This window comes from Mycobacterium sp. NGS58 (assembly GCF_059812385.1).
Window position 1 is genome coordinate 1 of the sequence record NZ_JCALCO010000018.1, and the last position, 57,671, is coordinate 57,671.

Consider the following 57,671-nt stretch of genomic DNA (forward strand, 5'->3'; position numbering starts at 1 on the left):
GGCGGGACGGTGGAGTTCCGCACCGATGTGTTCGACGCGGAAAGCATCGAAACGCTGATCGGGCGGCTGCAGCGGGTGCTGGAGGCGATAACCGCCGAACCGGCGCGGGGATTGTCGTCGGTGGATGTGCTCGATGATGTTGAGCGAGTCCGCGTGCACGGCTGGGGTAACCGAGCGGTGTTGAGCGCGCCCGTGACGTCGGGGGTGTCGATCCCGGCGGCGTTCGCCGAACAGGTGGCCCATTCCCCGGAGGCGGTGGCGATCAGTTTCGGTGGCGCCTCGATGACCTACCGCGAGCTGGATGAGGCGTCTGACCGGTTGGCGCATGTGCTGGCGGGGCGGGGAGCGGGGCCGGGACAGCTTGTGGCGCTGCTGGTTTCGCGGTCGGCGGAGGCGGTCGTGGCGATTGTGGCGGTGCTGAAAACCGGGGCGGCGTACGTGCCGATCGACCCGGCGATGCCCGCGGCGCGCATCGAGTTCGTGCTTGCCGATGCCAACCCGGTCGCGGTGCTCACCACCGCCGGGTTGGCCGAGCGGCTGGCCGGCCACGAGCTGCCGGTCATCGCAATCGATGACGCCGATCTCGACACCGATCCCACCACGACGGTGCCCGCCCCGGCCCCGGACGATATCGCCTACCTGATCTACACCTCCGGAACCACCGGACAACCCAAAGGCGTTGCCATCCCGCACCACAACGTCACCCGATTGCTGGCGTCTCTGGACGCGGAGGCGCTGGCGGGTCAGGTGTGGTCGCAGTGTCATTCCCTGGCGTTCGATTTCTCGGTGTGGGAGATCTTCGGTGCGCTGCTGCGTGGCGGCCGGCTGGTAATAGTGCCCGACGAGGTGGCCCGCTCGACCGAAGAGCTACACGCCTTGCTGGTAGCCGAGCAGGTGAGTGTGCTGAGCCAGACGCCGTCGGCGTTTTACGCGCTGCAAACCGTTGATGAGCTGTTAGCAGAGCGGAAAAATCAGCTCAAACTCGAGACCGTCGTGTTCGGCGGCGAGGCGTTGGAACCTCAGCGCCTCGGTGCGTGGATGCACGACCACCCGGGTTCGCCGCGGTTGATCAATATGTACGGCATCACCGAGACTACGGTGCACGCGTCGTTCCGCGAGATCGTCAGCAACGATGTCGATATCAATGCCAGCCCGATTGGGGTGCCGTTGCCGCATCTGGGCTTCTTTGTGCTTGATGGGTGGTTGCGGCCGGTACCAGCTGGGGTCGTCGGTGAGTTGTATGTCGCCGGCCATGGCGTGGGGTATGGCTACGTCGGTCGTCTGGAGCTGACCGCGTCGCGCTTTGTGGCGTGCCCGTTCGGCGGGTCGGGCGCGCGGATGTATCGCACCGGGGATCTGGTGCGGTGGCGCTCCGACGGGCAGCTCGAGTATTCGGGTCGCGCTGACGAGCAGGTCAAGATCCGCGGGTACCGGATCGAGCTGGGTGAGATTCAGGCGGCGTTGGCCGGTTTGGCTGGGGTGCAGCAGGCGGTGGTGGTTGCTCGTGAGGACCGTCCTTTCGATAAGCGGCTGGTCGGCTACGTCACCGGCACCATGGATCCCCGCGGGATCCGCGCCACCCTGGCCGAGCGGCTGCCGCAGTACATGGTGCCCGCGGCGGTGGTGGTGTTGGACGCGTTGCCGTTGACCGTCAACGGCAAGCTCGACAAACGGGCTCTGCCTTCGCCGGACTACGGCGATGTCGATCGTTACCGGGCCCCGGCCACGCCTACCGAGGAGGTCCTGGCCGACATCTATGCCCAGGTCCTGGGCGTCGAGCGGGTCAGTGTCGACGACTCCTTCTTCGAGCTGGGTGGGGATTCCATTTCGGCTATCCAGGTGGTGGCCCGGGCCAGGATCGCGGGCCTGGTGTGTCGCCCGCGCGACATCTTCGTCGAGCAGACGGTAGCTCGACTGGCGGCAGTGGTCGCGGCGCCCGCCGGTGCGTGCGGCCCAATCGATACCGGTGTCGGGCCGGTGGTGCCGACTCCGATCATGCGGTGGCTGCAGGACATTGGCGGTGCCGTCGAGCAGTTCAACCAGACCATGGTGCTGCAGGCGCCCGCGGGGGTCAGCGAGGCCGACGTGATCGTGGTGTTGCAGGCCGTGCTGGACCGGCATGCCATGTTGCGGTGCCGCGTCGACCGGGAGTGGTCGTTGATCGTGTCGCAGCCGGGAGCGGTGGATGCGCGTGGTTGTCTGCATTCGGTGGCCGCGCTCTCTGATGCGGCGCTGGTCGCGGCGCGCTCGAGGTTGAACCCGGCCGCCGGGGTGATGCTCAGCGCGCTGTGGATTACCGGGACGGGCCAGCTGGCGCTGATCATCCATCACCTCGCCGTTGACGGGGTGTCGTGGCGAATCTTGTTGGAAGACCTCAACATTGCCTGGGCGCAGCATCACAGCGGCCAACCGGTGGCACTTCCGCCCGGCGAAACCTCTTTCGCCCGATGGGCCGCGCTGCTGGCCGAGCACGCACACGAGCCGACGGTGGTGGAGCAGGCCCAGGCATGGCGCCGGCTGGCGGCGACCCCCGCCGCGTTGCCCGCGATCGACCCGGAACGGGATACGTTCGTCACGGCCGGGCATTTGTCGGTGCAGCTGGATGTCGAGACGACCCGGCTGCTGCTCGGTGAGGTGCCGGCGGCCTTCCACGCCGGGATTCAGGACATCTTGTTGATCGCGTTCGCATTGGCGTGGACGCATTTCTTGGGTAGCAATGGCGTGCCGATCGGTATCGATGTCGAGGGGCACGGCCGCCACGAGGAGCTGGCTGCCGACGTGGACTTGTCGCGCACGGTGGGGTGGTTCACCACCAAATACCCGGTGTCGGTAGCGGTCGGTGGGCTGGACTGGGCGCAGGTGATCGCAGGCGAGCCGGCCCTGGGTGCGCTGGTCAAGAACGCCAAGGAGCAGCTTCGCGCGGTGCCCGAGCCGCTGACCTATGGCCTGCTGCGCTATCTGAACTCTGACGCTGGGCTAGGTGGGTCGGACCCGGCGATCGGGTTCAACTATCTGGGTCGTTTGGGCGCCCCGGGGGCCTATGGCACCGGCGATGTGTGGCGGGTCAGTCAGGACGGGTTGTCGGTGGCCGGCGTTGCGGCAGCTATACCAATGCCGTTGGCGCACACCGTGGAACTCAATGCGGGCACGGTCGACACCGAGACCGGCCCGCGTCTGCACGCCAACTGGACATGGGCGCCGTCGGCACTGGATATCACGCGGGTCAGCCTGGTCAGCCAGTTGTGGTTCGAGGCCCTGGCCGGCATCTGCGCGCACATCCAACGCGGTGGCGGCGGGCTGACGCCCTCGGACATTTCACCTGCCCGGCTCAACCAGCAGCAGCTCGACGAGCTGCAGCGGCAATACCAGCTTGCTGACGTGTTGCCGCTGACCCCGCTGCAGCAGGGCTTGCTCTTTCACGCCCGAGCGGCACAGCGCTCGGGCGATGACGTGTATGCGGTGCAGCTGAGTATCACGGTGAGCGGTCGGCTTGATCACTCCCGGCTGCGCGATGCGGTGCACACCGTGGTTCAGCGTCATCCTCACCTCGCCGCTCTATATTTCGAGCATTTCGATCGGCCGGTCCAGGTCATCCCGGCTGATCCTCAGGTGCCCTGGCGCTATGCGGAGCTGAAGGCCGGGGACGTCGAGCAGTGGCTGGAGTGGCTGTGCGCCGCCGAACGCGCCGCAGTCTGCACCCTCACTGACGAGCCGCCCGTTCGGGTTGCGTTGGTTCGCACCGCGCCCGAGCAGCACCGCATTGTGTTGACGAATCATCACATCGCGCTCGACGGCTGGTCGCTGCCCATCCTGTTGGCCGAAATCTTTGCCAGTTACCACGAGCAACGGCTGCCGCCGCCGGTCCCGTATCGCAGGTTTGTCACCTGGCTGGCCGATCGCGACCTCGACGCCGCCCGCGCGGCCTGGCGTGCGGTGCTGGCCGGTTTTGACACCCCCACTTTGGTCGGGCCACCGGATCGCATGGGGCAGGGGCGCCACGACGTCACCTCATATCGGGTGCCGGAGCAGATCACCCGCGCCGTCAGCGAGCTGGCGCGCTCGCAGCACACCACCGTCAGCACCGTGCTGCAGGCCGCCTGGGCGCAGCTGCTGGTGTGGTTGACGGGCCGGCGCGATGTCGCCTTTGGTGCCGTGGTCTCGGGTCGGCCGGCCGAGGTGCCCGGCGCCGAATCGATGGTGGGTCTGCTGATCAACACGGTGCCGGTGCGGGCCGACATCACGCCGGCCACCACCACCATCGACCTGCTCGGCCAGCTGCAACGCGCACACACCAAAACCGTTGAGCACCAACACCTTGCGCTCAACGAAATCCATCGCATCACCGGCCACGACCAACTGTTCGACACCGTCTTCGTCTACGAGAACTACCCGACCGATGCCGCGGCGTTGGTGGGCGCCGGCGGGCTGACCGCAAGCGAGCTCACCATCCACGACTGTTATCACTATCCACTGACGATCCAGGCTGGACCGGGTCGTGAACTACACCTGAGGGTTCAGTACCGCACGGACATCTTCGCCATCGCCGGGATCGAGGCGGTGGTGGACTGGTTCACGCGAGCGCTGGCGGCCATGACCGCTGACCCGGGACGCCCGCTCTTGGATTCATTTGATGGAAATGATCGCGGTCGGGGCAGCGGGGCGGTAATGATCCAGCCCGCGATCACAGCGATGCCGTCGCCGAAACGCCCCGTCATCGGTGAGACTTACGGCGGCGCCCCGACCAACCTGGTCGACGAGATTCTGGCCGACATCTTCGTCCAAGTCCTCGGAGTAGACCGCGTCGACGTCGACGAGTCATTTTTCGACCTGGGCGGTGACTCGCTGTCGGCGTTGCGGGCGATCGCCGCGATCAACGCAGCCCTGAGTATCGATCTTCCGGTGACCACGCTGTTCGAAGCGCCGTCGGTTCAAGCCCTGAGCAAGCAGGCGAGCAGACATGCCATTAAGGAGAATTTCCCGCGGTGAATCGAGGAGAGTCGGTGAAATCCGTTCTTAAAAGGTTGGTATTCGGGCTCATTGACCCTGTCGTGTTCGGCTTGATCGTGTTTGCGGCTGCCGGCACTCTCAGCTACTGGCAAGCGTGGGTTTTTCTAGCGGTATCTTCCCTTTCGACGTGGATCCTCGGCATCTTCCTGATGCGTAGGGATCCCGTCGTGTTCGACAGACGCACCCGTGGTGGGCCGACAGCGGAGACCCGGGGCGCGCAGAAGATCATTATCGTCGGCTGGTACCTGTCGCTCGCTGCAACCGTTGTGCTCAGCGCCCTTGACCATCGCTTCGGTTGGGTGAGGGTACCCACCGTAATCTGCTTGGTGGGCGACGTTCTGGTGGTCGTCGGACTCAGTGTGGTGACTCTCGTGGTCCTCGAAAACAGTCATGCTGCCGCCACAGTCCGGGTCGAAGCGGACCAAAGGCTGACTTCCACCGGTCTATATGGGCTGGTGCGACACCCCATGTACTCCGGCAACGTCATCATGATGGTCGGCGTCCCGCTGGCGCTCGGTTCCTACTGGGGACTCGTCTTCGTCGTAACCGGCGTGATAATGCTCGCCCTACGGATCCGAGACGAAGAACAGCTTCTCCGAACGGAATTGGACGGATACCGCGAATACACGGAAAAGGTTCGCTACCGCCTCGTGCCGTGTGTGTGGTGACAATCGTACGACCTGAAGGACGGGGCATTCCATTCTTGTGAACGATCGCGTGCGTGGCCCGATAAAGCACAAGCTTGAGCACTAAGCACGCGAAATCCGCAGCGGTTGGCTGATTTACGGCTAATCGGCGCGTCGTCCGCTGGTTCGTCATCGACTCAACCACGGCCAGCATGCTGCATTCTCGCCTACTTCGAGTTCTACAAAGCGGTTCCAGCGTTTTTACGCAATATTCCACACACGTCAAAAGACCGCGCTAGCATCAGCAGCTAACCGACGGTATCAATTTTCCGTCGGCCATCTCACCAGTAGAAAGGTGTGATCGATGAGGAAGATGCTGAAAGCTGTTGCAGCGGCCGCAGTCCTGACCGGTGTGATGCTGGGGTCGTCGGGCTGCATAACGATTGACCTTGCCCCCCACGTCCTTGGCCCGGCAACTAGCCTCTGACAGCCGCTTCGTGCATTGGCCGCTCGTTCGTCATTGACTTGACGACCGCCGACTTCCCACGGCGACGCGTCCCCTCACATAGCGTGCGAATCGCCACAAGTCGACGCGCGGTCGCCGGCTGGACCGCCACGTGTTGAGCGTCGTGGAGGGATGGCCGCGAACGAGCGCGCTACCGCTTTCAGGCCGGGACGTTCGGCCGCGGCCGGCGCAGCGTCAAACTCAGTGCGCACAGCCGCCGCTACATGTCCTGATGTGACGAATCAGGCTGTGCAGCAACGGCATGAGCGCTGCACGCTGTGGAGCGGCAACGGGAAGGCTGCGACGACGACGATAACTGTTTCGTTGGCAATCGCGTTCGGCGGTTTTGCACCCATTGCAGCGACACCCGCGGGTGTATCGGGTGCGTCCATGGTCCAGCGTCATCCTTTTGCTGTTAAAAGCGATGGGGTGGTTACATCTCGGAAGGGAGGTCTACGCGGAGTCGGGGTCCCTGACAGTTTCGCAAACGAGTTTTCACTCTCGTATGTGAGACGGAATTTTTCGTGGACGTAATACTCCAGAGCCTCTCGCTCATCCGGTTGGTCGTTTGCTGAGATTTGCATACCCTGCTTTCGGCGGGCGCGGCGCAAAGCGAGTCGACAGTTTAAAACTCAGGGTCAACGTCAATCTTTAGATCTACAGGTTCCTGATGGGAGGTCCTTCGATGAGCATGCTTATTCGCCGCATGGCAGGCGTCGCCATGATGGCAGTAGCGCCTATGGCGTACGTGGCAGCGGTGTCTCCGGGGATGAGCTCGGCTCAACCCCCAGATTGCGGTCCGGGTAATTGGTGGAACCCGGGGGCCAATGCTTGCCAGCCGTTGGGGGCCCCGCCGCCTCAGGATTGCGGTCCGGGTAACTGGTGGAACCCGGGGGCCAATGCTTGCCAGCCGTTGGGGGCCCCGCCGCCTCAGGATTGCGGTCCTGGTAATTGGTGGAACCCGGGGGCCAATGCTTGCCAGCCGTTGGGGGCCCCGCCGCCTCAGGATTGCGGTCCTGGCAATTGGTGGGACCCGGGGGCCAATGTGTGCCGACCCGTCGTGCCACCGCCGCCACCCTAGAGCCGGAGGGCGGGGAGTGTGGCCTGGGCTGGCGCACAAAGACGGCTGTGTTGAGCCCTGCGGATATCGGTCCTGCGAGGTCGCGCACCGCATGATATGAAAACGCGGTCTAGGCTGCGCTACGCCCCCGACAGCGCGAGTGCCCTCGGTGAGATTCGAACTCACACTGTACGGGTTTTGAATCCGTCATCAAAGCGAATGCTAGGTGATGACAGGGGTTGTTGTATGTTGAGATATACCGCTTGAAGTGCAGATATGATGCCAATTTGCCATAGGCCTTGGTGCTAGACGTTGATAGAACTAGCGTCGTTTCTGCAGGTGTTGCGGTATCGATTGCGGTATCGCTGACTGGATACCGCATGCTCGTCTGCCGAGCGCAAACCACGTTTAGGTTTCTCACACCACCCGTCCGCAGCCCGGTGTCACTTTTACCTCTCGGCGCGGTATGGGCTGACAGCTGGCTTCATGGGCCGCGCGTCTACGCGTCGTAGTTGTTAAGTTCCCGGATGGCGTCGCCGATCACTAGCAACGCTCTGATATGGGCGATCTGCATTGCTTGCTCGGGCGTGACAGGTGACGGTTCCTTGGGGAGGCCGTCCTGCGGCCAGTGATTGACTGGCTCGATTGCCCAGAGCCTACGGACCACTTCGTTGTACACCACGCCAGCATTACCTCGGCCTGCGGCGTATGGACGCCGTCGCGCCTGTAGGTCCAGGCGATCGGTGGATTGATTCCCCTCCCTACTCGGAGTGTTGGTGACGGGGAACAAACCCTGTTCAGCTGGCTTTAGGGTGCCATTGTCGATGTCTCGTACCCACCATCGCAGCGCCTGGTCCCTGAACGCGACTTCAACGGTGGTCAGGGACAGTCGCATGTCCTCCAGGGCAACCAGCGCTTCCCATTGACCGGGTTCCACGAACGGAACGAACAGTTGGCGGACGAGTTTGTCCTTCAGCTCGTCGTGAGTCTCCGGAGTGTGTTGGCCTGCCAGGTGGCCTGTCAGTCGGATCTGCGCGTGCGCCAGTCCCTGCGATGCGTTGATGAACCCCAGTCGTATGCCGGTATAGCCGGCGGGGTTGTCGATCGAACTACCGCTTTCAATCCCGCTGATCTTCCATATCGTGATCAGTTCGGCCTGTTGTCTTCGTTGTTGAGAGCGGTTGTTGAAGTAGGCGGCGAGCGCTATCAGGAAGGCCGCGAATGTGGCGGTACTCCCCGCCGCGCCGAACCATTCGGGCAATGACCTCGATACGGTTCGCCACCCCTGTGTGTGGAGCAACACCGCTTGAAAGACAGTGACAGCCACTAGGCCCACCGTCAGCGATCCGAGCGTGGTTGTGATTACCACTGCGCGTCGTTTGAGCCAATCTTCCATGCGGCCGAATCATAACGGGCGAGCGACGGTTGGGTTCCGTACGACCGTCATGCGCTGGTCCGTCGAAGCGTCGTAGGTGGTAATGAAACGAATCAGGAGGGTGCAACGCCGCGCAGGCCGCCGCGCGAGATGTCGAGCCAACCATGCCCAGCCCGGTGTTAACCCGGTCGGCTTAGGTGTGCTGCCGGATCGGGCGCTGCTCCGGTGGCGCCTCCGTACAGAACTGGCGGCGGCGCTCCCAGCGTTGCATGCGAATGCGCCAAAGGCGGCACTCGGCGCAGTCGCATTCCTCACTTGGCTTGCGTCGTCGCCTCACGGGTATCGCCTCAATTCGTCGATATCGTCGCCCGGCAGCGCCAGCGTGCGAGCCAGCCGGTCGGCCAGCTCCCGGTGCCGGCGAAGCTCGGCATACAGCGGGTTGGGTCGCGGCTGTCCCGTCGAGCCGGTGACGACAGGCTCAGATCGCGCTAAAACGGCCCTCAAAACGTCGATTTCGTCCACAACCGAGCACATTTCGTGCAGAATCGCCAACTCCACTGGATTCGGCTCGCAAGCTTCGATTATACTGTGCCACAAGGCTTTTGAGCGTTTCTTAAGCCCTCTTGGCGGCATTGGCCGCAGTGGCGTTGATTCCATGACAATCCTTGTCTGACCTGCGCATTTGCGCGCTGGCGTAAGTATGCCCAAAAAAAGTTGCAGCCTCGCGCAGAGGGGGAAATCCGCGACCAAGGTCACCACGGCGAACAGCCGCGCGAGCTTTTGAGGGGGCCCGGGGATGGGACGGTCATACCGCCGATTTTACCGTAATTACGTTGGCGTACAACGTAATCGAGGTATGACCAGAATACATAATTAGAGCCGCCAACCCGATGGGTTCCCGGCTCAGGTCCCGCTATTGTGGGACGGGCACAATCTGGACAGGATCTCCATTCCCGACGATCTCCCACCATGTGTTTCGGGAATCCTTGAACCTGATCCGGGTTAACTCAATGAGTTCGGCGGCGCGGTTTGGGCCGTTCTCTTTGAAAAAGACCCCCCTCTCGGTGGTCTTCTGATGCGGCCCAAGCGTTGCTAGCACCCACGGCGCTTGCTCAGTATTGGTCCCCTTCGCAGAATGCACGACGATGTGTGGATCGAACACGGTGCCGTCGGGACCGCTACGGAAGTCCACTCTGAGGTCGCGAATGGTTGACGACGGGTTTTCATTGGACACGGCAACGCCTTCTCTGCCTTTGAAGCCGTCCTTTATGACCGTAACGTTGCGAGCCTCGCCCTTGAGGGCGTCGTCTGCCTGATGTTGAGCCAGTGCAAATTGCTGCTGTCCAGTGGTGGCCATCTTGTCAAGCGCATCCGCCGCCTTGCCTGCGTCGCGTTTCGAGTTCTTAGCTGCGACGAGCGAAATAACCATCGCCACAAGAGATACAACGGCTGCGAGGGTGGTCGCAGATGCGATCACCCAGTCAGCAGCACTGTCGCCTCCAGCGACAATTGACGTCACCATGTCAGCTCGCCTTCTTCATTCCCGAACGGCCTCGATGCCGACCGCTTGCATAGCAAATATCGGCGACGTCTGCCAATGCCGAAGGAATTTTCACAAATCCCGGTGTGGATACTCGGCGGAGCGCATAGGCTGCCATCGACGAATCGGGCGCGTCGCGAAAAACACCAAGTTCAATCAAGTAGGAGACAAATCGCGATGACCACCATGACAAAGATCCTTACCGCTGCGGCCGCCACCGTGGGCATGCTGGTGCTGGGCACCGGTGTCGCTCACGCCGATTGCCAGACCCAGTGCTACGACTCCGGCAACACCGGCGAGCACTGCGTCACCAGTTGCAACTGAGAACACTTGCTGCACAAGAATCCTGGCTGCATCGTGCTGGCGCTGGAGCATCACAACCGAAGCGTGCGCGTCCATGCCACGCTGCGCCGGGATTCTTTCTCGGGTGACCCGAAAATTTCCACGATTCCCGATCTGAGGTAAGTGCGGAAGCGTTCAAGCTCCCGTCGACAAATCAGGCCACGTCACCAACACGGAGGCGGCATGTTATTCCGTGCGATTCTCATTGCGGCGGCCATTGCAACGGCTGCAGCGCCAGCCGTTGCGCATGCGGCGCCTGTGGAGGACTTCCTTAACCAGATGGCCGCGGACAACATATCGTCGTCCAGGTCTCCCGAGGACCTAGTTAAAGCCGCACGAAGCGCCTGCGAAATGCTCAGCAGCGAAAACGGGCAACAAGTATCCGAGTTCGTCTATCAGGAAACTGACCTGGACATGGCGCAATCCTTGGTCTTTGTCGCGGACGCGATGCACTACTTCTGCCCGTGGCAGGACCACTCGGGAGGGCAACTGTGGCAGGCCACCCACCCAGGAGGAGACGCGTTGCAGTGATTGTGATTACAGCGCAGCGGGACCTTTCCCCGGACACTCTGCACTAATGCGGGGCCTGCTAGAGCGGCGACTGGCTCTGAGCGAGCAGGCGCGTGACCGACTGGCGCGCATAGTGGCTTTCTTACTGATCGTGATCATCGTTGTCTGCGTGGTGATCGTCATCGTGGCCTTGGCGAAGCGAGGCGTGTCCCTACCGCGACCCCCGCGATCGCCCTACCCGACCACTCACTTCACGCCCACCCCGAGCGGGCCGCGGGTCTTTTACAAAAATTGCGCCGAGGCCCATAAGGATGGCCGGTGGAACATCCCCGCGGACGACCCCGCCTACCGGCCTGGGCTCGACAAGGACCACGACGGCATCGCCTGTTCGTCCCGCGCCCGACGATGAGTCGATCGGCGCTACTTGCGCTGCTCAGCTCTCCGTGTAGACACAGAGGCACAGCTTCGACCTCCGGAATACCCACCGGAGTACCCAACCGGAGCTGCATTCTGTTTTCCTGTCGATGTTTGAGGCCGCCGCGGCCCCGCCGAGAACGGGCGGGCGCTCCCACAGAAAGGTTGCGGCCTAGGTGCGCGGCCAGCGGCGCGGGCAGCGAGAATATCTGTCCATCATCAAAGCGCAGCCCAATATGGCCATCATTGTCAAACATAATGTCCGCATACGTGACATTGCTCAAGGTTTCCTGCTTTCAAAACTGCTCCACCCCGCCAACGAAACGTTGGATGCGGGGCGCGGTTAAATCTGTCAACTTGGCAGCCAACGAGGCCGCCTCGGCGTCGGTCAATAAGATATGCCGGCGGTGCCGGCCGATACCAGCCTCAATCGCAAAGCCACCATTTGGGCGGCTCGCAACAATGATGTCGCTATTCCTGATTGCCCTAATCATTCCCAGTTCCCCACGGTGGTTGCGAGTCAAGATCCTGCGCCTTGCCGTTGCGCTCGCGCCATTCGGCTTGGCGCTCGCGGTTCTTGCGCCGCGTCTCGGCCATCCGCTCGATTTGTTCGCGGGTACTCTGCCACTGCCAACACTCGCCAGTCATCAGACAATTCGCGTCGTCATCTGCCGCAATTAGTCCAAGCGCAATAAACTTGAATCTGAGCAAGGCCGCCGTTATGGAATTGTGCAGCGTGGGTCGATCCAGGTGGGGGACCAGCAACTCAGCCTGAAGGCCGTTAAACGCTCCATCGCTCACTAGAGACACGACCCAACAGGTGAGGTTCACAAACGCGCGGAACTCGTCCCCGGTCAGTTCCGCCTGCAGAACGGGATCGGTCAGCATCGAGTGCTTGATTCGGGTGTCCAGTGCGGTTCCCTTGATACCCGCAACTTCTGTCATTTTTCATTCTTTCCGAGCTTCTTCCTTTGCCTGGTCCTTGGCCTTAGGCCTTGGGCCTAAGGCCTGATTCCTTGGCCTGTGCCTAATCCTGAATAGCCTTGTCCTTATCCTTATCCTCCGTCACTGGTGACGTAACGCGTGACATGATCGCTCTGCTGCTCTCCATTGACGCCCAGGAGGGGAATCTCTTCCCATGTCGGTCCGTAATCGTCGTCATCTCCAACCTGCCGCCTCAGCCCCGGCCCCCATTCGAGATCAAGGCCGAGGAGGAACGGGTCAGTTAGCGAGCACTTGCGCTTGGTCCGTTTGTAGGGCGGGACCTCGTTGGAGGTCATCGCCCAGCGAATGTGCGCCATTTCGTGCTCGCGAGCCTCGAAGCTGGGCAGATATTTCAGGTTGTCCCGCGAAAAGTCGCGCCAGTTCCCGTTGAGGTGGACGACGCCATACCGTAGAACTCTGTCGCAAATGATGCAGTGACATCTCGGCGGAAAGCCGAAGTATTCGAGCGCGAGTATGTCGCGACGCGGGAACGTGATTTTGCGGCCACTACCGTAGAGCCGCAGAGTGACGCTATAGTCGCGGTCAGTGAGCACATTCCCGTGCTTATCGCGAATCCGTCCGTCGTCGGTATATTGGTAATCCCGCGCCCATGATATGCGCGCAAACGGGGTCCAAATCTGTGGCCGTCCTGCCACCATTCCTCTACCTTTATCCTATCGAACCAGCACCTTGAATCTACGATTAATTTGGACGCGAATCGGGATACTTGCGGTAACGCTCTCGTAGGTACTCTGTGGCCTCCGCTATTGCGGCCGGCTCACTTATGGCGTGTAGCGGCTGGACTGGCCCCCACGTCCCGCGCTGGCCGATGGCTGGATAGTAGAGAAGCCAGCCGCCTGGGTGCGGGTCTTCTCGTGTCGACGTGCTGGGGGCGCGGTACTGAACGAGCGGGACATCCTGATACGGCGGATATTCGTCACCCCGGTACACATTCACTTCAATGTCGTCGCTCACTGCTCAGCCCCTGCGGCGGTCAGCTCGGCACCCCCGCGGAGGGTTTTCGCCTTCTCGGCTTCCAGCCAGGCCTCGCAGTCGACGACGTCATACCAAAGTCGGCGTCCGACGACGTAGGAACGCGGTCCTTGGTTCGTGGCCCGCCAAAATCTCAGCGTGCCTACTGGAACGCCGGTAATCTCCGACGCCCCTTCAATCTTCACTCGTGTCACCTGTCATGTCCCTTCTCGTGGCGGCAACTACCAATTACGCTAGGCGAACGTCTGTTCGACTCAATGCCTGTCAACTCCGTTATCAACTCAGACTCCCAGGGACATCACGAAAAATCTGAACGGGTTTCTGCGGTACACTGCGGTATGGCCGTCACTCGGAATCCACGTGCGGGGATTGACGATCGCTGGCACAAAAAGGTCAAAGGCCCTGACGGCGCAATCCGCAAAGAACGATCGGCCGTCTACGGCAAGGTGAGCCGCTGGCGCGTGCGATGGGTGGACGACACCGGCCAGGAACACACAAAAGTCTTCACGCACAAAGAGGCCGCGCAGTCGCATCTCGACAAAGTGACTGCCGACGTCGTGAAGGGCGATTACGTCAGCCCACGGGCCTCGGCGGTGACGTTCCGCACGGTGGCCGACGAATGGCTCGCGGGGAAAGCCACGCGGAAGGCCAAAACGGTGGCGGGGTACAAGTCACTGCTTGACAATCTGATCCTGCCCGAGTGGGGCGATATGAAGCTCAAGGAGATTACCCACGGTGCCCTCCAACGTTGGGTCAGTGGGCTATCCGCCAACGGGTCTGCACGATTTGAGGGCAAGGGGCTGTCGGCCTCGCGGGTGGTGCAGGCGCACCAGTGCATGAACGCCGTACTCAAGTACGCCATACGAACCGACAGGCTGACAAAGAACGCTGCCGCAGGGATCGAGCTACCCCGCAGAACAGGGCTGGATCGCCGTTATCTCAGCCACGAGCAACTATGGGAAATCGCCAGCCACACTGGGCAATGCGCAAAGGGCGAGAGTTGGGGCAAGCTAGGACTGCTGACGCTCACGCTCGGTTACTGCGGCTTGAGATTCGGCGAGGCGATTGCGTTGCGGGCGAAGGACTTTAGCGACCAAACCATCACGGTTCGGGCGTCGGTGACCAAGGTGGCCGGCAGGGGATACGTGGAGGACACAACCAAGACGCACCGGACTCGCTGGGTGCCGGTTCCCGAATTTCTATGGGAAATGTTCGAAGACGAATCGATGTGGGGGCCGCTGCCCAAGGACCCTAACGCGCTCGTGTTCCCCGGCCGCAACGGTGGATACTTGACCAGTTTCGAATACCGCCACGTCTTCGACCAGGCCGCGGAAGACATCGGCATGGAGGGCTTGGTACCCCATGAGTTGCGTCATACGTGCGCCTCGCTGGCGATTGCCTCGGGCGCGAACGTGCTTGCCGTACAGCGCCTACTCGGCCACGCCACTGCATCGATGACGCTGGATTTATACGCCCACCTGTTCTCGGACGACCTGACTGCAGTGGCCAAGTCACTGGACGCTGCGGTCAGGGCCGGCGGGTGGTATGAGTGATGCTGCGGTACGGCTGCGGTATATACCAACTCGTTAGGACCCCGCATCGATTACCTAAAAGGCTTATTTACCTGGCAGTTCTCAGGTGCCCTCGGTGAGATTCGAACTCACACTGTACGGGTTTTGAATCCGTTTCCTCTGCCAGTTGGGATACGAGGGCGCGGCCTCTTACCTTAGAGGCAGCCTCCTACCATAAAGGATCGGGAGTGCTCAGCTGTGTCACCGCCCCCGAGGTCGCTGGTCTGAGGCGTTCACGACACAATATCCGTCATGACAGGCCCCACGACCGACACCGACGCCGCTGTGCCGCGCCGGGTCCTGATCGCTGAAGACGAAGCGCTCATCCGAATGGATCTCGCCGAAATGCTCCGAGAGGAGGGTTACGAGATCGTCGGCGAGGCAGGCGACGGACAGGAAGCTGTCGAACTCGCCGAGCGCCATCAGCCGGACCTGGTGATCATGGATGTGAAGATGCCGCGCCGCGACGGCATCGACGCGGCCTCGGAGATAGCCAGCAAGCGCATCGCCCCGATTGTGGTGTTGACCGCCTTCAGCCAACGCGACTTGGTGGAAAGGGCGCGGGACGCCGGCGCGATGGCCTATCTGGTGAAGCCGTTCACCATCAGCGACCTCATCCCGGCCATCGAATTGGCCGTCAGCCGCTTCAGTGAGATCGCCGAGCTCGAACGCGAAGTGGCGTCGCTGTCCGACCGGCTGGAGACCCGCAAGCTCGTGGAGCGCGCGAAAGGGCTGCTGCAGAGCGAACAGGGCATGACCGAGCCCGAGGCCTTCAAGTGGATTCAACGGGCCGCGATGGACCGCAGGACCACGATGAAGCGGGTGGCCGAAGTCGTTTTGGAGACCTTGGATCCGTCCAAAGACGCCTAATTCTCGGTCATGGGCTCCGACGACAGCCATCGATTGTGAACCCACGGCGTCGACTGTGCGGTGGGGGCGAAGAAACGCCGAGGACCGCCGCCGCGGTTGCACATTGAAAGCCTTGGTTACACAACACCAGCGCCCAAAGCCGTTGACCGCCAGCGGCCACAGACCCTAGCGGGCGACGATCACCGACGACCCATGCCCGAACAGCCCCTGGTTTGCGGTGACGCCGACCTTGGCGTTTTCGACCTGTCGGCCGGTGGCCTGACCCCGCAGCTGCCAGGTCAGCTCGCAGACCTGGGCGATCGCCTGGGCGGGAATGGCCTCGCCGAAGCACGCCAGCCCGCCCGACGGGTTGACCGGAACTCTGCCGCCGATCGTGGTGGCGCCGCTGCGCAGCAGCTCCTCGGCTTCGCCCTTGGCGCACAGCCCCAGATGCTCGTACCAATCGAGTTCCAGCGCGGTGGACAGGTCGTAGACCTCGGCCAGGTTCACGTCCTCGGGGCCGATGCCCGCCTCGGCGTAGGCGGCGTCAAGGATCTGATCCTTGAACACCCGCTCCGGTGCGGCCACGGCGGCGGTGGAATCCGTTGCGATGTCGGGTAATTCGGGCAGATGTTGCGGGTAGCGCGGAGTGACCGTGCTGACCGCCCGCACCGAAGGCACGCCGTCGAGCGAGCCGAGGTGCTTGCGGGCGAACTCGGCGCTGGCGACGATCAGCGCCGCCGCGCCGTCGGAGGTCGCGCAGATGTCGAGCTGGCGCAGCGGGTCGGACACCACCGGACTGGCCAGCACGTCCTCCACCGAGGACTCCTTGCGGTAGCGGGCATTCGGGTTCTGCAGGCCGTGTTGGGAATTCTTGACCTTCACCGCCGCGAAGTCCTCGGAGGTCGCGCCGTAGAGGTCCATCCGCCGGCGCGCGAGCAACGCGAAGTACACCGGATTCATCGCACCGATGAGGTGGAAGCGCTGCCAGTCGGGGTCGTTCTTGCGCTCGCCGCCGACCGGGGCGAATGCGCCCTTGGGCGTGGTGTCGGCGCCGATGACCAGCGCGACGTCACAGAAGCCGGCCAGGATGTGAGCGCGGGCGCTCTGCAGCGCCTGCGAACCGCTGGCGCATGCGGCGTAGCTCGAGCTGACCGGCACACCGTTCCAACCGAGCTTCTGGGCGAACGTCGACCCCGCGATGAAGCCCGGGTAGCCGTTGCGGATGGTGTCGGCGCCCGCAACCAACTGGATCTGCTGCCAGTCCAGCCCCGCCTCGGCCAGCGCGGCGCGGGCGGCGACCACCCCGTATTCGGTGAAGTCGCGGCCCCATTTGCCCCAGGGGTGCATTCCGGCGCCAAGGATGTAGAGCGGTTCGGGAGTACTCACGATGCGATCCTCCAAGCGTGCACGATGCGCTCCACACCGGCGTCGTCGGTGAACAGCGGCATCGTGGTCAGCTCCATGTCCATGCCAACCTTCAGATCGGCCGCCAGCGTGCCCTCGACCACCTTGCCCAGCACGATGATTCCCTCGTCGGCCAGCTCCACCGCGGCGATGGCGAACGGCTCAAACGGGTCTGCGGCCGGGTACGGCGTGGGTGGGGGATACCGATTCTCGGTGTAGCTCCACAACTTTCCCCGGGTCGACAACGCGACGGACTCTAGGGCATCGCTCGAGCACGCCGGGTTGGGGCAGTTGTTCTCCCGCGGCGGGAAAACGTAGGTCCCGCACTCGGGGCACTTGCTGCCGATCAGATGGGCGTTTCCGGCGTCATCGGTGGCGAACCACCCGTCGATCGCGGGTTCATGAGTGGTGACCTCGGGCACTGGGCCAGACTACCCAGCCCAAACGCAAAACTGAAACGTGTTGCAGTTCTGCTGGTGGCACGGTTAGGGCGCTCAGCCCGTCACACCGGGTGCTTAGAGTGAGATCCGTGCCCGCCACGAAAACCACTACGAAGGCCAGCGAGGAACAAACCACGCCGACGCTGATGCTGCTGGACGGCAACTCGCTGGCGTTTCGGGCGTTCTATGCGCTGCCCGCCGAGAACTTCAAAACCCGCGGCGGGCTAACCACCAACGCGGTCTACGGCTTCACCGCGATGCTGATCAACCTGCTGCGCGACGAAGCCCCGACGCATATCGCCGCGGCCTTCGACGTGTCCCGGCAGACCTTTCGGTCCGAGCGTTACCCGGAGTACAAGGCCAATCGGTCGGCGACTCCCGACGAGTTTCGCGGCCAGATCGACATCACCAAGGAAGTCCTCGCGGCGCTGGGCATCACCGTGCTCGCCGAGGAGGGGTTCGAGGCGGACGACCTGATCGCGACCCTGGCCACCCAGGCCGAGAACGAGGGCTACCGGGTGCTGGTGGTCACCGGCGACCGCGACTCTTTGCAATTGGTCAGTGACAACGTGACGGTGCTGTATCCGCGCAAGGGGGTCAGCGAGTTGACCCGATTCACCCCGGATGCCGTCGTCGAGAAGTACGGGTTGACGCCCCAGCAGTACCCCGACTTCGCCGCCCTGCGCGGTGACCCCAGTGACAACCTGCCGGGCATCCCCGGCGTGGGGGAGAAGACCGCCTCCAAATGGATCGGCGAATACGGGTCACTACAGGGGCTGGTGGACAACGTCGACTCGGTGCGCGGCAAGGTGGGCGACGCGCTGCGCGCACATCTGGCCAGTGTCATCCGCAACCGCGAGCTGACCGACCTCGTCAAGGATGTGCCGTTGGCGCAGACACCGGACACGTTGCGGCTGCAGCCGTGGGATCGCGACCAGATTCACCGGCTCTTTGACGACCTGGAGTTCCGGGTGTTGCGGGACCGGCTGTTCGAAACCCTGGCCGCGGTGGAGCCCGAGGTCGACGAGGGCTTCGACGTGCGCGGCGGCGCGCTGGAAGCCGGCGAGCTGGCCGTGTGGCTGGCCGAGCACAGCTCGGGCAAGCGGTTCGGCCTCGCCGTCGTGGGCACCCACCTGGCCTACGACGCCGACGCCACCGCGCTGGCCATCGTCTCGGCCGACGGCGAGGGGCGCTACATCGACACCGCGACGCTGGATCCCGAAGACGAAGCGGCGCTGGCGTCTTGGCTGGCCGACCCCGGTCCACCCAAGGCGTTGCACGAAGCCAAGCTCGCGATGCACGACCTGGCCGGGCGGGGCTGGACGCTGGCCGGTGTCACCTCCGACACCGCGCTGGCGGCCTACCTGGTGCGCCCGGGGCAGCGCAGCTTCTCCCTCGACGACCTTTCGCTGCGCTACCTGCGCCGCGAACTTCGCGCCGAAAACCCTCAGCAGCAACAGCTTTCGTTGCTCGACGACACCGAGGGCACCGATGAGCAGGCGGTGCAGACGCTGATCCTGCGCGCCGTGGCGGTGCTGGATCTGGCCGAGGCGCTCGACGAGGAGCTGGCCCGCATCAATTCCACCTCGCTGTTGAGTGGCATGGAACTGCCGGTGCAGGCGGTGCTGGCCGGGATGGAAAACGCAGGTATCGCAGTCGATTTGGATCTGCTCACCGAACTGCAGAGCGATTTCGCCCACCAGATCCGCGATGCGGCCGAGGCGGCGTACGCGGTGATCGGCAAGCAGATCAACCTGGGCTCGCCGAAACAGCTGCAGGCGGTGCTCTTCGACGAGCTGGAAATGCCGAAGACCAAGCGCACCAAGACCGGCTACACCACCGACGCGGACGCCCTGCAATCGCTTTTCGACAAGACCGGCCATCCTTTCCTGCAGCATCTGCTGGCCCACCGCGACGCCACTCGGCTCAAAGTCACCGTCGACGGGTTGCTGAACTCGGTGGCCTCCGACGGGCGCATCCACACCACGTTCAACCAAACCATCGCCGCGACCGGCAGGTTGTCGTCGACGGAGCCGAATCTGCAGAACATTCCGATCCGCACCGAGGCGGGCCGGCGGATTCGCGACGCTTTCGTCGTCGGTAACGGCTACAGCGAGCTGATGACGGCCGACTACAGCCAGATCGAGATGCGCATCATGGCCCATCTCTCCAAGGACGACGGTCTCATCGAGGCGTTCAACACCGGCGAGGACCTGCACTCGTTCGTCGCCTCGCGCGCGTTCGGCGTCCCCATCGACGAGGTCACCGCCGAGTTGCGCCGCCGGGTCAAGGCGATGTCCTACGGCCTGGCCTATGGATTGAGCGCGTACGGACTTTCCGCCCAGCTGAAGATCTCCACCGAAGAAGCCAAAGATCAGATGGAGCAATACTTCGCGCGATTCGGCGGAGTGCGCGACTACCTGATGCAGGTCGTGGAGCAGGCCCGTAAGGACGGGTACACGTCAACGGTCTTCGGCCGCCGCCGCTACCTCCCCGAACTCGACAGCAGCAACCGTCAGGTGCGCGAAGCCGCCGAGCGGGCGGCGCTCAACGCGCCCATTCAGGGCAGCGCGGCCGACATCATCAAGGTGGCGATGCTGGAGGTCGACAAGGCGATCAAAGACGCCGGGCTTACGTCTCGGATCCTGCTGCAGGTGCACGACGAGCTGCTGTTCGAGGTCGCGTCCGGCGAGCGAGATGCGTTGGAGGCGCTGGTGCGCGACAAGATGGGCGGGGCGTATCCGCTCGACGTCCCGCTGGAGGTCTCGGTGGGTTACGGCCGCTCCTGGGACTCCGCCGCGCATTAGCGCGCGTGCGCCGCACTCAGGGCCCCCGAGGGCGTATCAGCTGCTCAAACACCCGCCGAGCTGCGGGTACCGCCCGTGCACACCGAGCCGCTCCGCAGCCGAATTTGCCGCGGTGTCAAATTCGGGGCAACGGTTTGACCCGAATCGACGGCGCTGAGTTTGGCCACCATGTGCACAGTCGAGTAGCCTCGACAGGTAAATCCCAATTGTCCCTACGACCAAACCTGTCCGGAGCAACCCAACAACATGCCGAGTCCCGCCGTCACCTCGCCGCAAGTAGCCGTCAACGACATTGGCTCGAGCGAGGACTTTCTCGCCGCAATAGACAAAACGATCAAGTACTTCAACGATGGCGACATCGTCGAAGGCACGATTGTCAAAGTGGACCGGGACGAGGTGCTCCTCGATATCGGCTACAAGACCGAAGGGGTCATCCCCGCCCGCGAACTCTCCATCAAGCACGATGTCGACCCCAACGAGGTCGTTTCCGTCGGTGACGAGGTCGAAGCCCTGGTCCTCACCAAGGAGGACAAAGAGGGCCGCCTGATTCTCTCCAAGAAGCGCGCGCAGTACGAGCGCGCCTGGGGCACCATCGAGGCGCTCAAGGAGAAGGACGAGGCCGTCAAGGGCACCGTCATCGAGGTGGTCAAGGGTGGCCTGATCCTCGACATCGGGTTGCGCGGCTTCCTGCCCGCTTCCCTGGTCGAGATGCGTCGGGTGCGCGATCTGCAGCCGTACATCGGCAAGGAGATCGAAGCCAAGATCATCGAGCTGGACAAGAACCGCAACAACGTGGTGCTGTCGCGTCGCGCATGGCTGGAGCAGACCCAGTCCGAGGTGCGCAGCGAGTTCCTCAACCAGCTGCAGAAGGGCGCCATCCGCAAGGGCGTCGTCTCCTCCATCGTCAACTTCGGCGCCTTCGTCGACCTCGGCGGTGTGGACGGCCTGGTGCACGTCTCCGAGCTGTCCTGGAAGCACATCGACCACCCGTCCGAGGTTGTGCAGGTCGGCGACGAGGTCACCGTCGAGGTGCTCGACGTCGACATGGACCGCGAGCGGGTTTCGTTGTCGCTGAAGGCGACTCAGGAAGACCCGTGGCGCCACTTCGCCCGCACCCACGCCATCGGGCAGATCGTGCCCGGCAAGGTCACCAAGCTGGTTCCGTTCGGTGCGTTCGTGCGTGTCGAGGAGGGCATCGAAGGTCTGGTGCACATCTCCGAGCTGGCCGAGCGCCACGTCGAGGTTCCCGACCAGGTGGTTGCCGTCGGCGACGACGCGATGGTCAAGGTCATCGACATCGACCTGGAGCGCCGCCGAATCTCGTTGTCGCTCAAGCAGGCCAACGAGGACTACACCGAGGAGTTCGACCCGGCGAAGTACGGCATGGCCGACAGCTACGACGAGCAGGGCAACTACATCTTCCCCGAGGGCTTCGACTCCGAGACCAACGAATGGCTCGAGGGATTCGACAAGCAGCGCAACGAGTGGGAAGCCCGCTACGCCGAGGCCGAGCGCCGGCACAAGATGCACACGACGCAGATGGAGAAGTTCGCCGCCGCCGAGGCCGCCGGGCACGCCGAGCAGTCACCGGGCAACGGTGCTCCTCCGGAGAAGGCGGGCGGATCGCTGGCCAGCGATGCGCAATTGGCCGCTCTGCGGGAGAAACTCGCCGGCAACGCGTGACGTTTACCTGACCACGCCATGCTGCGTATCGGGTTGACCGGTGGCATCGGCGCCGGCAAGTCGGCGCTGTCGTCCGCCTTCGCGCAATGCGGTGCAGTCATCGTCGATGGGGACGTCATCGCGCGTGAGGTGGTTCAGCCGGGAACCGAGGGCTTGGCCTCGCTGGTCGAGGCATTCGGAAGCGACATACTGCTCCCGGACGGATCGCTGGATCGACCGGCGTTGGCGGCCAAAGCGTTTCGCGACGACGAGGCACGCAAGACGCTAAACGGGATAGTCCACCCGCTGGTGGGCAATCGCCGTTCGGAAATCATCGCGTCGGTGCCCGAGGATTCCGTTGTCGTCGAGGACATTCCGCTGCTGGTGGAGTCCGGGATGGCGCCGCTGTTCCCGCTCGTCGTCATCGTGTACGCCGATGTCGAGGTGCGGCTGCGGCGCCTGGTCGACCAGCGCGGCATGCCGGAGGATGACGCCCGCGCCAGGATCGCCGCGCAGGCCAGCGACGAGCAGCGCCGCGCGGTCGCCGACATCTGGCTGGACAACTCGGGCAGCACCGAGGACTTGGCGCAGCGCGCCCACGCTGTGTGGAACGACCGCATCGTCCCGTTCGCGCACAACCTGAGCGCGCAGCAGATCGCCCGGGCTCCGGCCCGGTTGGTGCCGCCCGACCCGAGTTGGGCGGACCAGGCGCAACGAATCGTGAACCGCCTGCGGACCAGCTGCGGTCACCGGGCGCTGCGGGTCGACCACATCGGATCGACCGCCGTGCCGGACCTCGCCGCCAAGGACGTCATCGACGTCCAGATCACCGTCGAATCCCTCGCCGTCGCAGACGAACTCGTCGAGCCGTTGCTGTCCGCCGGGTACCCACGCGTCGAAGGCATCACCGAGGACGTGGCCAAGGACGATGCCCGCAGCACGGTGGAACGGTACGACCACAAGGACGATCCGACGCTGTGGTTCAAGCGAATTCACGGCTCGGCGGATCCCGGCCGACCGACGAATGTGCACATTCGGGTGGATGGTTGGCCCAATCAGCAGTTCGCGCTGCTGTTCGTGGACTGGTTGACCGCCAACCCCGAGGCCCGTGCCGACTATCTGAACGTCAAGCGCGCCGCCGAAAAGGCCGGTGGCGGAGACACCGCGGCCTACGTCGAGGCCAAGGAGCCATGGTTCGTCGAGGCCTACCGCCGGGCATGGACGTGGGCCGACTCGACGGGTTGGAAGCCCTAGCCCGTATCTACGGCAATGGGGCGCCGCATTGCAGCGCCCCATTGTTGGGATCGCTGTTACCGGCCGCCGGCCTCACCATCTGGTCGGCCTGAACGAAAACGTTGTCGTCGGCGTCGATCTCGCAGTGCACATTGGCGGCGTAGGGGAAATGCAGCACAATCCTCAGGCCGGCTTGCGCCGGGTCGGGAAGCACGGTGTTGGCTTCGAAGACGTTGCCGGGCATGGACGGAAGGCCGGTGGTGCTCGTCTGACCGCCGTTGGTCACGAACGTGGCCTGACTACCGGTCGTCAGCGCGTCGATCCTGGCCCGATAGGTGATGTTGTGCAGATCAGCTCGTGCTGTCGCCGGATTCAGCTGGGCACCGACGGCGATGACGATCGCCGCGGCGATCACCGCAAACCTGCGGCCATGGGGGCTCATAGCAGCTGAGATTACGCCCACCGTCGCCCGGTCCACCAGGCTGTTCGGTGCGGGCTAGGGCTGGCAGTGCGGACACCAGAACGACATCCGGCCGCCGATCCGGCCCCGGCAGAGATGGGCACCGCAGCGCGGACAGTGCGGGTCCGGATCATCGCGTGCACCGGTGAGCCAGCGCGACAGGCCGGGGACCCGGCCGTGGCGTACCGCGGTGTGCAGCACTTGCGCCATTGCACGGTGCAAGTCCTTGACGTCGTCATCGCTCAACTCCGCAACGGGAAGGGTGGGCCGTAGTCTGGCCCGCCAGCAGATTTCGTCGACGAGCAGATTGCCGAGTCCCGCGATCACCGACTGGTCCATGAGTGTCGGCTTCAGCTGCCTGGCACCCTTGCCCCGCCCGCCAACCACGTCGCGAAACTCCCGCAGGCCCATCCCCAGCGCGTCGGGTCCCTGCGAACCCAACACGTCGGCGAGCGCGTCGTCGTCGGCGGCGAGCCAGACCCCCCGCAGCTTGCGCAGGTCGGCGTAGCGCAGCTCACCTTTGTCGAGCGACACCACCAGTCGCTCATACTTTTCCGGCTCGGCGCCGGCGTCGGCGTAGTAGGGGTGTCCGGTCATGCCACTGTGGATCACCAGCGTCGGACCGTCGGTCGGCAACATCAGCCATTTGCCGTGCCGGCGCGGGACTTCGAAGCGGTGCCCCACCAGACGCCGGGCCAGCGCGCTGGCGGAGGCGTTGCGCAGGATCCCGGGGTCCCGGACGTCTACGTGTTGAATCCGGCGGCGGGGCAAGGTTTTAGCAAGCTCGCGCCGGAACCCCTCGACGTCCGGCAGTTCAGGCACGAAGTTTCGCCAAATCCGCGCGGATGATCTCGCCGGCAGCACCTACGACAACAGGGCGCATGAGCGCCAGGATAACCCTCCAAGTGCGAGGCCTGACCGCTTGCGTGCGCCGGCACCCTCGTCAAAATCACTGGCCCACAGCGATTCGAAGAATTCGTCCGCGAGATACGTCGGTGCCTGTTGCGCGATGCGGCCGGCGGGCGGAAGCGTCCGCTACGCCGGTGGCATCAAGACGGTGTCGATCATGTACACCGTTGCGTTGGCGGTGGGCACGCCACCGCAGACGACGCCGGCGCTGTTAGCGGTCAGATTGGTGCCCTGGCCACTGACCGTCAGGTTGGCGCCCTGCAAAGTCTTGTGCGTTCCAATCACATTTGCCGGGCTGAGCTGACCCTGGACCACGTGGTAGGTCAAGATATTGTTCAGCATCGCTGAATTGGTTTTCAGCTGGTCGATCGTCGCCGGCGGCAGCTTGCTGAACGCGTCGTCGGTCGGTGCGAACACCGTGTACTGGCCGTTGTTCAGGGTGTCCACGAGATTGACCTGGGGGTTGAGCTTGCCCGAGACCGCCGCCGTCAGTGTCGTGAGCATCGGATTGTTGGACGCAGCGACGGCGACGGGGTCTTGCGACATCCCCTGCACCGAGGCTGGACCGTTGGGATGAGCGCTCGCGTAGTCGGCGCATCCGGGCCCGACCAGATCGGCCGCTGTAGCCACGGGGGAGGTGGCCACTGCGAAGCCCACGATGGTCGCCGCTGCAAGACCGCTGGCCGTCAGCGGCTTCTTGTTCACCTTCATCGGTTTCTCCTCACGATCGTCGACGCGACCCTGTGCCGCGTCATTCGCTCCTGCCATCGGAGATTCGGAGCGGTCACCCCTTCGGATTGCTCGCATCCGCGGATCGACGCTGATCAGCCGTAGGTGAACGAAAACACCTGTAACCCTTTGCTGGGTCGTACCTCGAGCGTCGTGTTTCCAGAATCGTCGTCAGCGACGATCTGATGTGACGTCGGGGGACCGCCGACCGGCAGCGTCGTCGATTGCCCGCCGCGTAGCACCGTGACGATCCCTGTGCCACCAACGACCATGAAGACGTCCCTGGCGTGATAGTTCAGTTTGATGCTGGACTGGTCGCTATCGGCTGTGGCGCCCTGGTAGTCCAGCGACCACGGCCCGCGCAGAGCGAAACTGTCAGCGGCAAGCGTTCGGGGATAGTCGAATGTTGCTGAGCCTTCGTCATATTGACCGCCGCCGCCGTAGTTGACGACTTTGCCGACCCCGAAGTATGTCTCGGGCGTGGTCCGGTGCTGTGGGGTGGTATCGGTGGAGTCCACTGGTGGGGGAAGGGATGCCCTGGGGCTGGTGCGGCTGAGTAGCTGTCGGATCAACCGCTCGGTGACGTTGTAATCGCCTTCCCCGAATTTGATGTGCCGCACCACCCCGTCGGCGTCGATCAAGTACTCCGCGGGCCAGTATCGATTGCGGTAGTTGGTCCACGTGGAGTAACCGTTGTCGAGTGCGATCGGGTACCTGATGCCGAGGTCTGCGGCTCCCTTGGCGACGTTTCCTGGCACTCTTTCGAATGCGTACTCGGGCGTGTGCACCCCGATGACCTCGAAGTTGTCGTCGTGGTACGCGTTGTCCCAGCCGACGACATGGGGTATCGCACGTTGGCAGTTGATGCAGGAGTACGCCCAGAAGTCGATCAACACGACCTTGCCGCGCTGTGCTTTCAGGTCGATCGGTTTGTCACCGGGAGTGTTCAGCCAGCCGGCAATGCCCTTCAGGTCTGGTGCCGGACCGCAGCTTTCCAGTTCGGTGGCGCCGTTGCTGCAGTCGGAAAGCTGTGCGTTCTGTTCGTTGACGATGCCGGAAAGGTTGAGCTTTTCCCGCACGTGATGATCGCCGGCGAGTTTGTCCTGCAGGGCGCTCGTGTAGTCGGGAACCGCCTGTTGCAGCAACGCGGGCGCGTCGAACACCAGAGCCACCGCGAGCGCGATTGTGACTACCCCTGCGGCTATTCGAATCCCGCGCTGCCGGCGTCGGAAAGCGCTCACCCGTTGCGCCACTTGCCGACCCGCCAGCGCGAAGAACAGGAGAGGCAGCGCCGCGCCGACGGCGAAGGCACCCGTCAGCACAACCGTGGACGGCCCGATAGACGCTGTGGCGCCGGCAACAACGATTGCGGCCAGTACGGGCCCCGCGCACGGCACGTAGAGCACTCCCAGTGCCAGCCCAACTCCGAAACCGTTGCCGCGATTGCCGAAGTGCTTCTGCGGGATGCGCGTGAACGGGCGCTCCAAGAACTGTTCGATCTTCGGAAAGATCAGGCCCAACCCGATGGCGACCAAGGCCGCCAGCGCGATCCAGCGAATGGCGTCCTGCGGCAGCCCCAGCAGTGATAGCAGAGTCGATCCCATCAACGTGACCAGGCTGAAGCTCACTAACAGGCCGACGATGATTCGGTAGGGACGCAACCGTTGCGACAGTGAACGATTCGGGCCGTCGCCCGCTGAGTCGGCACCATGGTCGTGGGCGCCGGCAAAGAAGATGACCGGCAGCACCGGCAGGATGCACGGCGATACGCCGGTGATCAAGCCTCCGACCAAGCCGATCAGCGCGAGAGTCAACATGACTGCTATTCGCAGCCGGCCCGGCCGCGGATCGCATTGACCATGCGTGCTCAACCGACGTTCCAACACGCCAAAGGCAGCCGGGTAAGTCGACCCGGCTGCCTTTGGTTGGCGCCCGTAGGTTTACTGGCCTACAGGCATAAGCACGGTGTCAATCATGTAGACCGTCGCATTGGCGGTGTGCACCCCTCCGCATACCAGACCCGCATCGTTGATTTTGAGGGCGTTCCCCTGGCCGGTCACGTTCACATTGCCGCCTTGCAGGCTCGCATGGCTGCCGTCGATCTTGTTCGGGCTCGTCTGTCCCTGTACGACGTGGTAGGTCAGGATGCTTTTGAGCATCGGTGCGTCGGTCTTCAGCTTGTCGAGGGTCGCCGCGGGAAGCTTGTCGAATGCGGCATTCGTCGGCGCGAACACCGTGTACTGACCGTTGTTGAGGGTGTCAACCAGGTTGACCTGTGGATTGAGCTTGCCTGACAGCGCCGACGTCAACGTGGTGAGCATCGGGTTGTTCGCCGCCGCGGTGGCGACCGGATCCTGTGCCATCCCGGCGACCGAGCCGGCACCGGTTGGGTTCTGTTTTGCGTAGTCCGAGCAACCCGGACCGATCAGGTCAGCGGCGGGGTCGACGGTGACCGATGTTGTCACGGACATGGTCGCGCTGCCGGCCGGGGAGGTAGTCGGCCCAGCCGCCGAGTCCCTGCCTGAACATCCCGACAAGCCGACTAGCAGTGCGGTTGCCGCCAGCCCGGTGGCAGCGACCGTTCTTGCCCGAGCATTCCTCATTGCATTCGACTCCTTTGTCATGGGCGGCCGTCTGCCGCCGATTTTCGGCCGGACAGCCGTTATTCGGACACGATCGGGTTTTGGACGGAAAACGGGTTGCGCCAGCGGGGACGAGCCGTCACGTCCGCGCGATTCGGGCTCTGCAACGTCCGTGACTGGGTCGGCCGCGAATACCCGTTGTGGACGTCGTCGCAGCCGGTGAGTCGGCGTGCGTGCAGGAGGCGCGGGTGGACTCGTTACGCTATCGCGCCATGGGTAGTTCGGCGCGCACCGGCGGCGAGCTTGACACGTTGCTGCGCCGGGTGGCCGACCACGACGCCGACGCGTTCGCGCAGCTGTACGACCGGACGCGCGCGCGGGTGTTCGGATTGGTGATCCGAATTCTTCGCGATCCCGGATACAGCGAAGAGACGACCCAGGAAATTTATCTGCAGTTGTGGCGCAATGCCCATGCCTACGATCCGACGGCGGGAAGTGCGATGGCGTGGATCTTGTCGCTGGCGCACCGTCGGGCCGTGGACCGCGTCCGGGTGGAACAAGCCGCGACCGATCGTGAATCACGCTACGGCGCACGCACTGTCGAGCGTGACCGCGACGTTGTCGCCGACGCGGCCCTTTCCCGCGATGAACGCAACCGGGTTGTGGAATGCCTCGAGGGGCTGACGCCGGCCCAGCGTCAGTGCATCGAATTGGCCTACTATCAGGGCCTGACCTATGCTCAGGTTTCCGCGCAGCTCGCACAGAATCACTCGACGATCAAATCGCGGATGCGAGATGCGCTGAGCAAACTTCGTCGTTGTTTGGATGTGCCATGAGTGACCCATCCGATTTCACCCTGCTGGAGCTGGCCGGCGCCTACGCGCTGGATGCCGTCTCCGACCGCGAGCGTGCGGACATCGAACGACGCCTCGCTGCTGCGTCGCCCTCGGTGGCCGAGGCGTTTCTCGCCGAAGTACGTGCGGTACGCGAGACGATGGCCGTTGTGTCGGCACACACCGAGCTGGATCCGCCGCCGGCGCTGCGCGAAAGGGTCTTGCAGGCCGTCGAACCCACCGACTCGCGCCGAAGCCATTGGCGCACAGCTGTATTGGCGGCTGCCGCCGCGATAGTCGCCGCGGTGATCGCTACGGGCATCACCGTGGCGTTGCGCCCGACTCCAACACCGTCCACGGCTGAAGATGTCTTTGGCGCGGCAGACGTTCGCACCGCGACCGCGGAACTCCCGGCCGGTGGTTCCGCAACCGTTGTGTTCTCCCGAGAACGCAACGCCGCGGTGGTCGTGCTGAACAACGTCGCGCCACCGCGCCCCGACGCTGTCTACGAAATGTGGCTGATCGATCAGAACGGGCCTCGACCGGCAGGCACCATGGGCGCGGACACCGTCAAACCGTCTACCACCGCCGTTCTGCCCGACCTCGGCCACAGCACCGCGCTGGCGCTCACTACCGAGCCGGGGTCGGGCTCCGCCCATCCGACCAGCACGCCGTTTCTCAAACTGTCCTTGAGCTGAGCCAGGTCAACGGCATGCCGCGGTGTGCCAACCACCGCGACAGGTCATAGCCGTTGCCCGCCAACCCGTCGACGGCGGCCACGGCGCGTCGCACCGCCCGCTCGGCGGCCTCGGGGGTCAGCAATCCGTGGCGGACGGCATCCAGCAGCTCGTCGATGTCGGTGAGTTCGGCTCTGGCCCCGGTGCGGACCTCGATGTCCAAGTAATGGTCTTCGGAATGCCACACGGTAGGGCCGGGCAGGTATTCGCCCACATCCAGGTAGTAGTCATGGTCGCGTTCGTGCCCGGGATTGAAGTGAAACACCGTGGCGCGCAAGCCCAACGACGGCAGCAGCCACGACTCGAGGTAATGGAACTGTGCACGACCGGGAGTGGGGCGGGCTACGTAAAGGCCCCACGGCTGCACCGCGTACTCGTCGACGGTCCGCACGATGCCCTTGGGATCGGTGTTTGTGCGGGCCAGGAGATCGAACGTCTCGTGCTTCGGCGGGTGAATGGTGTCACCCTACCGCTGCCGGGCCACGCGCTATCGGCGCAACCGGATCCGCCACCGCACGAAGCCGGCGTAGAAAAGCGACAAGGCGGCCAGCATGCCCATGTCGAGCAGCCAGATCTTCGACGTGTGTTGCCAGAACCGATCCTGGGACAACAGCGAATCGGGCACCAGGTGGCGCAGATCCACCGTCGACGACGCCGCGGCATAACCCCAGCGCGCCGGCATTGCCCACGAAAGCTGGTTCAAACCGAGCCGGCCGGTCACCGGCACCATCCCGCCGCACAGCACCAGCTGCGCCATCACCGTCACCACGAACAGCGGCATGATCTGCTCGCTGGAGCGCACCAGCGACGAAATCGCCAGGCCGAGAATGGCCGACGCGACACAGGTCGCCGCGACGGTGGCGAACAGTTCGAAGGTGGCACCGATGGTCGAGTGGCCGAACAGCACCGCGCCGCGCGTCGGGGCGCTCTTGCCGAGCACCACGATGGCCGTGACGATCGCCGACTGCAGTATCGCGAATCCGCAGAACACCGCGCTCTTGGCGAGCAGGTAGGCGGTGGTCGACAACCCGACCGCTTGTTCACGCTGGAAGATGGGCCGTTCACCGACCAGATCGCGAATTGTCAACGCGGTGCCCATGAATGCCGCCGCCGGCATCAGCAGGGCCAGGATCTGCGCGGCTTCGTCGGGCGTGCCCGCGTTGGGTGCGGGGACATGAAACCCATTGTTTCCCGGCACCGTCAGAGACAGCGAGCCGAGGATGAACGGCAGCAGCGCGAGGAAGACGAAATAAGCGCGGTCGGCGATCACCAGGCGGACCTGCCGCCGGGCGATGGTCGAGATCTGGCGCCGCACGCTGGTGTGAACCGGTTCGCCGAGGCTGCTCGGCTCGTCGCTCTTGTCCGGCAGGTACCGCTGCGGCCGCTTCTCGGCCTCGTTCTGCTCCAGGAAGCGGCGGTTGGCTTCGTCGGGGTCGGCGCCGACCTGGGTGAAGATCTTCGCCCAGTTGGTGGTGCCCATCGCCCCACCGATCTGGTCGGGGGCGCCGCAGTAGGCGGTCTTGCCGCCGGGAGCCATGAGCAATACCTGGTCGCACACGTCCAGGTAGGACAGCGAGTGCGTCACGACCAGCACGACCCGACCGGCATCGGCCAACTGACGCAGCATCGTCATGACCTGCAAATCGAGCGCGGGATCGAGACCCGATGTCGGCTCGTCGAGGATCAGCAACGACGGCCCGGTCAGCAGCTCGAGTGCCACCGAGGCGCGTTTGCGCTGGCCCCCGGACAGCTTCTCGACGCGGGTATCGGCGTGCTTGGTCAGGTCGAGTTCTTCGAGCACCTGGGCAACGACCTGGGCTCGGTCCGCTTTGCTGGTGTCCGGTGGCAGTCGCAGCTCAGCGGCGTAGCCCAGCGCCTGGTTGATAGTGAGCTGGCGATGCACCACGTCGTCCTGCGGGACCATGCCGATCCTGCTGCGCAGGGACGCGTATTCGGCGTGAATGTTGTGTCCCTCGAAGGTGACTGAACCGGCCGTCGGTGTGGTGTAACCGGCGATGAGCCGGGCCAGGGTGCTCTTTCCGGCACCCGAACCGCCGATCACGGCGGTCAACGTGCCGGGGCGCGCGGTCAGGAAAATGTCGTCGAGCAGTTGTTTGCCGTTGTCGACGACGTACCTGACGTTGCGCACCTCGAGCCCGCCGGTGCGAGCGGCGGCGCTGCCTTGTTCGGTCAGGGTGCCGTCGCGGAACACCAGGTCGACGTTGCCGATGGTGACGATGTCGTCCTCCGACAGGATTGCGGACCCGACCCGCGTGCCGTTGACGAACGTTCCGTTGACGCTGTTGTCCCGGATCTCGGTGCCCAGTTGGGTGGGAACCAAGGTGGCGTGCTGACGTGACGCCAAGACATCGGAGACGACGATGTCGTTCTCGGGGGCGCGCCCGACGGTCATGGCGCCGGCCGTGCCCGCAGCCGACGACGCGCGGGGCGAGAGCAATTTCACAAAACGCGTCGCGAGGTTCGACACATCGGCCGTTTTGGCGTCGATCACAGTGAATTCCGCCGCGGGCGTGGCGGATGGCTCGGGCGCTGCCCCGATCTCGCGCGCGCCGGGAGGGCTGACCTGCAACCTTGCCGGCGAGCCAGGGTCGATGACGGTGAGTTCCTCGGGTGGCGTGCCTCGCGACGGCGATGGCGGTGGCACCCGGGGCGGCGGCACCTGTCGCGGCGGCACCGACGGCTGCCGCGGCGGGGCATTCGGCGGTCTCGCGGGCTGCCGCGGCGGCACGGGGCGCGACGGGGCGCCCTGCGGACCACCGCGCGCCGGGCCCCTGTTCGGGCCGCCGGCCCGGGCCTGCGGGCGCTGCGGCGAGCGTGTCGGGTTTGTTTGCTCAGCGAGCGAGGACCAGGCCAGGGTCGGCGGTCCGGAGTCGTGGCTCGGCCGGACTCGTGGCGGCATGCTGGCATGACCGGTTTGGGGTCCGATCGCGAAGGTCAGGCGGGGACCTTGGGGGTTTCCCACATGAATGCTCTGGCCGTCGTGGATGTCGACCACCGGCATCCGGTAGCCGTTCAGGTAGGTGCCATTGAGCGAGCCATTGTCGATAGCCAGCCAACGGCCTTGATCGAACCGCAGGATGAGATGCGCGCGGGAGATGCGCGGATCGGCGATGCGCACGTCGGCCTGCGCGTCGCGACCGACGACCACCTCCTGGCCGGCCGCGAAGGATCGTTGGGACCCGTCATGCCGAATCGTAAGGATGGGCGGGGCGAGTCGAGTCACTACTCAAGTATCGGCCCGCGTTGGCAGTGCGCTCTATTTGACCCGGCTGTGACTTCGCTTTGTTTCGATTCGGCGACTCATAGGGCATTCATAGCCTGCTGCGACGAATCGCCCACTGCGGTGCGGCATTATTCGGATCAGGCGTTGCAATCTTCGATTGTGTCCGTGCGCGCCGAGCACAGTGTTGTGCCGGCAGACGGCAAGACGGAATAGAGGGCCCAATCGCGAGGGGCATGCCCGGTGTGCGATCCGCATCACATCGCGGCGACACCCGGGCGTTGCCGGGGCACGAGGGGGCGAGACATTGACGAACGAGCACAAGGGAACTACTCGGCGCATCGGCGCCGGGCGAGCGCTGCTGAGCAATCCGCGGCAAGCGCGTGAGGCGCTGCGGGCGGGTTTTCACTCGTTGCCCGCCATGCCCATCGGTCAGCTGTTCCGCCGGATACCCCCGGTCGATTCGGCGCCGAACGCGGAACCCCTGGTGGCGCAACAGAAAGACGAGTCCTCTGATTCGCGGGTGGCGGTGAGTAACGGCGCGTCGTTCGCCGGTTACACGATTCTGCGCCAGCTGGGCGCAGGCGGCATGGCCGAGGTTTATCTGGCCCTGCATCCCAGGCTGCCCCGCCGTGACGTGATCAAGGTCCTCGCCGAGGCGGTGACCGCCGATCCCGAGTTCCGCGAAAGATTCAATCGGGAGGCCGATCTCGCGGCGACGTTGTGGCACCCACACATCGTTGGTGTGCACGACCGCGGCGAATTCAACGGGCATCTGTGGATTTCGATGGACTACGTCGAGGGCACCGATGCCTCGCGGCTGGTCAAGGAGAACTACTCCGACGGGATGCCGATCCGCGAGGTGTGTGCCATCGTGCAAGCGGTCGCCGGCGCGCTGGACTATGCCCACGATCGCGGCCTGCTGCATCGGGACGTCAAGCCCGCCAACATCCTGCTCACCCATCCCGAAGACGGCGAGCGTCGAATCCTGTTGGCGGACTTCGGTGTCGCACGTCACCTGGGGGACATCAGCGGAATCACCGAAACCAACGTCGCGGTCGGAACGGTCGCCTACGCCGCGCCCGAGCAGCTGACCGGTTCGCCCATCGACGGCCGGGCGGACCAATATGCTTTGGCCGCAACAGCTTTCCACCTTCTGACCGGGGCGCCGCCGTTTCAGCATTCGAACCCGATCGCGGTCATCAGCCAGCACCTGCACGAGGATCCGCCGCGGCTCAGCGATTTCCGACCCGAACTGGCCGAGCTCGACGAGGTGTTCTTCCGGGCCCTCGCCAAACGACCCGAGGAGCGGTTCGAGCGGTGCCGCGCGTTCGCCACCGTCCTCCGCGAGTCGCTGGGCGATGTTTCCGAAGTCGGCGGCGGGATGCAGCCTCGCGCAGCCGTATCGACGCCGCATCGCCGCCACGGGCCGGGCGGCGCCATCGTCGGTCTGGCCCACCGGTTTTCGTCGAAGGCCCGGTGGGCGACCGCGCTGGTGTGTGCGGTCCTCATCGCCGTCGCGGCGACCTGGTCGGTCCTCTACTCCGTCCGGCCCGACGCGCCGCCGACGAACCCCGCGCTCGCGTCGAAACCGTCCGTCCCGGCCCCGAGTGCCGCACCCACCCCGGGCGGGCCGGTGCGCGGACCGGCGCTCCAAGGGACCTACCGGCTGGACTACGACCAGACCAAGCGCACCACCAACGGCGTCTCGGTCCGGCACGCCGGGCCGGCCACCAGCTGGTGGGCGTTCCGGTCGGTATGCACCGGAAACGGATGTGCGGCGACCGGCGCCCAGCTGGACGACGCGACCCACCAGGTGGCCAACACCACCGATGGCGGACAGACCGACACCCTGCGCTTCGTCGGTGGCTACTGGCAGGGCGCTCCGGTGCAGCAGCGGGTGGGCTGCACTCAACCCAATGGACAGGTCACGGCCACCCAGCAGGAAACCATCGCCTGGTCGCTGGCGCCGCAGGCCGACGGCACGCTGCGTGGCACGTTGACCGAGAGCGTGCTGAGCAATGAGTGCGGCGCTCAGGGGGCGGTGGTGCGGGTGCCCGTCGTCGCCACCCGGACCGGGGATGCGCCCGCCAAGGTGACGCTGAGCGACCCCGCCCAGGCGATCAACACCTCGACCACCGCGTCCGCCCCGGCGCCGCCGGTGCTCGGCGGGGTGTGCAGTGACGTCGGCAAGGTCGCCTACGACCCGACCAACAGCGAGGAGATCGTCTGCGAGGGCAGTAGCTGGGCCAAGGCGCCGATCACCATGGGCGCCCACGCCGCCGGCAGCTCGTGCGACCGCCCCGGCACGCCGGTGTTCGCCATGAGCACGTCCAGTGACGGCTACCTGCTGCAATGCGATCCGATCACCCGGACGTGGACGCGTCCGGCGGGGTAGTTTCCCGGCCGCTCGCTCTTCTGGGACCGCAAGGGACCTGGGCGGACCAGGCCGGCGGCACTTGTCGGTGATCGGTTCTACCCTGGTGCCATGGCATTCGCCACGGAGCATCCCGTAATAGCGCATTCCGAGTATCGCGCTGTCGACGACGTCGTGCGCGTCGGCGGCGACTTCGAGGTGGTCAGTCCACACGATCCCGCCGGGGACCAGCCGGCCGCCATCGAAGAGCTGGAGCGCCGGATCAGGGCGGGGGAACGCGATGTCGTACTGCTCGGCGCCACCGGTACCGGGAAGTCGGCCACCACCGCGTGGCTCATCGAGCGGCTGCAGCGGCCCACCCTGGTGATGGCGCCCAACAAGACGCTGGCCGCCCAGCTGGCGAACGAGCTGCGAGAAATGTTGCCGCACAACGCGGTTGAATACTTCGTCTCGTACTACGACTATTACCAGCCCGAGGCGTACATCGCGCAGACCGACACCTACATCGAGAAGGACAGCTCGATCAACGACGACGTGGAGCGGCTGCGGCACTCCGCGACGTCCTCGCTGCTGTCGCGCCGCGACGTGGTCGTGGTGGCGTCGGTGTCGTGCATCTACGGCCTGGGCACACCGCAGTCGTACCTGGATCGCTCGGTCGAGCTGCGGGTCGGTACCGAAGTGCCCCGCGACGCTCTGCTGCGGCTGCTGGTCGACGTCCAGTACACCCGCAACGACCTGTCGTTCACCCGCGGTTCCTTCCGGGTGCGCGGCGACACGGTGGAGATCATCCCGTCCTACGAGGAGCTCGCGGTGCGCATCGAGTTCTTCGGCGACGAGATCGAGGCGCTGTACTACCTGCATCCGCTGACGGGCGACGTGATCCGCCAGGTCGATTCGCTGCGGATCTTCCCGGCCACTCACTACGTCGCCGGCCCGGAGCGGATGGCGATGGCCATCTCGACGATCGAAGCGGAGCTGGCCGAGCGGCTCGCCGAGCTGGAGGGGCAGGGCAAGCTGCTCGAGGCGCAGCGGTTGCGGATGCGCACCAACTACGACATCGAGATGATGCGCCAGGTCGGGTTCTGCTCGGGCATCGAGAACTACTCCCGGCACATCGACGGCCGGGGTCCGGGTTCGCCGCCTGCGACGCTGCTGGACTACTTCCCGGAAGACTTCCTGCTGGTCATCGACGAATCCCACGTCACCGTGCCGCAGATCGGCGGCATGTACGAGGGCGACATGTCGCGCAAGCGCAACCTGGTCGAATACGGATTCCGGTTGCCGTCGGCGTGCGATAACCGGCCGCTGACCTGGGAGGAGTTCGCCGACCGAATCGGGCAGACCGTGTACCTGTCGGCCACCCCCGGCCCGTACGAGCTCAGCCAGTCCGGCGGTGAGTTCGTCGAGCAGGTCATCCGGCCCACCGGCCTGGTGGACCCCAAGGTGGTGGTCAAGCCCACGAAGGGGCAGATCGACGACCTGATCGGCGAAATCCGGAAACGCACCGAGGCCGACGAACGCGTGCTGGTCACCACGCTGACCAAGAAAATGGCCGAGGACCTCACCGACTACCTGCTCGAGATGGGCATCCGGGTGCGCTATCTGCACTCCGAGGTCGACACGCTGCGCCGGGTGGAGCTCCTGCGTCAGCTGCGGCTGGGCGAGTACGACGTGCTCGTCGGCATCAACCTGCTCCGCGAGGGCCTGGACCTGCCCGAAGTGTCACTGGTCGCGATCCTGGACGCGGACAAAGAGGGCTTCCTGCGCTCATCGCGCAGCCTGATTCAGACCATCGGCCGCGCCGCCCGCAACGTTTCCGGCGAGGTGCACATGTATGCCGACACCATCACCGATTCGATGAAAGAGGCCATCGACGAGACGGAGCGACGTCGTGCGAAGCAGGTCGCGTACAACGAGGAGCACGGCATCGACCCGCAGCCGCTGCGCAAGAAGATCGCCGACATCCTCGACCAGGTTTACCGCGAGGCGGACGACAGCGAGACGGTGGAGATCGGCGGGTCGGGGCGCAATGCGTCCCGTGGCCGGCGCGCCCAGGGAGAGCCGGGCCGCGCGGTCAGCGCCGGGGTGTTCGAGGGTCGCGATACGGCCAGCATGCCGCGCGCCGAACTCGCCGACCTGATCAAGGACCTCACCGCCCAGATGATGGCCGCGGCTCGTGACTTGCAGTTCGAGTTGGCGGCGCGGTTCCGCGACGAGATCGCCGACCTGAAGAAGGAACTGCGGGGGATGGACGCCGCCGGTCTGAAATGAGTTTGCTGGCAACCGATCTCCCGCTCTTGTCGCCGCGAAACCCCATACGGTAGAGGAGTGACCGACGCGGCGACTATCACCGGCGGCTGGCGTGAGCTGCTGGGCGCGAGGTATCTCAGAACATCGATATTGCTGGCCGGCGGCGTAGCGCTCTACGCCACCAACGAGTTCCTGACCACCAGCTTGTTGCCCAACACCATCGCAGAAATCGGCGGCAGCCGGCTCTACGCGTGGGTGACAACCCTGTACCTCGTCGGCTCGGTGGTCGCGGCGACGATGGTCAATCCGATGCTGCTGCGCATCGGCGCGCGGTCGTCGTACTTGATGGGTCTCGCTGTGTTCGGCATCGCCAGCCTGGTTTGCGCTGCCGCACCCACCATGCATGTTTTGATTGCTGGGCGGGCCATGCAGGGGGTGGCCGGGGGCTTGCTGGCGGGCCTGGGCTATGCCGTCATCAACTCCGCCCTGCCCCGCCGGTTGTGGACCCGAGGCTCTGCCCTGGTGTCGGCGATGTGGGGGATCGCGACGGTGGTCGGACCCACGACGGGCGGCCTCTTCGCGCAGTTGGGGATTTGGCGCTGGGCGTTTGTTGCGATGGCCGTGTTGACCGTGCTGATGGCGCTGCTGGTCCCGGTCGCTTTGGCGCGCGTCCGCCCGGCGAGCGGCACCCCCAGGATGAGAGTCCCGGTGTGGTCTCTGCTGATCATCGGGGTGGCCGCGCTGGCCGTCAGCGTCGCGCAGATTCCGCACAACAGCGCCGCGACGTATGGGCTGCTCGGGGCGGGCATCGGCCTGGTCGGTGTGTTCGTGATCGTCGACTGGCGGATGCATGCGGCCATCCTGCCGCCCAGCGTGTTCTCACCCGGCCCGCTGAAGTGGATCTACCTCACCATGGGCGTGCTGATGGGCGCAGCGATGGTGAACACCTACGTGCCGCTATTCGGGCAGCGATTAGCCCATCTGACGCCGATCGCGGCCGGGTTCCTGGGGGCGGCGCTCGCGTTGGGCTGGACGGTCAGCGAGATCGTCAGCGCATCCCTGGAGAGCCCGCGGACGATCGGGCGGGTGGTCCTGGTGGCGCCGCTAGTGGTGGCTGCGGGCCTGGCGCTGGGCGCCGTGGCCCGGCACGGTGACGAGTCGGCGTGGACCGCCGCGCTCTGGGCGGTGGCCCTGCTGGTCGCCGGCATCGGGATCGGGATGGCCTGGCCGCACCTGTCGGCCCGCGCGATGGCCTCGGTCGCGGACCCGGCCGAAGGCGGCGCCGCGTCCGCGGCGATCAACACCGTCCAGCTCACTTCCGCGGCCATTGGCGCCGGATTGGCCGGTGTCGTGGTCAACACCGCCACCGGCGGGGAGGAGATGGCGGCGCACATGCTGTTCACGGTGTTCACCGCGTTGAGCGCGGCCGGCGTGGCCGTGTCGTATGCCGCGACGCGCGCCAGCCGGCAAGCCGCGCCGGTCGGCGCCGGAGGCTGAGCTCAGTCCGGGTCGTCGTCAGGCCGAACGCCACCAACAGCTCGACGATGTGCCGAATGCCCTGCACGTCGTCGCCGAAAACGGCGCGGTCAGCCAGGTCTGCATGGTGGTGACCACACCGCATCGGGCACTTTCACGCGGCCGGCAAACGGCAAATCACCGCGTGGACTTGACAACCTGCGAGTAGTGGAACTGCCACCGCTCGACGATGTGGAAGCCGAGGTAGCCCGGGAACCGGTACGCGGGAGCGCGCCCGAAAGCGCTTCCGGGCGACAGCGACCGCCCGGATTGATGGTCGGGCAGCGAGTTGTCCTTATTGGTGATGGTCCAGATCGCCGGGCATTTGTTGATCTTGGCCGTCGTCAGCCATACGGCAACGTGCCCGTCCCACAGCGACCCGACCTTCGGGCCGTACACGCCGCGCTCCACGTCGATCAGCGAATGGAATGCCGCCGGCCGGGTGGCCAGCAGCGCACGGATCGGCCCGGGCCGCCATGGCACGGTGTTGTCGACCATCAGACAATCGCCGGGGGCCGCGTGCGTGCTGATCAGGTCGGCGACCTGGCTGTAGTCCCAACCCTCTTTGGCATACGGCCAGCGTTGGACGAACAGGTAATTCGGCACCGCGGCGATGGCGAACAGCAGCACGCCGCCGGCGATGGGCCAGGGCCGGCGGGCGAGTGTGACCAGGCAGACCGCCAGGACGACGGCCATCGCGGGGGCGGTGAAGATCAGGTATCGCGGGTAGTAGATCGGCTCGCTGACGGCCGAATAGATGACGACCAGGGCGGTTGGAATCACCATCCACGCCGCAGCGATGATCGACAACCGGCCGAGATCGCCGGCCGGGGTGGGAACGCCGGCCAGCCGCGGCACGACCGCCGCGACGAGGACGACCCCGCTCGCGATGGCGAAGGGCACGCTGTGGTCGAAGTACTGGCGCAGGATGATGTCGAACGCGTAATGCCAGCTCACCGGGTAAATCCAGTTGACCTGCCAGACCTGGTTGTGCGCAAACACCAGGAACGGCGTCATGACGGCCACGGCGATGGCCGAGCTGGCTGCCCACCACAGCGCCGGAGCTCTGCGGGCGCCTTTGGGTGCGAGCAGCGGCAGCATCGCGCCGTAAACCGGCACCAACAACACCGCATTGAGGTTGAGCAGTATCGACAGCATCAATCCCAGCGCGTACCAGACCCACCCGCGCGGCTTGTTGCGCCGGACGGTGACGACGAACAACACCGTCAGCCAGGCGGCCGCGGCGGCCACGAACGCGTACGACCGGGCTTCCATGCCTGCCCACGTCGTGCGCGGCAGGATCGCGAAAATCACGCCCGCGCAGACCGCGGTGGGCCGCGTGGAGAACTGCCTGGTGAACGTCGTAACCCCGGCCGCGGCCGCTCCGATCGCCAGGGAGCTGGGGAAACGTGACCAGAATTCGGTGGGCGGGAACAGCGCGAACCAGCCGTGCATCAGCAGGTAGTACGCGCCATGGACGGCGTCGATGTGGCCCAGCAACCGCCACAGCTCGGGCAACGTCCGGCTGGCCGCAGCCGATATCGTCGCCCCTTCGTCGAACCACAGCGACGGGCGGCAGGCCCAGGCGGCGCTGACGACGGTGGCGAACAGGGCGATCGCCCAGGGATCGAGCAACCTGCCGCGCGCACGCCCGGACGCCGGCTCGGCACCGACATCTGAGGCACGCGGCTCGAGAGTGGGCTCGAGGGTGGGCATGGACATGATGCTTGTTACTGTAAGTCGCGGTTCATGCAAAGGGTCACAAAACACCGGCGCATTGACTCTTCGCGCCTTCATTCACGAAAAGCGGCGTAATGCAATGCCTTCCACGTCGGCCGCGAAAATGTGAATGTTTTGCCATTGGCGATATTTTGCGTTGTCGCAGCCAGATCCCGCAAATTGCGGACGCGCCACGCCGCGCTGTGTCGTTAATCTGTCTCCTCTGCATCGGGCAAACACGCTACTGTCTTGGGTTGGCTGACCAACCGAAACTGGGAGGGTAAATGGGCGCCTATCGGACTGTGGTGGTAGGAACCGATGGCTCGGATTCGTCGATGCGCGCGGTGGAGAAGGCGGCGCAGATCGCCGGAGCGGACGCCAAGTTGATCGTGGCGTCGGCATATCTGCCCCAACATGAGGACGCCCGGGCCGCCGACGTCCTGCGGGACGAAAGCTACAAGGTTTCGGGCACCGCGCCGATTTATGCGATTTTGCGCGACGCCAAGGACCGCGCCCACGCCGCCGGCGCGAAGAACATCGACGAGCGACCCATCGTCGGCGCTCCGGTGGACGCTCTGGTGCACCTCGCCGAGGAGGAGCAGGCCGACCTACTCGTGGTCGGCAACGTGGGCTTGAGCACGATCGCCGGTCGGCTGCTTGGATCGGTGCCGGCCAATGTCTCGCGTCGGGCGAAGACTGACGTGCTGATCGTGCACACGACGACGTAGCGCCGGCTACCAGCCCCGCTCGCGCCATTCGCTCAGGTGGGGGCGCTCGGCCCCCAGCACCGTGTCGTCGCCGTGACCGGGATAGATGACGGTGGAGTCGTCGTACACGTCGAACACGCGGGTGCTGACGTCGTCGATCAGCTGGGTGAAATCGCCCGGTTGCCATGTCTTGCCGACACCGCCGGGAAACAGGCAGTCGCCGGTGAACAACTGCGTGACCCCGCCGGTCGCCGGCCCGTCGAGGGCCAGCGCGATCGATCCCGGGGTGTGCCCGCGCAGGTGGATGACGTCGAACGTGAGCTCGCCGATCCGCACGGTGTCGCCGCCGGCCAGCAAACGGTCCGGTTTGACCGGCAGCGGTTCCGCGTCGATCTCGTTGGCGGCGGTGGGTGCGCCGGTGGCGCCCGCCACAGCCGCCAGTGCCTGCCAGTGGTCGAAGTGCTGGTGGCTGGTCACGATCAGCGACACCTTCGGCGCGTTCTGCCGGATCAGATTGATGAGCACGTCCGCGTCGTTGGCGGCGTCGATCAGCAGTGTTTCGCCCGTAGCGGAACAAGTGACCAGATAAGCGTTGTTGTCCATGGGGCCCACCGAGACCTTTAGGATCGTTGCGCCGGGTAGGGTCCGGCGAGCCGCGGTACCGGGGTCGACGTGTCCGGTGTAGTTGTCGTCCACTGCAGTCATGTGCGCTACTCCTCGATCCGCCCAGTCGCTGGCGGCCACGTTACTGGTCGCACGTTGCTTGTCGGTATGGGCACATAGCATGGAATGCGCCGTGCGCAATTCAGGTTCGGATTTCGCATTGCGGCTACGAGAAGTCGTCAGATAGTTCCTGAGAGGGGCAGCGTTGGCTGACCGTCTGATCGTCAAGGGCGCCCGCGAGCACAACCTGCGCGGCGTCGATCTCGACCTACCCCGCGACGCGCTGATCGTGTTCACCGGGCTGTCGGGTTCGGGCAAATCGTCGCTGGCCTTCGACACGATTTTCGCCGAGGGGCAGCGCCGCTATGTGGAGTCCCTCTCGGCCTACGCCCGCCAGTTCCTGGGGCAGATGGACAAGCCGGATGTCGACTTCATCGAGGGTCTGTCCCCGGCAGTGTCCATCGACCAGAAGTCCACCAACCGCAACCCACGCTCGACCGTGGGAACCATTACCGAGGTCTACGACTACCTGCGGCTGCTCTACGCGCGGGCGGGCACCCCGCACTGCCCGATCTGTGGCGAGCGGATCGCCCGGCAGACCCCGCAGCAAATCGTGGATCAGGTGCTGGCGATGCCGGAGGGCACCCGCTTCCTGGTGCTCGCCCCGGTGGTGCGTACCCGCAAGGGCGAGTTCGCCGACCTTTTCGAGAAGCTCAACGCGCAGGGCTACAGCCGGGTGCGGGTCGACGGCGTCGTGCACCCGTTGACCGATCCGCCGAAGCTGAAGAAACAGGAAAAGCATGACATCGAGGTGGTGGTGGATCGCCTGACCGTCAAGGCGTCGGCCAAGCAGCGGCTCACCGATTCGGTGGAGACCGCGCTGAACCTGGCCGACGGCATCGTGGTGCTCGAGTTCGTCGACCACGAACACGACGCACACAACCGGGAGCAGCGGTTCTCCGAGAAGCTGGCCTGCCCCAACGGTCACGCCCTGGCGGTCGACGACCTCGAACCGCGATCGTTCTCGTTCAACTCGCCCTACGGCGCCTGCCCCGAGTGCAGCGGCCTGGGCATCCGCAAGGAAGTGGACCCGGACCTGGTGGTGCCCGATCCCGAGCGCACCCTGGCCGAGGGCGCGGTCGCGCCGTGGTCCAACGGCCATACGGCCGAGTACTTCATCCGGATGATGGCCGGGCTCGGTGACGAGTTGGGTTTCGACGTCGACACCCCGTGGCGCAAACTGCCGGCCAAGGCCCGCAAGGCGATTCTCGAGGGCTCCGATCACCAGGTGCACGTGCGGTACCGCAACCGCTACGGCCGCACCCGGTCCTACTACGCCGATTTCGAAGGCGTGCTGGCGTTTTTGCAGCGCAAGATGGCGCAGACCGAGTCGGAGCAGATGAAGGAGCGCTACGAAGGCTTCATGCGTGACGTGCCCTGCCCGGAGTGCGACGGCACCCGGCTCAAGCCGGAGATTCTGGCCGTCACGCTGAGCGCGGGGGACCGGGGCGCGAAGTCCATCGCGGAGGTCTGCGAACTGTCGATCTCGGACTGCGCGGAGTTTTTGAACCGGCTCACCCTGGGGCATCGCGAGAAGGCGATCGCCGGACAGGTGCTCAAGGAAATCCAGTCGCGGCTGGGCTTTCTGCTCGACGTCGGGCTGGAGTATCTGTCGCTGTCGCGCGCGGCGGCCACGCTGTCCGGCGGTGAGGCGCAACGCATTCGGCTGGCCACCCAGATCGGGTCCGGTCTGGTCGGCGTGCTCTACGTGCTCGACGAGCCGTCCATCGGGCTGCATCAGCGCGACAACCGCCGGCTCATCGAAACCCTTACGCGGCTAAGGGGTTTGGGCAACACGCTGATCGTGGTCGAGCACGACGAGGACACCATCGCGCACGCCGACTGGATCGTCGACATCGGCCCGCGCGCCGGCGAGCACGGCGGTGAGATCGTGCACAGCGGCACCTACAGCGAGCTGCTGGCGAACGAGGATTCGATCACCGGCGCCTACCTGTCGGGCAAGGAACGCATCGAGATGCCGGCGAAGCGGCGCAAGATAGACCGCAAGCGTCAGCTGACCGTCGTCGGCGCCCGCGAGCACAACCTGCGCGGCATCGACGTCTCGTTCCCGCTCGGCGTGCTCACCTCGGTGACCGGTGTGTCCGGATCCGGCAAATCGACGCTCGTCAACGACATTCTGGCCGCTGTGCTGGCCAACCGGCTCAACGGCGCCCGGCAGGTCCCTGGCCGTCACACCCGGGTCACCGGGCTGGATCACCTGGACAAGCTGGTGCGGGTCGATCAGTCACCGATCGGTCGCACGCCGCGGTCCAACCCGGCCACCTACACCGGGGTGTTCGACAAGATCCGCACCCTGTTCGCCGCCACCACCGAAGCCAAAGTGCGTGGCTATCAACCGGGTCGGTTCTCCTTCAACGTCAAGGGTGGCCGCTGCGAAGCGTGCACCGGCGACGGCACCATCAAGATCGAGATGAACTTCCTGCCCGACGTGTACGTGCCGTGCGAGGTTTGTCATGGTGCTCGGTACAACCGGGAAACCCTGGAGGTGCATTACAAGGGCAAGACCATCTCCGAAGTGCTGGACATGTCCATCGAGGAAGCGGCGGACTTCTTCGAGCCGATCACCGGCATCCACCGCTATCTGCGCACCCTGGTCGATGTCGGGCTCGGATATGTGCGGCTCGGCCAGCCCGCACCCACCCTGTCCGGCGGCGAGGCGCAGCGCGTCAAACTGGCCGCGGAACTGCAGAAGCGCTCGACCGGACGCACCGTGTATATCCTCGACGAGCCCACCACCGGCCTGCACTTCGACGACATCCGCAAGCTGCTGAAGGTCATCAACGGCCTTGTCGACAAGGGGAATACGGTCATCGTCATCGAACACAACCTGGACGTCATCAAGACTTCGGACTGGATCGTGGACATGGGGCCCGAAGGCGGCGCCGAGGGCGGAACCGTTGTCGCGGAAGGCACTCCGGAGGACGTCGCGGCGGTCCCGGAGAGCTACACGGGCAAGTTCCTCGCCGAGGTGATCGCCCGTGTTCCCGCGTCTTCCGGTGCAGCGCAACGATCGAGCCGGCGTCGCAAAGTCACGGCCTGAGCCCGGATCAACGCTCCTCGGACCGCATCGACTCCCGGATCTGGGCCAGCCGCTCGGCCGCCGCGCGCTGGCGTTCCTCGTACTGTTCGTCGACCGATTGGCCCTCGGGTGATTCCGCGTCGAGTTCGGCGGCGCCTTGCGCGGTCGCGTAGCGGGCCTCGATCTGGTCGCGCACCGACTCGAAGGTCGGCACACCGGCGTCGTCGTATTCCGGGCCGGGCCCCGTGGAGCCCGAAGCGGACTCTTTGTCGCCCATGCCGTCACGGTACTGCGACGGATCACCCGGCACTATCGCCTGGCGGTGTTGGAGTGCTCGGCCGGGACGACCACCGGGGTGCCGGCGGCGGGCGCGGACGCGGCGGGCAGTGGCGTACGCGGAATCCCCGGAGTGCCCAGCTCCCCGGCGAGCCAGGGCAGCGAACTCGCGAACACGCGATCCGCGAATGGCCAGTCGTGCTTGCCGGGCTGCGGCACCACCGCGCAGTCGATTCCGTTGGAGCGGCCGAGGGCGCAGAGCGAATAGGCCGCCGCGGTCTGATTGCCCGGGTTGGCGGCCGCATCGCGTCCGGCGACCCGGATCGCGCCGCTGTCGCTCAGCTGGAGGTCGCGCCGAGGGGCCGGCGCCCCGTCGGACGAAATCGCGAACCAGCCGGCCACGTCGCGGTAGGGCCCGTGCCGGTTGATCACCGTGGTCGGATCGAAAGCCGCCCAGGCGTCGGCGTTTCCGCCGAACAGCCTGGCGATGGTTTGGGCCTTGTTGCCGGCGTTGGGGAAGAAATCACCGGCGACGTCGACGAACGCGCTGAACAGTTCGGGGTGCATGACGGTCAGATCCACCGCGCAGGTCCCGCCCATCGACCAGCCGGCGATGCCCCAGTGGGTCCGGCTCGGGCTGACACCGAAAGCCGAAACCATAAATGGCACAACATCTTTGGTTAGATGATCGGCCGCGTTGCCGCGGACCCCGTTAACGCATTCGGTGTCGTTGTTGAACGCGCCGCCGGAATCCACGAACACCAGCACCGGCGCCTTACCGTCGTGCGCGGCAGCGAAGTCGTCGATGGTCTTGACCGCGTTGCCCGCGCGCGTCCAGTCGGCCGGCGTGTTGAATTGCCCGCCGATCATCATCACGGTCGGCAGTGCCGGCGGCGGGGTGGTGGCGAACCACTCGGGCGGCAGGTAGACCAGCTCGCCCCGGTGTTTGAAGTGCGATCCGTCCGACGGGATCCCGACCGGCACCACGGTGCCGTGCGCGGGCCGGATTCGGCTGGCGGCCATGGCGGTCACCGTGGCCTGATCGGTCTGATCGGGCAGCGGACCCGACGTGAGCTGGCTCCACGCCGATTGCACGGTGGGAAAGTAGCCCACCCAGAGGTTGAGCATCAGCGACGTGCTGAGCAGGCACAGCGGTACGGCCAGCACCGAGGCGCCACGCCGCCAGCGGGGCGCGGTGCGCCAGCCCAGAACCAGCACCGCAGCGGCCATGCCCGCCAGCGTGATCCAGATCCACAGCGCCGCCGGGGCGGGGTCATCGGAGAGCCCGCGGTCGACGATGTACCAGTGCGTCAGGTAGGCCGCGACGCCCCCTGCCAGCGCGGCCGCCGGCATCCACACCGTGCGCCAGCGGCGCGACCGCCAGCCGACCGCCGCCGTGAGCACCACCGCGGCGAGCACCTGGATCGTCGTCGGCACCCAGCCGTGCATCAGCGAGGTGTGGCTACTTGCCAGGAACTGCGCGGGCGCGCTGTCCGTCGGGGCTGTCACGTGACTCATTGTGATCTATCGGTAACCTGCCCGGAACAAATTTGCCGAATGTTCGCTTTGGGCTTTGTGGACGGTCGAGGCCTCCGCTAATGCGGCTTGGCCAGCGGAAATGGCAACGTCTCTCGGATGCTGCGGCCGGTTATGAGCATGACGAGCCGATCGATGCCCATCCCCAGCCCGCCGGTCGGCGGCATCGCGTATTCCATCGCCTGCAGGAAGTCTTCGTCGAGCTCCATCGCCTCGGGATCGCCGCCGGCAGCTAACAGCGACTGCTCCTGCAGGCGGCGCCGCTGCTCGACGGGATCGGTGAGCTCGCTGTAGGCAGTGGCCAGCTCGACACCCCAGGCCACCAGGTCCCAACGCTCGGCGACGCCCGGTTCGGTGCGATGTGGCCGCGTCAGCGGGGACACCGATGTCGGGAAGTCGATGTAGAACGTCGGCTCCTCGGTCCGATCCTCGACCAGGTGCTCGTACAGTTCCAGCACCACCGCGCCGGCATCCCACTGCGCCCGATAGGGGACGTGCGCGGCATCGGAGAGCTTGCGCAGGGCGGACAGCGGCGTGGCCGAGTCGATCCGCTCGCCGAGCGCCTCGGACACGGCGTCATGCACGGTCTTCACCGCCCACGTCCCGGAGATGTCGACCGGCTCCAGCCGTCCGTCCTTCCCGTGCCGCATCACGATCTGCTCGCCGTGCGCGGCCTGGGCGGCGTTCTGGATGAGCTCGCGGCAGCCGTCGATCCACACCTTGTAGTCGGCGTGGGCCTGGTAGGCCTCCAGCAGGGTGAATTCCGGGTTGTGGCTGAAGTCGACACCCTCGTTGCGGAAGGCTCGGCCCAGCTCGAAGACTCGCTCCACGCCCCCGACGCACAGCCGCTTCAGGTAGAGCTCCGGCGCGATGCGCAGGAACAGGTCCAGGTCGTAGGTGTTGATGTGGGTGACGAAGGGCCGCGCGGTGGCTCCGCCGTGGATCTGCTGCAGGATCGGGGTCTCGACCTCGATGAAATCCTTGGCGAACAGCGTCTGCCTGACCGAACGCAACACCTCACTGCGCGCCTTGATCAACTCACGCGACTCGGGGTTGACCGCCAGGTCCACGTAGCGGGTCCGCACCCGTGCCTCGGGGTCGGTCAGCCCCTTCCACTTGTTCGGCAACGGCCGCAGGCACTTACCGATCATCCGCCAGTCGGCGACGATCAGCGAGCGGGTTCCCTTCTTGGAAAAGCCCATGTGCCCGGACACCTCGACCAAGTCACCCAGGTCGATGGCCGCGGTGAAGTCGGCGGTCCGTCCCCGCTGCAGCTGCGAATTGTCGAGCAGCACTTGCAATTCGCCCGACCAGTCACGCAGCTGGGCGAACAGCACCCCGCCGAAATCGCGGATCCGCAAGATCCTGCCCGAGACGGTGATCTCGTCGTGGTCGTCGGCGTCGAGCGCCTTTGCGACGGTGTGGCTGGGTGGAGCACCGACCGGATACGCGTCGATGCCGCCGCGCTGCAATATCTTCAGCTTGGCGAGCCGCACTCGAACCTGTTCGGGCAGACGGGATCTGGATTCCTCCTCGTCGGCGGACTCGCGACGCTCCCTAAGCCCGCTGACGTCCGGGGCGCTCCCGTCGTGATGCAGGAGTCCGGATTGCGCCAACCGCGGCGGGACGGCGGGGTAATGACCGGTGTGCGTCTTGCGACGACCGAACGGCAACACCAGGAATCCCTCGGCGAGGGCCGAAGCAACGCCGACCCGCGGAATCAGGCGGGCGTCCTCGTAACAGGCGTAGCGCGGCACCCACTCCGGTTGATACTTCATGTTCGAGCGGTACAGGGTCTCGAGCTGCCACCACCGCGAGAAGAACAGCAACAGGCCCCGCCACAACCGCGCGACCGGGCCGGCGCCGAGCTGGGCGCCCTGCTCGAACGCCGAGCGGAACATCGCAAAATTCAGGGAAATGCGCGTGATGCCAAGGGCTTCGGCGTTGAGCGCCAGGTCGCTGACCATCAGCTCGATGGTGCCGTTGGGGGACTGCGGCGAACGGCGCATCAAATCCAGGGAAACGCCGGTGGTGCCCCAGGGAACCAGCGACAGCATCGCCACGACGTTGGCGTCGCGGTCCAGCGCCTCGACCAGGAGGCAGTCCCCGTCGGCCGGGTCACCGAGTCGGCCCAGGGCCATGGAGAAGCCCCGCTCGGTCTGGGTGTCCCGCCAGGCGTCGGCCCGCGAGATGGTGTCGGCCATCGCGTCGGCGGTGATGTCGCGATGTCGCCGGATCCGCACGGTCAACCCCGCCCGACGGGCCCGGGTCACGGCCTGACGGACCCCGCGCATGTCGGGGCCGGACAGCTTGAAATCGGAAGTCCGCAGGATGGCTTCGTCGCCGAGCTCGAGCGCGTTCAGACCGGCTTCGCGATACGCCCGGGCCCCCTGGGTGCTGGCGCCCATCACACCGGGCGCCCAGCCGTACGTCTGGCACAGCCCCAACCAGGCGTCGACGGCCTGCGGCCAGGCCCTGGGATCACCGATCGGGTCGCCGCTGGCCAGGCAGACGCCGATCTCGACCCGGTAGGTGATGGCGGCGCGCCCGCTCTGGGCGAAGACCACCGACTTGTCGCGACGGGTGGCGAAGTAGCCAAGCGAGTCGTTCTTGCCGTACAGCTCGAGCAGGCCGCGGATCGCCGATTCGTCCTCTCCGGTCAGCGCGTTCTCCGCGCGCTGGGATTGGAAGAGCACGATTGTGGCCGCGATCAGCGCCAGCGCGCCGAACAGTCCGAAGATCGCGTTGAGGAACACGTGGGGCCGTCCGGTGAACAGATCCGGATCCGCCAGCGCGAACCCCACCACCCGGTTGGCCACATATGGCAGGCGGTCCTGGCGGGCGAGGGTCCCCGGGAACAACTCGACGAGACCCCAGGACAGCAAGATCCCCAGGACGTCGCCTGCGACCAGCACCGCGGCCGCCTTGACCAGCGCGCCCTTGCGGACCTTGGCCCAGAACTCCCGGTAGGCCAGCACCAGCAGGACGATCGCCACGATGTGTACGGCGAACCCGAGGTTCTCGCCGAAGATCTCGGCGGGGGTGTTGTCGCCCGCCGCGATGTCGGCGGCGTTCAGCGCCGCGGCCAGAATCATGTTGGCCAGCAACAGCAGCCAGGCGATGCGCTTGCGCGCGGTCAGGGCGGCGGCCAGCAGGGCCAGGATGAACGACCACGCGATGCTGGTGTCCGGGAAGTTGAACAGATAGTCGTTGATGAACTCGCGCGGAACTTTGATCAGGTACCTGATCAGCGGGGACACGCTCCCGAGCAGCGACACGGTGGCGATGACGCCCACAGTCCACCCGGCCGCCGCCGGCACCCAGCGATACCGCGAATTCGACCGACCGCCGGGTCCCACACGCGGTCCCGACCGAGGAGATGCGAGAGTCACAGACCGCGAGGATATGCGCTCAATCCGTGAAAAGCTTGTCTAAAGGCTAAGTGTGGCGGGCACTAGTTCGACACGTTGTAGGGCCCGGTTACGGCCCGTTCCGGCCCGGCCGTCCGGCCGAAGTGCTAAAAGCCACCTCAAGGCTGCTAAACTGGCCCCTGCGACCATCCCGGCGAATGCCAGGAACAGTTAAGTGGAGTCCCACTCCCACCGCGAGCCGACGAAATCCCTGTGCGGATCCTCCAAGGTTCGGCGGTCCGGTCACAGGCATCGCGGATGCCTGTTCCGCGGGCGACGCGGGCGGCTCGAGTAGTTCCAGCCGTGATCGGTCGGCATTGGGCCCTGCTTGTGCAGGGCTTTTTTGCTAGTGGTGTGGTGTCTCCGCCGCTGACTCCCGGACCGACCCAGGCGGTCGTCACCGCTAGACATATAGAAGCCCAACAAGGGAGGCCCCATCAGCACTGAGACCCGCGTCAACGAGCGCATTCGCGTACCTGAAGTCCGATTGATCGGCCCAGGGGGAGAGCAGGTAGGCATAGTGCGCATCGAAGACGCACTGCGCGTCGCTGCGGACGCCGATCTCGATCTCGTCGAAGTTGCCCCTAACGCCAGGCCGCCGGTCTGCAAGATCATGGATTACGGCAAGTTCAAATACGAGGCGGCGCAGAAGGCGCGCGAATCCCGCCGGAACCAGCAGCAGACCGTCGTCAAAGAACAAAAGCTGCGACCGAAAATCGACGATCACGACTACGAGACCAAGAAGGGTCACGTCATCCGCTTCCTGGAAGCAGGGTCGAAGGTGAAGGTCACCATCATGTTCCGCGGACGTGAGCAGTCGCGGCCCGAGCTGGGCTATCGGTTGCTCCAGCGCCTGGGCGCGGACGTGGCCGAATACGGCTTCGTCGAAACGTCCGCCAAACAGGACGGCCGCAACATGACGATGGTGCTGGCACCGCATCGCGGCGCGAAGACTCGCGCCAAGGCGCGGCATCCGGAAGGACCCGGGGCCGGCACGGCATCGGACGATGCGGCCGCCGAAGCCGAACCTTCGTCGAACTGACCCACGCGAGACTCCTTCAGAGCTCCAGCACTCGAATAGAACAGAGGAAACATGCCCAAAGCCAAGACCCACAGCGGGGCGTCAAAGCGGTTCCGGCGTACCGGAACCGGCAAGATCGTGCGCCAGCAGGCCAACCGTCGGCACCTGCTCGAGCACAAGCCGACCAAGCGGACCCGCCGCCTCGACGGCCGAACGACGGTGTCGGCCAACGACACCAAGCGCATTAACAGCCTGCTGAACGGCTGATCACCACGCCGGCCAGACCCGCATCGCGAGCTGGCACGGTCCCCGACCAACCAATTGTGAACGAGAGTAGGAACATCCAATGGCACGCGTGAAGCGGGCGGTCAACGCCCACAAGAAGAGGCGCAGCATCCTGAAGGCCTCGAAGGGCTATCGCGGCCAGCGATCCCGGCTCTACCGTAAGGCCAAAGAGCAGCAGCTTCATTCATTGAACTACGCCTACCGCGACCGTCGTGCGCGCAAGGGCGAGTTCCGCAAGCTGTGGATCTCCCGGATCAACGCGGCGGCACGCGCCAACGACATCACCTACAACCGGCTGATCCAGGGCCTCAAGGCCGCCGGTGTGGAAGTGGACCGTAAGAACCTGTCCGACATCGCGATCGCCGACCCGGCCGCCTTCACGGCGCTGGTCGACATCGCGCGTGCCGCACTGCCCGAGGATGTCAACGCTCCCTCCGATTCGGGAGAAGCGGCCTAACTCCGCGCGGACCGGCCAGGTGCTGACCGAACGTTCGGCCAGGGTCGCCGCGGCGGTCAAGTTGCACCGCCACGTCGGTCGCCGGCGGGCGGGCCGATTCCTCGCCGAGGGCCCCAACCTCGTGGAGGCCGCCGCCCGCCGTGGGCTGGTTCGCGACGTCTTCGTCACCGAAGCCGCCCAGCAACGTCACGCGTCGCTGCTGGCGACTTTGGATTCCGCGCGATGTCCCGTACACCTGGTCACCGAGCGCGCGGCGAAGGCGCTGTCCGACACCATTACCCCGGCGGGGCTGGTCGCGGTATGCGAAATGCCGGCGACCCGCCTTCAGGACGCGCTGGCCGGCTCGCCTCGGCTGGTCGTGGTCGCCGTCGAACTCAGCGAGCCGGGCAACGCGGGCACCCTCATTCGCCTCGCCGACGCGATGGGCGCGGCCGGTGTGATCCTCGGTGGCCACAGCGTCGACCCGTACAACGGCAAGTGTCTGCGCGCGTCGGCCGGCAGCATCTTCTCGCTGCCGGTCGCCGTCGCGCCCGACACGCTCGCGGCCCTCGGCGGGTTGCGGGCCGCGGGCCTGCAGTTGCTCGCCACCACCGTGGACGGTGAGACGCGGCTCGACGAGGCCACCGAACTGCTCGGCGCACCGACGGCGTGGCTGTTCGGCCCCGAATCACACGGTCTGCCAACCGAAATCGCGGCGGCGGCCGACCACCGGATGCGCATCCCCATGGCGGGCGGCGCGGAGAGCCTGAATGTGGCGTCGGCCGCGGCCATCTGTCTGTACCAGAGCGCGCGGGCGCTCGGCCTGGCTACGCGGCCTTAGCCGGCCGTTTCGGCCGGCCCCGCCCCGCGCGCAGGCCGGCCAGCGACAGCGTCGTATGCACCAGCGATCCGGCGCGTTCCATCAGAGCCCGGGCGGGCTGCAGCGCGGGGTCGAGTGGCGACTTGGGTGGCGGGGGGAAGTAATGCATCGGCAGCCCGCGGCGGTCGCGCGGCGGCGCCATGAACGTCGGCGCCTCGACCAGCGGAGCGTCGCTGGCCAGCCGTCCCTCGGCCCGGCGATAGGCGGCCAGCGCGCGCGGGTGGAGCCGGATCTCGTCGGGTACCGCCAGGAAAGCCAGCTCGACCACCTTGCCGAACAGGCGCAGCAACACCTCGTCGCCCGGAGTCCAACGCATGCCGGCCTTCTCGCGCACCGCGGGTTCGAAGAGGCCGGCCGCGATCCAGCGCTGGCCGGCGACCATCGGCTTGAAGAGCTGGTCCCAGATCGGCGTGGGGATCAGAACGAACTTCGGCTTCGGGATGCGTATCTCGAAGATGTCCAGCGTCGCCCGGTTGATCTCCAGCTCCTCGCGGCAGACCCGATCCCAGTAATCCTGGAATTCCTCCCACGATTCGGGCACGGGCCGCATGCTCATCCCGTACATCCGGTACCACTGCACGTGCTCGGCGAACAGCTGCCGCTTCTCGGCCTCGGTCAGGCCGCCGCAGAAGTACTCGGCCACCTTGACGATCAGCATGAAAAACGTGGCGTGCGCCCAGTAGAAGGTCTCCGGGTTCAGCGCGTGATAGCGCCGCCCGGCGGCGTCGGTCCCCTTGATGGTGTGGTGGTAGTTGGTGATCTGCCGGCCGGTCTGCGATGCCCGGTCGCCGTCATAGACCACGCCCATGATCGGGTAGACCGACCGCGCCACGCGCTGCAGCGGCTCCCGCAGCAGGATCGAATGCTCCTCGACGGCCGCGCCGAGTTCGGGGTACATGTTCTGGATCGCCCCGATCCAGACCCCCATCATTCCGGTGCGCAGATCGCCAAAATACTTCCAGGTCAGGGAATCTGGGCCGAGCGGATCAGCGGGTTCCGACCCGGAAGCGTTCACAGTGCCAGTCATCGCGGCCTCCTGCTCCAATTGCGCTCACGATAACTTTGACAACGGGCGTTGTCTACGATTTCGGCGATGTGTTCGCCCGGGTGTTATCGAGCTTCGACATCGGTGTGGCGCCACCGTGATCAGGCGGTTTGATGCGAGATGCGACACATACGCCCGACGTGGGCGGGAACAGTCGTTGCCTGCCTGGAAAGAAACCAAATAATCTGGCCAGGTGGAACTCGCGCGTCGCGATCTGGACCCGGGCGAGCCCGATGCGACTCAGGCGCAATCCGCTCCGCAACGCTCCCCGGTACACAGCGCGACTCAATGGCTGCACAGCCGCAACCGCAGCCCAGGTGCGGTCGCGTTCATCCGGCGCGCCCGCCGGCTGCTGCCCGGCGATCCCGAGTTCGGTGATCCGCTGTCCACGGCGGGCGAGGGCGGTCCGCGCGCCGCGGCCCGCGCGGCCGACCGGCTGCTGGGGGACGGCGACGCGGTGTCCCGCGAGGTCGGCCTCGGTGTGCTGCAGCTGTGGCAGGCGCTGACCGAGGGGGTGTCGCGCCGTCCGGCGAATCCGGAGGTGACGCTGGTCTTCACCGACCTGGTCGGTTTCTCCACCTGGTCCCTGCAGGCCGGCGACGAGGCGGCGCTGGCGCTGCTGCGGCAGGTGGCGCGTGCCGTCGAGCCACCCCTGCTCGACGCGGGTGGACACATCGTCAAACGAATGGGCGACGGCCTCATGGCGGTGTTCGGGGATCCGACGGTCGCCGTCCGGGCCGTGCTGGGCGCCAAGAAGGCCCTGAAATCGGTCGAGGTGGCCGGTCACCATCCCCGGATGCGGGTCGGGATCCACACCGGGCGACCGCAGCGGCTGGCCGACGACTGGCTTGGTGTCGATGTGAACATCGCCGCACGAGTTATGGAAAGAGCCACCAAGGGTGGAATCATGGTGTCGAGTTCAACGTTGGATCTCATACCGCAAAGCGAGTTGGACGCGTTGGGCGTCGAGGCCAAACGCACGAGGAAGCCGGTCTTCGCTCCGAAGCCCGCCGGCGTCCCCGACGATTTGGCGATATATCGCCTCAAGACTCTTAAGGAGTTGTCAGGCTCTGATGACACAGACGAAGCAGAACCGCCGTCATAATGGGTGCCAATGTTAGGGGGCATCTTGTCCCGGCTCGCCCGGGTCCAATTCACACTCGGGTACGCGGCGCTGTTGCTTGCCATCAGTTGCGCCATCCTGGTTCTCGGCCCGCACGCGCATGACGTCATCGTTGCGCGCGCCAGCACCAACGTGCACAACCTGGCCCACGGCCACCTGGGCACGCTGCTGGGCAGTGCGCTGGTGGTCGACGCCGGCCCGCTCTACTTCTGGCTGCCCTTCCTGACCTGCCTGCTGGCGCTGGCCGAGCTCCACCTGCGCACCATTCGGCTGGTGGTGGCGTTCCTCGTCGGCCACATCGGTGCGACGCTGCTGGTCGCCGCCGCGCTGGCCGCCTCGGTCGAGTTCGGCTGGTTGCCCATGTCGATCACCCGGGCCAGCGACGTCGGAATGAGCTATGGCGCCCTGGCCGTGCTGGGTGCGATGACGGCCGTGATTCCCTCCCGCTGGCGGGCCGCCTGGGTCGGCTGGTGGGTATCGGCGGGCATCGTTTCGGCGATCGTCGGTGGTGACTTCACCGATGCCGGTCACACCGTCGCCGTGATCCTCGGCGTGCTGGTCTCCGCCCGGTTCCGTCAGCCGATCCACTGGACGCCGGCGCGTTACCTGATGCTGGCGGCGTCGTCGGGCTTCGGCTTCCTGATGCTGGCGCACCACTGGGGGGCCCTGGCGGCGACGCCGGTGTTCGCCCTCGTCGGCGCCCTCGTCGCCCACCAGGTGGTGAAGTTGGCCCGCGGTCGACGCCTCGCGGCCATGCCGCTCGACGTTGACGAGACGCTGGCCGGTCCGCAGCCGGCCGTCGCCGGCTAAGCCAGTCGCAGGCCGCCGCCACGCCCGGGCGTCCGCAGGCCGCTCAACTGCCAAGCGCCCGCCGGGCGCCACGCGTCGAATCACTATGATCAGCACTTGCTGCGGGGCAACTCGCAGCCAGCCTTCAAGCGAGGAGAGTGTCGCCGCGTGCGTGATCAACCCGTCGACCTGTCGCCGCAAGCCCTGGCCCAAGCGGTCGGCGCGGCCCGGGAGGCGTTCGCGCGCGCGGGCGATCTCGACACGCTGGCGCGCGTCAAAACCGAGCACCTCGGTGACCGCTCGCCGCTGGCGCTCGCGCGCCAGGCGCTGGGCGGCATCTCGAAGGAGGAGCGTGCCGACGCCGGCAAGCGGGTCAACGCCGCCCGAACCGACGCCCAGCAAAGTTACGACGAGCGACTCGCGGTCCTGCGCGCCGAACGCGACGCCGCGGTGCTGGTCGCCGAGGGCATCGACGTCACGCTGCCCTCGACGCGGCAGCCCACCGGCGCCCGGCACCCGATCACGATCCTGGCCGAGCACATCGCCGACACCTTCATCGCCATGGGCTGGGAGCTGGCGGAGGGCCCCGAGGTCGAGACCGAGCAGTTCAACTTCGACGCGCTCAACTTCCCCGCCGACCATCCCGCCCGCAGCGAACAGGACACCTTCTACATCGCGCCCGACGATTCCCGGCAACTGCTGCGCACCCACACCTCGCCGGTGCAGGTGCGCACCCTGCTCGCGCGCGAGCTACCCGTCTACATCGTCTCGATCGGTCGTACGTTTCGCACGGACGAACTCGACGCCACCCACACGCCGGTCTTCCACCAGGTCGAGGGCTTGGCGGTGGACCGCGGCCTGACCATGGCCCACCTGCGGGGAACGCTCGATGCGTTCGCGCGCGCCGAGTTCGGTCCGGAGGCCCGCACCCGGATCCGTCCGCACTTCTTCCCGTTCACCGAGCCGTCCGCCGAGGTCGACGTCTGGTTCGTCGGCAAGAAGGGCGGTGCCGGCTGGGTGGAGTGGGGCGGCTGCGGGATGGTGCATCCGAACGTGTTGCGCGCCGCGGGGATTGACCCGGACGTCTACTCCGGCTTCGCGTTCGGCATGGGGCTGGAACGGACGCTGCAGTTCCGCAACGGGATTCCGGACATGCGCGACATGGTCGAGGGCGACGTCCGCTTCTCCCTGCCGTTCGGGGTCGGTGCCTGATGCGCGTTCCCTACAGCTGGCTGCGCGAGATCGTGGCCGTCGGCGCGCCCGATTGGGACGTCGCCCCCGAGGAGCTCGAGCAGACGCTGGTGCGCATCGGCCACGAGGTCGAAGAGGTCGTCACACTCGGGCCGGTCGATGGCCCGCTGACCGTGGGCCGGGTCACCGCCATCGAGGAGCTCACCGGTTTCAAAAAGCCGATCCGGTTCTGCCACGTCGATGTCGGCGAGGCCAAAGATCGCGAAATCGTATGCGGTGCAACTAACTTCGTTGTGGGTGACCTCATCGTTGCCGCGCTGCCCGGCACCACCTTGCCCGGCGACTTCACGATCGCGGCCCGCAAAACCTACGGCCGCAATTCCGACGGAATGATCTGCTCGGCAGCAGAACTCGGCATGGGCGCCGACCAATCCGGGATCTTGGTGCTGCCCCCGGGCACGGCGGACCCGGGAGCCGACGGCGCGGCGGTGCTGGGACTCGACGACGTGATCTTCCACCTGGCGATCACGCC

At 65.6% G+C, this 57,671-nt stretch carries 47 protein-coding genes and 1 tRNA gene (1 of these 48 running past the window's edge); 26 read left to right on the plus strand and 22 right to left on the minus strand.

Annotated features, from left to right (window positions below):
* Positions 1 to 87: 87 nt before the first annotated feature.
* A complete protein-coding gene (locus AC5Y4H_RS17315) occupies positions 88 to 4,986 on the plus strand; it encodes an amino acid adenylation domain-containing protein (protein WP_499983609.1) in 4,899 nt (1,632 codons plus the stop codon).
* Between the two features lie 14 nt (positions 4,987 to 5,000).
* Complete coding sequence (locus AC5Y4H_RS17320; RefSeq protein WP_499983471.1) at positions 5,001 to 5,675, plus strand: methyltransferase family protein; 675 nt, start codon at positions 5,001 to 5,003, stop codon at positions 5,673 to 5,675.
* 2,022 nt (positions 5,676 to 7,697) lie between these two features.
* On the opposite strand, the gene AC5Y4H_RS17325 is transcribed toward AC5Y4H_RS17320, so the two are convergent.
* From AC5Y4H_RS17325 to AC5Y4H_RS17335, 3 genes are all read right to left on the minus strand, one after another.
* Positions 7,698 to 8,594 carry a hypothetical protein gene (locus tag AC5Y4H_RS17325; RefSeq protein WP_499983473.1) on the minus strand — a complete coding sequence of 299 codons (897 nt, stop codon included), beginning with the start codon at positions 8,592 to 8,594 and terminating at the stop codon, positions 7,698 to 7,700.
* 312 nt (positions 8,595 to 8,906) lie between these two features.
* Entirely contained in the window at positions 8,907 to 9,095 is a 189-nt protein-coding gene (locus AC5Y4H_RS17330) for a hypothetical protein (protein ID WP_499983474.1), read from the minus strand.
* 391 nt (positions 9,096 to 9,486) lie between these two features.
* Complete coding sequence (locus tag AC5Y4H_RS17335; RefSeq protein WP_499983476.1) at positions 9,487 to 10,095, minus strand: hypothetical protein; 609 nt, start codon at positions 10,093 to 10,095, stop codon at positions 9,487 to 9,489.
* A gap of 195 nt (positions 10,096 to 10,290) precedes the next feature.
* Here AC5Y4H_RS17335 and AC5Y4H_RS17340 point away from each other — a divergent pair, with 195 nt between their 5' ends.
* The 4 genes from AC5Y4H_RS17340 to AC5Y4H_RS17355 all read left to right on the plus strand — a co-directional run bounded on the left by AC5Y4H_RS17340 (position 10,291) and on the right by AC5Y4H_RS17355 (position 11,726).
* A complete protein-coding gene (locus AC5Y4H_RS17340) occupies positions 10,291 to 10,437 on the plus strand; it encodes a hypothetical protein (protein WP_499983477.1) in 147 nt (48 codons plus the stop codon).
* A gap of 201 nt (positions 10,438 to 10,638) precedes the next feature.
* Positions 10,639 to 10,986 carry a DUF732 domain-containing protein gene (locus tag AC5Y4H_RS17345; RefSeq protein WP_499983478.1) on the plus strand — a complete coding sequence of 116 codons (348 nt, stop codon included), beginning with the start codon at positions 10,639 to 10,641 and terminating at the stop codon, positions 10,984 to 10,986.
* Between the two features lie 46 nt (positions 10,987 to 11,032).
* Complete coding sequence (locus tag AC5Y4H_RS17350; RefSeq protein ID WP_499983480.1) at positions 11,033 to 11,374, plus strand: excalibur calcium-binding domain-containing protein; 342 nt, start codon at positions 11,033 to 11,035, stop codon at positions 11,372 to 11,374.
* A gap of 181 nt (positions 11,375 to 11,555) precedes the next feature.
* A complete protein-coding gene (locus AC5Y4H_RS17355; RefSeq protein ID WP_499983482.1) occupies positions 11,556 to 11,726 on the plus strand; it encodes a hypothetical protein in 171 nt (56 codons plus the stop codon).
* A gap of 139 nt (positions 11,727 to 11,865) precedes the next feature.
* On the opposite strand, the gene AC5Y4H_RS17360 is transcribed toward AC5Y4H_RS17355, so the two are convergent.
* The 3 genes from AC5Y4H_RS17360 to AC5Y4H_RS17370 all read right to left on the minus strand — a co-directional run bounded on the left by AC5Y4H_RS17360 (position 11,866) and on the right by AC5Y4H_RS17370 (position 13,541).
* Entirely contained in the window at positions 11,866 to 12,324 is a 459-nt protein-coding gene (locus tag AC5Y4H_RS17360) for a hypothetical protein (protein ID WP_499983484.1), read from the minus strand.
* A 110-nt stretch (positions 12,325 to 12,434) separates the two neighbouring features.
* On the minus strand, positions 12,435 to 12,917 hold the full coding sequence (locus tag AC5Y4H_RS17365; protein ID WP_499983486.1) for a hypothetical protein: 483 nt from the start codon (positions 12,915 to 12,917) through the stop codon (positions 12,435 to 12,437).
* Between the two features lie 417 nt (positions 12,918 to 13,334).
* A complete protein-coding gene (locus AC5Y4H_RS17370; protein WP_499983488.1) occupies positions 13,335 to 13,541 on the minus strand; it encodes a helix-turn-helix transcriptional regulator in 207 nt (68 codons plus the stop codon).
* Positions 13,542 to 13,694: 153 nt separating this feature from the next.
* On the opposite strand from AC5Y4H_RS17370, the gene AC5Y4H_RS17375 reads away from it, so the two are divergent.
* Positions 13,695 to 14,909, plus strand: coding sequence for a tyrosine-type recombinase/integrase (locus AC5Y4H_RS17375; RefSeq protein WP_499983490.1), 1,215 nt, complete (start codon positions 13,695 to 13,697; stop codon positions 14,907 to 14,909).
* 86 nt (positions 14,910 to 14,995) lie between these two features.
* On the opposite strand, the gene AC5Y4H_RS17380 is transcribed toward AC5Y4H_RS17375, so the two are convergent.
* Positions 14,996 to 15,069: transfer RNA gene (locus AC5Y4H_RS17380), tRNA-Leu, on the minus strand.
* A gap of 110 nt (positions 15,070 to 15,179) precedes the next feature.
* On the opposite strand from AC5Y4H_RS17380, the gene AC5Y4H_RS17385 reads away from it, so the two are divergent.
* Positions 15,180 to 15,797, plus strand: a complete 618-nt coding sequence (locus AC5Y4H_RS17385; protein WP_064952729.1) for an ANTAR domain-containing response regulator — start codon at positions 15,180 to 15,182, stop codon at positions 15,795 to 15,797.
* Positions 15,798 to 15,962: 165 nt separating this feature from the next.
* On the opposite strand, the gene AC5Y4H_RS17390 is transcribed toward AC5Y4H_RS17385, so the two are convergent.
* Complete coding sequence (locus tag AC5Y4H_RS17390; protein WP_499983610.1) at positions 15,963 to 17,126, minus strand: lipid-transfer protein; 1,164 nt, start codon at positions 17,124 to 17,126, stop codon at positions 15,963 to 15,965.
* A 35-nt stretch (positions 17,127 to 17,161) separates the two neighbouring features.
* Positions 17,162 to 17,605 carry a Zn-ribbon domain-containing OB-fold protein gene (locus tag AC5Y4H_RS17395; RefSeq protein ID WP_499983492.1) on the minus strand — a complete coding sequence of 148 codons (444 nt, stop codon included), beginning with the start codon at positions 17,603 to 17,605 and terminating at the stop codon, positions 17,162 to 17,164.
* Positions 17,606 to 17,769: 164 nt separating this feature from the next.
* On the opposite strand from AC5Y4H_RS17395, the gene polA reads away from it, so the two are divergent.
* From polA to coaE, 3 genes are all read left to right on the plus strand, one after another.
* Positions 17,770 to 20,430 carry a DNA polymerase I gene (gene polA / locus AC5Y4H_RS17400; RefSeq protein WP_499983612.1) on the plus strand — a complete coding sequence of 887 codons (2,661 nt, stop codon included), beginning with the start codon at positions 17,770 to 17,772 and terminating at the stop codon, positions 20,428 to 20,430.
* A gap of 246 nt (positions 20,431 to 20,676) precedes the next feature.
* On the plus strand, positions 20,677 to 22,113 hold the full coding sequence (rpsA, locus tag AC5Y4H_RS17405; RefSeq protein WP_499983494.1) for a 30S ribosomal protein S1: 1,437 nt from the start codon (positions 20,677 to 20,679) through the stop codon (positions 22,111 to 22,113).
* A gap of 18 nt (positions 22,114 to 22,131) precedes the next feature.
* On the plus strand, positions 22,132 to 23,346 hold the full coding sequence (gene coaE / locus AC5Y4H_RS17410; protein WP_499983495.1) for a dephospho-CoA kinase: 1,215 nt from the start codon (positions 22,132 to 22,134) through the stop codon (positions 23,344 to 23,346).
* 7 nt (positions 23,347 to 23,353) lie between these two features.
* Here the strand turns inward: coaE and AC5Y4H_RS17415 are convergent, their stop codons facing one another.
* The 5 genes from AC5Y4H_RS17415 to AC5Y4H_RS17435 form a co-directional block, all read right to left on the minus strand.
* A complete protein-coding gene (locus AC5Y4H_RS17415) occupies positions 23,354 to 23,767 on the minus strand; it encodes a hypothetical protein (RefSeq protein ID WP_499983498.1) in 414 nt (137 codons plus the stop codon).
* A 54-nt stretch (positions 23,768 to 23,821) separates the two neighbouring features.
* Entirely contained in the window at positions 23,822 to 24,607 is a 786-nt protein-coding gene (locus AC5Y4H_RS17420) for an Fpg/Nei family DNA glycosylase (protein ID WP_499983499.1), read from the minus strand.
* A gap of 213 nt (positions 24,608 to 24,820) precedes the next feature.
* Entirely contained in the window at positions 24,821 to 25,405 is a 585-nt protein-coding gene (locus AC5Y4H_RS17425; protein WP_499983501.1) for a fasciclin domain-containing protein, read from the minus strand.
* 113 nt (positions 25,406 to 25,518) lie between these two features.
* The gene (locus AC5Y4H_RS17430; RefSeq protein WP_499983503.1) at positions 25,519 to 27,240 is read right to left on the minus strand and encodes a cytochrome c biogenesis protein DipZ; all 1,722 of its coding nucleotides are present in this window, start codon (positions 27,238 to 27,240) and stop codon (positions 25,519 to 25,521) included.
* A gap of 123 nt (positions 27,241 to 27,363) precedes the next feature.
* Complete coding sequence (locus AC5Y4H_RS17435) at positions 27,364 to 28,026, minus strand: fasciclin domain-containing protein (RefSeq protein ID WP_499983505.1); 663 nt, start codon at positions 28,024 to 28,026, stop codon at positions 27,364 to 27,366.
* A 251-nt stretch (positions 28,027 to 28,277) separates the two neighbouring features.
* On the opposite strand from AC5Y4H_RS17435, the gene sigK reads away from it, so the two are divergent.
* Both sigK and AC5Y4H_RS17445 read left to right on the plus strand, forming a co-directional pair.
* On the plus strand, positions 28,278 to 28,841 hold the full coding sequence (gene sigK / locus AC5Y4H_RS17440) for an ECF RNA polymerase sigma factor SigK (protein WP_499983613.1): 564 nt from the start codon (positions 28,278 to 28,280) through the stop codon (positions 28,839 to 28,841).
* Positions 28,838 to 29,536 (plus strand): anti-sigma factor, encoded by a 699-nt coding sequence (locus AC5Y4H_RS17445; protein WP_499983506.1) that lies wholly within the window; start codon positions 28,838 to 28,840, stop codon positions 29,534 to 29,536. The genes sigK and AC5Y4H_RS17445 overlap by 4 nt, the downstream gene beginning before the upstream one ends.
* Here AC5Y4H_RS17445 and AC5Y4H_RS17450 read toward each other — a convergent pair.
* Together AC5Y4H_RS17450 and AC5Y4H_RS17455 are read right to left on the minus strand one after the other, a co-directional pair.
* A complete protein-coding gene (locus AC5Y4H_RS17450; protein ID WP_499983508.1) occupies positions 29,517 to 29,966 on the minus strand; it encodes a ribonuclease FAU-1 family protein in 450 nt (149 codons plus the stop codon). The genes AC5Y4H_RS17445 and AC5Y4H_RS17450 overlap by 20 nt on opposite strands.
* A gap of 96 nt (positions 29,967 to 30,062) precedes the next feature.
* Positions 30,063 to 32,819, minus strand: a complete 2,757-nt coding sequence (locus tag AC5Y4H_RS17455) for an FHA domain-containing protein (RefSeq protein ID WP_499983509.1) — start codon at positions 32,817 to 32,819, stop codon at positions 30,063 to 30,065.
* Between the two features lie 418 nt (positions 32,820 to 33,237).
* Here AC5Y4H_RS17455 and AC5Y4H_RS17460 point away from each other — a divergent pair, with 418 nt between their 5' ends.
* The 3 genes from AC5Y4H_RS17460 (at position 33,238) to AC5Y4H_RS17470 (ending at position 38,940) form a co-directional block, all read left to right on the plus strand.
* Positions 33,238 to 35,214, plus strand: a complete 1,977-nt coding sequence (locus AC5Y4H_RS17460) for a serine/threonine-protein kinase (protein WP_499983616.1) — start codon at positions 33,238 to 33,240, stop codon at positions 35,212 to 35,214.
* 90 nt (positions 35,215 to 35,304) lie between these two features.
* Positions 35,305 to 37,464: an excinuclease ABC subunit UvrB gene (uvrB, locus tag AC5Y4H_RS17465; protein WP_499983510.1), complete on the plus strand. Its 2,160-nt coding sequence runs from the start codon at positions 35,305 to 35,307 to the stop codon at positions 37,462 to 37,464.
* Between the two features lie 57 nt (positions 37,465 to 37,521).
* Positions 37,522 to 38,940 (plus strand): MFS transporter, encoded by a 1,419-nt coding sequence (locus AC5Y4H_RS17470; RefSeq protein WP_499983512.1) that lies wholly within the window; start codon positions 37,522 to 37,524, stop codon positions 38,938 to 38,940.
* Between the two features lie 156 nt (positions 38,941 to 39,096).
* Here AC5Y4H_RS17470 and AC5Y4H_RS17475 read toward each other — a convergent pair whose 3' ends face one another.
* Positions 39,097 to 40,680 carry a mannosyltransferase gene (locus AC5Y4H_RS17475; RefSeq protein WP_499983513.1) on the minus strand — a complete coding sequence of 528 codons (1,584 nt, stop codon included), beginning with the start codon at positions 40,678 to 40,680 and terminating at the stop codon, positions 39,097 to 39,099.
* Positions 40,681 to 40,961: 281 nt separating this feature from the next.
* On the opposite strand from AC5Y4H_RS17475, the gene AC5Y4H_RS17480 reads away from it, so the two are divergent.
* Positions 40,962 to 41,405, plus strand: coding sequence for a universal stress protein (locus tag AC5Y4H_RS17480; RefSeq protein ID WP_064883444.1), 444 nt, complete (start codon positions 40,962 to 40,964; stop codon positions 41,403 to 41,405).
* Between the two features lie 6 nt (positions 41,406 to 41,411).
* Here the strand turns inward: AC5Y4H_RS17480 and AC5Y4H_RS17485 are convergent, their stop codons facing one another.
* Positions 41,412 to 42,089, minus strand: coding sequence for an MBL fold metallo-hydrolase (locus AC5Y4H_RS17485; RefSeq protein ID WP_499983515.1), 678 nt, complete (start codon positions 42,087 to 42,089; stop codon positions 41,412 to 41,414).
* A 163-nt stretch (positions 42,090 to 42,252) separates the two neighbouring features.
* Here AC5Y4H_RS17485 and uvrA point away from each other — a divergent pair, with 163 nt between their 5' ends.
* Positions 42,253 to 45,168, plus strand: a complete 2,916-nt coding sequence (gene uvrA, locus AC5Y4H_RS17490; RefSeq protein WP_499983517.1) for an excinuclease ABC subunit UvrA — start codon at positions 42,253 to 42,255, stop codon at positions 45,166 to 45,168.
* Positions 45,169 to 45,175: 7 nt separating this feature from the next.
* Here the strand turns inward: uvrA and AC5Y4H_RS17495 are convergent, their stop codons facing one another.
* From AC5Y4H_RS17495 to lysX, 3 genes are all read right to left on the minus strand, one after another.
* A complete protein-coding gene (locus AC5Y4H_RS17495; RefSeq protein WP_499983518.1) occupies positions 45,176 to 45,424 on the minus strand; it encodes a hypothetical protein in 249 nt (82 codons plus the stop codon).
* Between the two features lie 32 nt (positions 45,425 to 45,456).
* On the minus strand, positions 45,457 to 46,941 hold the full coding sequence (locus tag AC5Y4H_RS17500) for an alpha/beta hydrolase (RefSeq protein WP_499983520.1): 1,485 nt from the start codon (positions 46,939 to 46,941) through the stop codon (positions 45,457 to 45,459).
* A gap of 77 nt (positions 46,942 to 47,018) precedes the next feature.
* Entirely contained in the window at positions 47,019 to 50,351 is a 3,333-nt protein-coding gene (gene lysX / locus AC5Y4H_RS17505) for a bifunctional lysylphosphatidylglycerol synthetase/lysine--tRNA ligase LysX (RefSeq protein ID WP_499983521.1), read from the minus strand.
* Positions 50,352 to 50,805: 454 nt separating this feature from the next.
* On the opposite strand from lysX, the gene infC reads away from it, so the two are divergent.
* The 4 genes from infC to AC5Y4H_RS17525 all read left to right on the plus strand — a co-directional run bounded on the left by infC (position 50,806) and on the right by AC5Y4H_RS17525 (position 52,952).
* Positions 50,806 to 51,411 carry a translation initiation factor IF-3 gene (gene infC, locus AC5Y4H_RS17510; RefSeq protein ID WP_499983618.1) on the plus strand — a complete coding sequence of 202 codons (606 nt, stop codon included), beginning with the start codon at positions 50,806 to 50,808 and terminating at the stop codon, positions 51,409 to 51,411.
* A 51-nt stretch (positions 51,412 to 51,462) separates the two neighbouring features.
* Positions 51,463 to 51,657 (plus strand): 50S ribosomal protein L35, encoded by a 195-nt coding sequence (rpmI, locus tag AC5Y4H_RS17515; protein WP_499983523.1) that lies wholly within the window; start codon positions 51,463 to 51,465, stop codon positions 51,655 to 51,657.
* Between the two features lie 79 nt (positions 51,658 to 51,736).
* A complete protein-coding gene (gene rplT, locus AC5Y4H_RS17520) occupies positions 51,737 to 52,132 on the plus strand; it encodes a 50S ribosomal protein L20 (protein WP_007776071.1) in 396 nt (131 codons plus the stop codon).
* Positions 52,133 to 52,151: 19 nt separating this feature from the next.
* Positions 52,152 to 52,952 carry a TrmH family RNA methyltransferase gene (locus AC5Y4H_RS17525; RefSeq protein WP_499983621.1) on the plus strand — a complete coding sequence of 267 codons (801 nt, stop codon included), beginning with the start codon at positions 52,152 to 52,154 and terminating at the stop codon, positions 52,950 to 52,952.
* Here the strand turns inward: AC5Y4H_RS17525 and AC5Y4H_RS17530 are convergent.
* Positions 52,939 to 54,018, minus strand: a complete 1,080-nt coding sequence (locus AC5Y4H_RS17530; RefSeq protein WP_499983525.1) for an oxygenase MpaB family protein — start codon at positions 54,016 to 54,018, stop codon at positions 52,939 to 52,941. The two genes, AC5Y4H_RS17525 and AC5Y4H_RS17530, sit on opposite strands and share 14 nt — an antisense overlap.
* A 211-nt stretch (positions 54,019 to 54,229) precedes the next feature.
* On the opposite strand from AC5Y4H_RS17530, the gene AC5Y4H_RS17535 reads away from it, so the two are divergent.
* The 4 genes from AC5Y4H_RS17535 to pheT all read left to right on the plus strand — a co-directional run.
* Positions 54,230 to 55,141: an adenylate/guanylate cyclase domain-containing protein gene (locus tag AC5Y4H_RS17535; protein ID WP_499983526.1), complete on the plus strand. Its 912-nt coding sequence runs from the start codon at positions 54,230 to 54,232 to the stop codon at positions 55,139 to 55,141.
* Between the two features lie 9 nt (positions 55,142 to 55,150).
* Positions 55,151 to 55,969 carry a rhomboid-like protein gene (locus tag AC5Y4H_RS17540; RefSeq protein WP_499983528.1) on the plus strand — a complete coding sequence of 273 codons (819 nt, stop codon included), beginning with the start codon at positions 55,151 to 55,153 and terminating at the stop codon, positions 55,967 to 55,969.
* Between the two features lie 147 nt (positions 55,970 to 56,116).
* On the plus strand, positions 56,117 to 57,160 hold the full coding sequence (gene pheS, locus AC5Y4H_RS17545) for a phenylalanine--tRNA ligase subunit alpha (protein WP_499983530.1): 1,044 nt from the start codon (positions 56,117 to 56,119) through the stop codon (positions 57,158 to 57,160).
* Positions 57,160 to 57,671, plus strand: partial view of a phenylalanine--tRNA ligase subunit beta gene (gene pheT / locus AC5Y4H_RS17550; RefSeq protein WP_499983532.1) — the 5' portion only. The gene runs 1,996 nt beyond the window's last position; 512 of the gene's 2,508 nt are visible here — the first part of the coding sequence; its start codon is at positions 57,160 to 57,162; the stop codon falls past the right edge of the window. Before pheS ends, pheT begins: the two co-directional genes overlap by 1 nt.

Bases quoted from the DNA above. Each gene is read 5' to 3' on its own strand.
- polA (WP_499983612.1), top strand. From the start codon at position 17,770: ATGCTGCTGGACGGCAACTCGCTGGCGTTTCGGGCGTTCTATGCGCTG.
- coaE (WP_499983495.1), top strand. From the start codon at position 22,132: ATGCTGCGTATCGGGTTGACCGGTGGCATCGGCGCCGGCAAGTCGGCG.
- rplT (WP_007776071.1), top strand. From the start codon at position 51,737: ATGGCACGCGTGAAGCGGGCGGTCAACGCCCACAAGAAGAGGCGCAGC.
- AC5Y4H_RS17415 (WP_499983498.1), bottom strand. From the start codon at position 23,767: ATGAGCCCCCATGGCCGCAGGTTTGCGGTGATCGCCGCGGCGATCGTC.
- AC5Y4H_RS17340 (WP_499983477.1), top strand. From the start codon at position 10,291: ATGACCACCATGACAAAGATCCTTACCGCTGCGGCCGCCACCGTGGGC.
- AC5Y4H_RS17475 (WP_499983513.1), bottom strand. From the start codon at position 40,680: ATGTCCATGCCCACCCTCGAGCCCACTCTCGAGCCGCGTGCCTCAGAT.
- AC5Y4H_RS17430 (WP_499983503.1), bottom strand. From the start codon at position 27,240: ATGTTGACTCTCGCGCTGATCGGCTTGGTCGGAGGCTTGATCACCGGC.
- AC5Y4H_RS17540 (WP_499983528.1), top strand. From the start codon at position 55,151: ATGTTAGGGGGCATCTTGTCCCGGCTCGCCCGGGTCCAATTCACACTC.
- AC5Y4H_RS17435 (WP_499983505.1), bottom strand. From the start codon at position 28,026: ATGAGGAATGCTCGGGCAAGAACGGTCGCTGCCACCGGGCTGGCGGCA.
- AC5Y4H_RS17350 (WP_499983480.1), top strand. From the start codon at position 11,033: ATGCGGGGCCTGCTAGAGCGGCGACTGGCTCTGAGCGAGCAGGCGCGT.
- AC5Y4H_RS17530 (WP_499983525.1), bottom strand. From the start codon at position 54,018: ATGACTGGCACTGTGAACGCTTCCGGGTCGGAACCCGCTGATCCGCTC.
- rpsA (WP_499983494.1), top strand. From the start codon at position 20,677: ATGCCGAGTCCCGCCGTCACCTCGCCGCAAGTAGCCGTCAACGACATT.
- AC5Y4H_RS17345 (WP_499983478.1), top strand. From the start codon at position 10,639: ATGTTATTCCGTGCGATTCTCATTGCGGCGGCCATTGCAACGGCTGCA.
- AC5Y4H_RS17495 (WP_499983518.1), bottom strand. From the start codon at position 45,424: ATGGGCGACAAAGAGTCCGCTTCGGGCTCCACGGGGCCCGGCCCGGAA.
- AC5Y4H_RS17460 (WP_499983616.1), top strand. From the start codon at position 33,238: ATGCCCATCGGTCAGCTGTTCCGCCGGATACCCCCGGTCGATTCGGCG.
- rpmI (WP_499983523.1), top strand. From the start codon at position 51,463: ATGCCCAAAGCCAAGACCCACAGCGGGGCGTCAAAGCGGTTCCGGCGT.
- AC5Y4H_RS17335 (WP_499983476.1), bottom strand. From the start codon at position 10,095: ATGGTGACGTCAATTGTCGCTGGAGGCGACAGTGCTGCTGACTGGGTG.
- AC5Y4H_RS17500 (WP_499983520.1), bottom strand. From the start codon at position 46,941: ATGAGTCACGTGACAGCCCCGACGGACAGCGCGCCCGCGCAGTTCCTG.
- AC5Y4H_RS17375 (WP_499983490.1), top strand. From the start codon at position 13,695: ATGGCCGTCACTCGGAATCCACGTGCGGGGATTGACGATCGCTGGCAC.
- AC5Y4H_RS17425 (WP_499983501.1), bottom strand. From the start codon at position 25,405: ATGAAGGTGAACAAGAAGCCGCTGACGGCCAGCGGTCTTGCAGCGGCG.
- AC5Y4H_RS17385 (WP_064952729.1), top strand. From the start codon at position 15,180: ATGACAGGCCCCACGACCGACACCGACGCCGCTGTGCCGCGCCGGGTC.
- AC5Y4H_RS17445 (WP_499983506.1), top strand. From the start codon at position 28,838: ATGAGTGACCCATCCGATTTCACCCTGCTGGAGCTGGCCGGCGCCTAC.
- AC5Y4H_RS17325 (WP_499983473.1), bottom strand. From the start codon at position 8,594: ATGGAAGATTGGCTCAAACGACGCGCAGTGGTAATCACAACCACGCTC.
- AC5Y4H_RS17360 (WP_499983484.1), bottom strand. From the start codon at position 12,324: ATGACAGAAGTTGCGGGTATCAAGGGAACCGCACTGGACACCCGAATC.
- AC5Y4H_RS17480 (WP_064883444.1), top strand. From the start codon at position 40,962: ATGGGCGCCTATCGGACTGTGGTGGTAGGAACCGATGGCTCGGATTCG.
- uvrB (WP_499983510.1), top strand. From the start codon at position 35,305: ATGGCATTCGCCACGGAGCATCCCGTAATAGCGCATTCCGAGTATCGC.
- sigK (WP_499983613.1), top strand. From the start codon at position 28,278: ATGGGTAGTTCGGCGCGCACCGGCGGCGAGCTTGACACGTTGCTGCGC.
- AC5Y4H_RS17485 (WP_499983515.1), bottom strand. From the start codon at position 42,089: ATGACTGCAGTGGACGACAACTACACCGGACACGTCGACCCCGGTACC.
- AC5Y4H_RS17390 (WP_499983610.1), bottom strand. From the start codon at position 17,126: ATGCACCCCTGGGGCAAATGGGGCCGCGACTTCACCGAATACGGGGTG.